General features: G+C 66.9%; 43 protein-coding genes and 1 pseudogene. 27 read left to right on the top strand and 17 right to left on the bottom strand.

Annotated features, from left to right (window positions below):
* Positions 1-509, top strand: a 509-nt coding sequence (locus JWN03_RS02835) for a His/Gly/Thr/Pro-type tRNA ligase C-terminal domain-containing protein (protein ID WP_297609217.1), incomplete at its 5' end; no start/stop codon positions are given.
* Positions 510-578: 69 nt separating this feature from the next.
* Here JWN03_RS02835 and JWN03_RS02830 read toward each other — a convergent pair.
* The 4 genes from JWN03_RS02830 to JWN03_RS02815 form a co-directional block, all read right to left on the bottom strand.
* Positions 579-2,009, bottom strand: coding sequence for a three-helix bundle dimerization domain-containing protein (locus JWN03_RS02830; protein ID WP_297609214.1), 1,431 nt, complete (start codon positions 2,007-2,009; stop codon positions 579-581).
* 133 nt (positions 2,010-2,142) lie between these two features.
* The gene (locus tag JWN03_RS02825) at positions 2,143-2,271 is read right to left on the bottom strand and encodes a hypothetical protein (protein ID WP_297609212.1); all 129 of its coding nucleotides are present in this window, start codon (positions 2,269-2,271) and stop codon (positions 2,143-2,145) included.
* Between the two features lie 67 nt (positions 2,272-2,338).
* On the bottom strand, positions 2,339-2,773 hold the full coding sequence (locus JWN03_RS02820) for a ferritin-like domain-containing protein (RefSeq protein ID WP_297609210.1): 435 nt from the start codon (positions 2,771-2,773) through the stop codon (positions 2,339-2,341).
* Complete coding sequence (locus JWN03_RS02815; protein WP_297609207.1) at positions 2,770-3,252, bottom strand: hypothetical protein; 483 nt, start codon at positions 3,250-3,252, stop codon at positions 2,770-2,772. The genes JWN03_RS02820 and JWN03_RS02815 overlap by 4 nt, the downstream gene beginning before the upstream one ends.
* A 354-nt stretch (positions 3,253-3,606) precedes the next feature.
* Between JWN03_RS02815 and rimP the strand changes: the two genes are divergently transcribed.
* The 7 genes from rimP to JWN03_RS02780 all read left to right on the top strand — a co-directional run bounded on the left by rimP (position 3,607) and on the right by JWN03_RS02780 (position 10,918).
* Positions 3,607-4,251 (top strand): ribosome maturation factor RimP, encoded by a 645-nt coding sequence (gene rimP, locus JWN03_RS02810; protein WP_297609204.1) that lies wholly within the window; start codon positions 3,607-3,609, stop codon positions 4,249-4,251.
* The gene (gene nusA / locus JWN03_RS02805; protein ID WP_297609201.1) at positions 4,248-5,276 is read left to right on the top strand and encodes a transcription termination factor NusA; all 1,029 of its coding nucleotides are present in this window, start codon (positions 4,248-4,250) and stop codon (positions 5,274-5,276) included. Before rimP ends, nusA begins: the two co-directional genes overlap by 4 nt.
* Before the next feature lie 129 nt (positions 5,277-5,405).
* Complete coding sequence (locus JWN03_RS02800) at positions 5,406-5,741, top strand: YlxR family protein (protein WP_297609198.1); 336 nt, start codon at positions 5,406-5,408, stop codon at positions 5,739-5,741.
* 108 nt (positions 5,742-5,849) lie between these two features.
* Positions 5,850-8,972, top strand: a complete 3,123-nt coding sequence (gene infB, locus JWN03_RS02795) for a translation initiation factor IF-2 (RefSeq protein ID WP_297609195.1) — start codon at positions 5,850-5,852, stop codon at positions 8,970-8,972.
* Positions 8,973-9,111: 139 nt separating this feature from the next.
* A complete protein-coding gene (locus tag JWN03_RS02790; protein ID WP_297609229.1) occupies positions 9,112-9,402 on the top strand; it encodes a DUF503 domain-containing protein in 291 nt (96 codons plus the stop codon).
* A 26-nt stretch (positions 9,403-9,428) separates the two neighbouring features.
* Positions 9,429-9,875 (top strand): 30S ribosome-binding factor RbfA, encoded by a 447-nt coding sequence (rbfA, locus tag JWN03_RS02785; RefSeq protein WP_297609192.1) that lies wholly within the window; start codon positions 9,429-9,431, stop codon positions 9,873-9,875.
* Positions 9,876-9,922: 47 nt separating this feature from the next.
* Positions 9,923-10,918: a DHH family phosphoesterase gene (locus JWN03_RS02780; protein WP_297609189.1), complete on the top strand. Its 996-nt coding sequence runs from the start codon at positions 9,923-9,925 to the stop codon at positions 10,916-10,918.
* Positions 10,919-11,516: 598 nt separating this feature from the next.
* On the opposite strand, the gene JWN03_RS02775 is transcribed toward JWN03_RS02780, so the two are convergent.
* Entirely contained in the window at positions 11,517-13,079 is a 1,563-nt protein-coding gene (locus JWN03_RS02775; RefSeq protein ID WP_297609186.1) for a mucoidy inhibitor MuiA family protein, read from the bottom strand.
* Between the two features lie 60 nt (positions 13,080-13,139).
* Complete coding sequence (locus JWN03_RS02770; RefSeq protein WP_297609183.1) at positions 13,140-14,174, bottom strand: alpha/beta hydrolase; 1,035 nt, start codon at positions 14,172-14,174, stop codon at positions 13,140-13,142.
* Positions 14,175-14,429: 255 nt separating this feature from the next.
* On the opposite strand from JWN03_RS02770, the gene JWN03_RS02765 reads away from it, so the two are divergent.
* Genes JWN03_RS02765 through JWN03_RS02740 form a run of 6 tightly spaced genes read left to right on the top strand, consistent with a single transcriptional unit; the run spans position 14,430 to position 19,514 of the window.
* Positions 14,430-15,848 (top strand): condensation domain-containing protein, encoded by a 1,419-nt coding sequence (locus tag JWN03_RS02765; RefSeq protein WP_297609180.1) that lies wholly within the window; start codon positions 14,430-14,432, stop codon positions 15,846-15,848.
* The gene (locus JWN03_RS02760) at positions 15,845-16,729 is read left to right on the top strand and encodes an MFS transporter (RefSeq protein ID WP_297609177.1); all 885 of its coding nucleotides are present in this window, start codon (positions 15,845-15,847) and stop codon (positions 16,727-16,729) included. The genes JWN03_RS02765 and JWN03_RS02760 overlap by 4 nt, the downstream gene beginning before the upstream one ends.
* Positions 16,683-17,027, top strand: coding sequence for a hypothetical protein (locus JWN03_RS02755; RefSeq protein ID WP_297609174.1), 345 nt, complete (start codon positions 16,683-16,685; stop codon positions 17,025-17,027). The genes JWN03_RS02760 and JWN03_RS02755 overlap by 47 nt, the downstream gene beginning before the upstream one ends.
* The gene (locus tag JWN03_RS02750) at positions 17,024-17,956 is read left to right on the top strand and encodes a glucosyl-3-phosphoglycerate synthase (protein ID WP_297609171.1); all 933 of its coding nucleotides are present in this window, start codon (positions 17,024-17,026) and stop codon (positions 17,954-17,956) included. The genes JWN03_RS02755 and JWN03_RS02750 overlap by 4 nt, the downstream gene beginning before the upstream one ends.
* The gene (locus JWN03_RS02745) at positions 17,953-18,099 is read left to right on the top strand and encodes a hypothetical protein (RefSeq protein ID WP_297609169.1); all 147 of its coding nucleotides are present in this window, start codon (positions 17,953-17,955) and stop codon (positions 18,097-18,099) included. The genes JWN03_RS02750 and JWN03_RS02745 overlap by 4 nt, the downstream gene beginning before the upstream one ends.
* The gene (locus JWN03_RS02740; protein ID WP_297609167.1) at positions 18,096-19,514 is read left to right on the top strand and encodes an MATE family efflux transporter; all 1,419 of its coding nucleotides are present in this window, start codon (positions 18,096-18,098) and stop codon (positions 19,512-19,514) included. Before JWN03_RS02745 ends, JWN03_RS02740 begins: the two co-directional genes overlap by 4 nt.
* 8 nt (positions 19,515-19,522) lie before the next feature.
* Here JWN03_RS02740 and JWN03_RS02735 read toward each other — a convergent pair whose 3' ends face one another.
* From JWN03_RS02735 to JWN03_RS02725, 3 genes are read right to left on the bottom strand one after another with little or no spacing between them, the layout of a single operon-like run.
* The gene (locus JWN03_RS02735; protein WP_297609165.1) at positions 19,523-20,266 is read right to left on the bottom strand and encodes a succinate dehydrogenase/fumarate reductase iron-sulfur subunit; all 744 of its coding nucleotides are present in this window, start codon (positions 20,264-20,266) and stop codon (positions 19,523-19,525) included.
* Between the two features lie 15 nt (positions 20,267-20,281).
* The gene (locus JWN03_RS02730) at positions 20,282-22,240 is read right to left on the bottom strand and encodes a fumarate reductase/succinate dehydrogenase flavoprotein subunit (RefSeq protein WP_297609163.1); all 1,959 of its coding nucleotides are present in this window, start codon (positions 22,238-22,240) and stop codon (positions 20,282-20,284) included.
* Positions 22,241-22,242: 2 nt separating this feature from the next.
* Entirely contained in the window at positions 22,243-22,932 is a 690-nt protein-coding gene (locus tag JWN03_RS02725) for a succinate dehydrogenase cytochrome b subunit (RefSeq protein WP_297609161.1), read from the bottom strand.
* Between the two features lie 210 nt (positions 22,933-23,142).
* Between JWN03_RS02725 and JWN03_RS02720 the strand changes: the two genes are divergently transcribed.
* Positions 23,143-24,093 carry a LysR family transcriptional regulator gene (locus JWN03_RS02720; RefSeq protein ID WP_297609159.1) on the top strand — a complete coding sequence of 317 codons (951 nt, stop codon included), beginning with the start codon at positions 23,143-23,145 and terminating at the stop codon, positions 24,091-24,093.
* Here JWN03_RS02720 and JWN03_RS02715 read toward each other — a convergent pair.
* The 3 genes from JWN03_RS02715 to JWN03_RS02705 form a co-directional block, all read right to left on the bottom strand.
* Positions 24,090-25,181, bottom strand: coding sequence for a Rieske 2Fe-2S domain-containing protein (locus JWN03_RS02715; RefSeq protein ID WP_297609227.1), 1,092 nt, complete (start codon positions 25,179-25,181; stop codon positions 24,090-24,092). The genes JWN03_RS02720 and JWN03_RS02715 overlap by 4 nt on opposite strands.
* A gap of 35 nt (positions 25,182-25,216) precedes the next feature.
* The gene (locus JWN03_RS02710; RefSeq protein WP_297609156.1) at positions 25,217-25,999 is read right to left on the bottom strand and encodes an SDR family NAD(P)-dependent oxidoreductase; all 783 of its coding nucleotides are present in this window, start codon (positions 25,997-25,999) and stop codon (positions 25,217-25,219) included.
* A gap of 77 nt (positions 26,000-26,076) precedes the next feature.
* Positions 26,077-26,598, bottom strand: a complete 522-nt coding sequence (locus JWN03_RS02705; protein WP_297609154.1) for a nucleotide exchange factor GrpE — start codon at positions 26,596-26,598, stop codon at positions 26,077-26,079.
* Positions 26,599-26,648: 50 nt separating this feature from the next.
* Here JWN03_RS02705 and JWN03_RS02700 point away from each other — a divergent pair, with 50 nt between their 5' ends.
* From JWN03_RS02700 to JWN03_RS02690, 3 genes are all read left to right on the top strand, one after another.
* Positions 26,649-28,334: an Hsp70 family protein gene (locus tag JWN03_RS02700; protein ID WP_297609224.1), complete on the top strand. Its 1,686-nt coding sequence runs from the start codon at positions 26,649-26,651 to the stop codon at positions 28,332-28,334.
* Between the two features lie 11 nt (positions 28,335-28,345).
* Positions 28,346-30,691 (top strand): Ig-like domain repeat protein, encoded by a 2,346-nt coding sequence (locus JWN03_RS02695; RefSeq protein ID WP_297609152.1) that lies wholly within the window; start codon positions 28,346-28,348, stop codon positions 30,689-30,691.
* A gap of 141 nt (positions 30,692-30,832) precedes the next feature.
* A complete protein-coding gene (locus tag JWN03_RS02690; protein WP_441342927.1) occupies positions 30,833-31,774 on the top strand; it encodes a metallophosphoesterase family protein in 942 nt (313 codons plus the stop codon).
* Positions 31,775-31,858: 84 nt separating this feature from the next.
* On the opposite strand, the gene JWN03_RS02685 is transcribed toward JWN03_RS02690, so the two are convergent.
* Complete coding sequence (locus tag JWN03_RS02685; RefSeq protein ID WP_297609149.1) at positions 31,859-32,296, bottom strand: DoxX family protein; 438 nt, start codon at positions 32,294-32,296, stop codon at positions 31,859-31,861.
* A 97-nt stretch (positions 32,297-32,393) separates the two neighbouring features.
* Between JWN03_RS02685 and JWN03_RS02680 the strand changes: the two genes are divergently transcribed.
* The 3 genes from JWN03_RS02680 (at position 32,394) to truB (ending at position 34,869) form a co-directional block, all read left to right on the top strand.
* Complete coding sequence (locus JWN03_RS02680) at positions 32,394-32,963, top strand: TetR/AcrR family transcriptional regulator (RefSeq protein WP_297609147.1); 570 nt, start codon at positions 32,394-32,396, stop codon at positions 32,961-32,963.
* Positions 32,964-33,259: 296 nt separating this feature from the next.
* Positions 33,260-33,934: a 4'-phosphopantetheinyl transferase Npt gene (gene npt / locus JWN03_RS02675; protein WP_297609221.1), complete on the top strand. Its 675-nt coding sequence runs from the start codon at positions 33,260-33,262 to the stop codon at positions 33,932-33,934.
* Positions 33,934-34,869, top strand: coding sequence for a tRNA pseudouridine(55) synthase TruB (gene truB / locus JWN03_RS02670; RefSeq protein WP_297609145.1), 936 nt, complete (start codon positions 33,934-33,936; stop codon positions 34,867-34,869). The genes npt and truB overlap by 1 nt, the downstream gene beginning before the upstream one ends.
* Here the strand turns inward: truB and JWN03_RS02665 are convergent.
* Positions 34,847-36,232 carry an MFS transporter gene (locus JWN03_RS02665; protein WP_297609143.1) on the bottom strand — a complete coding sequence of 462 codons (1,386 nt, stop codon included), beginning with the start codon at positions 36,230-36,232 and terminating at the stop codon, positions 34,847-34,849. The two genes, truB and JWN03_RS02665, sit on opposite strands and share 23 nt — an antisense overlap.
* A 105-nt stretch (positions 36,233-36,337) precedes the next feature.
* On the opposite strand from JWN03_RS02665, the gene JWN03_RS02660 reads away from it, so the two are divergent.
* The 3 genes from JWN03_RS02660 (at position 36,338) to JWN03_RS02650 (ending at position 38,459) form a co-directional block, all read left to right on the top strand.
* Entirely contained in the window at positions 36,338-36,682 is a 345-nt protein-coding gene (locus JWN03_RS02660; protein WP_297609140.1) for an ArsR/SmtB family transcription factor, read from the top strand.
* 45 nt (positions 36,683-36,727) lie between these two features.
* On the top strand, positions 36,728-37,621 hold the full coding sequence (locus tag JWN03_RS02655) for a LysR substrate-binding domain-containing protein (RefSeq protein WP_297609137.1): 894 nt from the start codon (positions 36,728-36,730) through the stop codon (positions 37,619-37,621).
* A gap of 103 nt (positions 37,622-37,724) precedes the next feature.
* Positions 37,725-38,459: an SDR family oxidoreductase gene (locus tag JWN03_RS02650; protein ID WP_297609134.1), complete on the top strand. Its 735-nt coding sequence runs from the start codon at positions 37,725-37,727 to the stop codon at positions 38,457-38,459.
* A 6-nt stretch (positions 38,460-38,465) separates the two neighbouring features.
* Here the strand turns inward: JWN03_RS02650 and JWN03_RS02645 are convergent, their stop codons facing one another.
* The 3 genes from JWN03_RS02645 to JWN03_RS02635 form a co-directional block, all read right to left on the bottom strand.
* A complete protein-coding gene (locus JWN03_RS02645; RefSeq protein WP_297609131.1) occupies positions 38,466-38,774 on the bottom strand; it encodes a hypothetical protein in 309 nt (102 codons plus the stop codon).
* Positions 38,775-38,849: 75 nt separating this feature from the next.
* Positions 38,850-39,125, bottom strand: coding sequence for a hypothetical protein (locus JWN03_RS02640; protein ID WP_297609128.1), 276 nt, complete (start codon positions 39,123-39,125; stop codon positions 38,850-38,852).
* Positions 39,126-39,290: 165 nt separating this feature from the next.
* Positions 39,291-40,064, bottom strand: a complete 774-nt coding sequence (locus JWN03_RS02635) for a metal-dependent transcriptional regulator (RefSeq protein WP_441342926.1) — start codon at positions 40,062-40,064, stop codon at positions 39,291-39,293.
* 179 nt (positions 40,065-40,243) lie between these two features.
* On the opposite strand from JWN03_RS02635, the gene JWN03_RS02630 reads away from it, so the two are divergent.
* The 3 genes and pseudogenes from JWN03_RS02630 to JWN03_RS02620 all read left to right on the top strand — a co-directional run.
* Positions 40,244-41,197 carry a bifunctional riboflavin kinase/FAD synthetase gene (locus JWN03_RS02630; protein ID WP_297609123.1) on the top strand — a complete coding sequence of 318 codons (954 nt, stop codon included), beginning with the start codon at positions 40,244-40,246 and terminating at the stop codon, positions 41,195-41,197.
* 163 nt (positions 41,198-41,360) lie between these two features.
* A complete protein-coding gene (rpsO, locus tag JWN03_RS02625) occupies positions 41,361-41,630 on the top strand; it encodes a 30S ribosomal protein S15 (protein ID WP_297609120.1) in 270 nt (89 codons plus the stop codon).
* A 430-nt stretch (positions 41,631-42,060) separates the two neighbouring features.
* Positions 42,061-43,033, top strand: a pseudogene (locus tag JWN03_RS02620) (polyribonucleotide nucleotidyltransferase); the annotation flags it as partial.

Genomic DNA, 43,033 nt, shown 5'->3' with positions numbered 1-43,033 from the left:
GCGTCCTGGAGGCCGCGCGCGGCATCGAGATCGGCCACATCTTCCAGCTCGGCCAGAAGTACACCGACTCCTTCGAGGTCGACGTGCTCGGCGAGAACGGTAAGCCGGTGCGCCTGACCATGGGCTCTTACGGTCTCGGCGTCTCCCGCATGATGGCCGTCATCGCCGAGCAGATGCACGACGACAAGGGCCTGCGCTGGCCCCAGGTTGTCGCGCCCTACGACGTGCACGTGGTCATCGCCAATAAGGACGAGGGCGCTCGTGAGGGCGCCGAACAGATTGTGGCGGAACTGAACTCGCAGGGTCTCGAGGTGCTCTTCGACGACCGCAAGGCCTCCCCGGGCGTCAAGTTCAAGGACGCCGAGCTGCTCGGCATGCCCCTCGTGGTCGTCATCGGCCGCGGCTGGGCCGAGGGCAAGCTCGAACTGCGCGACCGCTTCGCCGGCACCGCCGATGAGCTCCCGGCCGAATCGGCCGTAGCGTCCATCGTCGCCAAGGTGCGCGGCTGACCGACCTGCCCGATAACGAAAAAACAAGCCGCGCATCACACTCGGTGATGCGCGGCTTGTTGTCTCAGCTCAGTTGTATGCCTTGGCGACATCGTCGAGCAGGTGCTCGAGGGTGTCGTAGTTCGGCGGGTCCACCACATTGACGAGGTTGGTGTCCACCGGAACCTGGTGCTCGGCGGTGACTTTCGTGAACAGGCTCGGATTATTTGGCCGGAAGCCGTGTTCGGCCGCGAGACGTTGCAGATCCGGGTCGGTGGTCAGCAGCTTGCCGATCTGATCGCCCTTGTCGTTCAGCGGTACCACGGTGTGCTGGGACAGGACGGTCGGCTTCGGGTACATCAGCACCATGTCGGGCTTCAACTGGCCGTGGACGGCGGCGTCCACGTACTGGGCTTCGTAGACCCAGGCCATCGGCACCGGGCCCATCCCATTGGCCAGGTAGTCCTTGAACGGTCCGTCACTGCTGGACTCGGTGTAGCCCTGGCGGGTGAACAGGCGCGAAATGCGGGACACCGCATAGTCTTCGGCCTTGGTCCCGCGCACGATGGTGTTGTCATTGGCGACGTAGGCGGTCACCGCCAGGTACATCGCGGCGGAGTTGGAAGTCCGCGGGTCGGTGGTGGCCACCAGCACGTTTTTGCGGACCGGATAGGCGGTGTTACCTGCCAGCTGATCCCACTGCGTGCCCTGCTCGGCGAGGGCGAGATACTTCTCGACGTCGAATGTTGTTGTCGCGCCGGGCTGTACGATGCCGGTCTGGGTCAGCAGGTCCGCGATCGGCTTGAAGGTGGCGATGACCATGGGGGAGGAGAACGGCGTGTACTTGCCGCTCACCCCCCGCTCGCGCTGGATTCGCTCGGCGGCCGCCGCACTCGACGGGAAGGCGAAGTCGTACTTGGCAAGATCCACCGAGGTCGCGATCTGCCGCGATCCCGCGGGATCGACCTGCACCCGCAATCCGTGTTTGGCCAGCACGTCGGCGACCTTCGGATCCTCGAAGAACGCCACCTTCTCCGAACCCACCACGCCACGCAGCATGGTCAACGGCACCGGGCCCGCGCTCACCGGCCCCGAATCCGGCTGCTGCACAGCGACAACAGCCACCACCGCGATCACCGCCAGCAGCGCACCCGCACCGATCAGCACCGTCCGGCGCGGCCGGCCGCCCAAACCTCGTGCGGCCGTGCCCAATCGGTCCAAGGTGTCGAACAGATGACGACTCGCCGAATTCGAATTGTCGCCCAATGGAATTGCTGTCGTATTTTCCGTAACCGATTGTTCGATACCGGTTTCCGTCGCAGCTGGATCCAACTCCCGCCGCGCAATTCGCTCGATCAAAATGGGAATGAAATCGCGTATCGAATGCCCGTCGAACCGTCGCCGCACCGTCCCCACCACGGCCTCGACACGTTCCTTCGAATGCGCGTCGCCGTAGTCGTCTACCAGGCGATTTGTCAGCGCGCGCAGTGCTTTTTCTTCCCGGGCAGTATCTACCGCCACAGTCTCTCCTCGACTCACATCGGAATTGATTGCGCGGCAGGATAATGCACCTGACCACGTCGGTCCGACCTTACCGGTATTCGCCGATGAGTTCGGACCGGGAGGGGTCGAGAATAATTGTCTCCGTGCCGAATCAGTCGAGCAGGCCGATTTCGAGATCGACCGCGAGCCCGAAATGATCGCTGGGCCACACCCCGCCGACCGGACTGTCGAAGGCCAGCCGAGCCGCACCCACCCGCGCATACGCCTGGGGGGTGGGCATGCGGTGCGCCGACGAAACGAATGCCCGCGCCCGGTGCGGGCAAACGTTCGAGGCTATCGGGCTGCTATCAGGCTTGACCGGGGAAGGCGACCGTCACCGGGTTGGCGCCCAGGATGGACTGCCAGGTGGCCAGTCGCATGGCGGTTTCGGTGAGAGCGTCGAGGGCGATATGCCGGATTTCGGGGGTGTCGGCGCGTTCCACCGCGGATCGCCACGCCGCCGCCGTATCCGACTCGACCGTTACCGCGAGTTTGGCGGCCGGAATCGGGTCGTCGATGACGAACGGGGTCGTATAGGCGGCGGCCGGAGCCGGGGCGTTCGCGCCGAGCGACTTCAGGGTGTCGATGGTCCCATCACGCCGGGCCCGGTGTGCCGCAGTGGATTCGGAGACGAGCTTGTCGCGGTCGTGATTGGCGTAGGCGGCAATGACGCCGTACGCGTAGACAGCGGCGTATTCGGCGCTCAACGCATCGGTGAGCGCCTGCTGGTCAGGTGTGGTCATGCGAGCAGGACCCCCGCGTGGGTGGCGCAGGACGCGCTGATGGAACCGAGCAGACCGGCACGGTAGCCGGTGAGCGTGACCGACAGATCGGCGGCGGCACGCTGGGCCTGAGTCAGGTTGGTGCGCAGCTGATTCACCGGCGGCGGCGGGACCGCGACGGTGGGGGTGACCGGTGCGACACGGCGGCTGGGTGTGGTGCCGTCGCCGTAAACGCCTATGGCGCGGTCGATTTCGGTGCGCAGCGCATCGGCATGCGCACCGCGCTGGGTGGCGATCGTCTGCAATGCGCCGGCCAGCGTGGGGTTGACGGCAATGGCGGCGGTCGCGACCGCGGCGTCGGTGCGGGCCGACAGTTCCTGTGCCAGCAGCGGATCCGGAGGCGCCGGGGTGTCGTCCTTCGCGCACGCGGTCAGCGTGCCGATGGCCGCGAAAGCGAAGGCGCCACCACCGGCGAGGCGCAGCACGGCACGGCGGTCCACGGTACGAACGGGAGGGTCGGGCGTGAGCGGAACGCCGCCTGTCTGGCGGCTCTGACTGCGGGGCACGGGTACATGGTGCCAGCCGGTGGAGCGCGCCCGCCGCGTCAGGGCCGTCCGATAGGCTGTGATCTCGATCGATATGTCGCAGGAATGGGCGCGTCGCCGCTGGACACGCCACCGTTCCGGCAGCGCCGACCATACCGAAGTCGAGAGCATCGGCTGGTCTTTTACACTCTTTCCGCGCGTTACGCTAGACCTTCGGTGCGCTAATTCGCCGAACTCTGGACAGCACCACCCCAGACGCCCGCACCACACAACTTCAACCCGTGACAACTGAACCAGGAGCCGCCCCAGATGCCGATGCCGACCGAGGAAAGGGTGAGCCAGCTCGTTGCTGGGCTCGTCGAACGCCGGGGATTCGACCTCGAGGGCGTTTCGATTTCGGCCGCCGGTACCGCGCATGCCAAGGTGACGGTGACAGTCGACAGTGACGAAGCCGCCCCACTGAACGCCGTCGCAGAGCTGAGTTCGGAAATTTCGGCGACCCTCGACGAGGCAGGCGACTTCGGCGAGACCCCGTATCTGCTGGAGGTCAGCACCCCCGGCATCGATCGACCCCTCACCGAGCTACGCCACTGGCGGCGGGCCCGCGGCCGCAAGGTGAAGGTCACTCTCCGCCCGGGCGTCGAATCCCCGGAGGAGAAGGGCAAGGCGCGCTTCGAGGCCCGCGTGGGAGCCGCCACCGAGACCGAGGTGGCGCTGGTCCTGGGCGGTAAGCGGAAGCCACACCGGGTGACGGTGCCGCTGGCCGGAATCGAGTTCGCCGTGGTCCAGGTGGAGTTCGCGCCGCCCGGCATCGCCGAACTCGAGCTAGCCGGGGGAGTCGCACCGGGCCGTCCGCGGCCGGGTGCGCAGGAGGTACCCCTGGACGAAGGCGCAGCAGCAGTACCCGAAGACGAAGCAGTATCCGATTCACCGACCGAAGGGATCGTGGAATGAACATCGAAATCGAAGCCCTGCGCGCGATAGTCGCCGACAAGGGGATCTCGATGGAGACCGTGATCTCCGCGATCGAGTCCGCCTTGATCACCGCCTATCGGCACACCGACGGCCACGAGGCGAACGCCCGCATCGACATCAACCAGAAGACCGGTGTGGTGCGCGTAATGGCCCGCGAGGTCGACGCCGACAGCAATGTCATCTCCGAATGGGACGACACCCCAGAGGGTTTCGGCCGCATCGCCGCCACCACCGCCCGCCAGGTGGTGCTGCAGCGGCTGCGTGATGCCGAGAACGAGAAGTCCTTCGGTGACTTCGCCACCCATGAGGGCGACATCGTCGGCGGTGTGATCCAGCGCGACGCCCGCATGAACGCGCGCGGCACCATCGTGGTGCGCATCGGCAGCGAGGCGAACGGCACCGAGGGCGTCATCCCGCCCGCCGAGCAGGTGCCCGGCGAAACCTACGAGCACGGCGACCGCATCAAGTGCTACGTGGTCGGCGTCTCCCGCGGCCCGCGCGGTCCGCAGATCACCCTCTCGCGCACCCACCCGAACCTGGTACGCCGCCTGTTCGCGCTCGAAGTGCCGGAAATCGCGGACGGTTCGGTGGAAATCACCGCCGTGGCCCGCGAGGCCGGACACCGCTCCAAGATCGCGGTCCGCTCCACCGTCTCCGGCGTGAACGCCAAGGGCGCCTGCATCGGCCCGATGGGTCAGCGCGTGCGCAATGTGATGAGCGAGCTGGCCGGCGAGAAGATCGACATCATCGATTACGCCGAGGATCCGGCCACCTTCGTCGGGAATGCACTGTCCCCGTCGAAAGTTGTCTCCGTCACCATCGTGGATCCCGACGCCCGCGCGGCCCGGGTCGTGGTGCCGGACTTCCAGCTCTCGCTGGCGATCGGCAAGGAGGGCCAGAATGCCCGCCTCGCAGCTCGTCTCACCGGCTGGCGTATCGATATTCGCAGCGATGCGGCCCCCGATGTGGCCGGGTCGGTGCGCTCCGAAGCCCATCGGAGCTGAGGCACCGGGCCCACACCGGGGTTGATCTTGTAGCACGAATCGGCCCCGGTAGGTCCCGAGATTTGTGAAACAGACCTCTCGGATGACAGCTTGGTAACTTCCCAGGGGTACGGATGCGGAGATCGGGACATGACAGCGGTAGAGTGGACGAAGGCTCAGCGCGAGTCTCCGGCTTCTTTGCGCGCTGGACGGGAGCAATCAAGATCAGCACCCGTGCGGACCTGCATCGGATGCCGGAAACAAGTGCTAGCCGCTGAACTATTGCGGATCGTGGCGCAGGAGACTGCGGTCGTTCCCGATCCGAGGCGTAGACTGCCCGGAAGGGGTGCCTGGTTGCACCCCTCTTCGGCTTGTCTGAGCCAAGCAGTTCGGCGCCGAGCATTCGGCAGAGCACTACGAGTGTCCGGACATCTGGATATCTCAGCCCTGGAGCATTACGTAGAGAACAGGCACGAGCACTCATGAGCACACCGTGAAGCACCAACGATGATCGACCATCGGAATTAATCTGGGGTCGTGCGGGCCTCCCTTCCCAAAAGGGTTGTCGCGCTCGACCTCTCAGTGAGGAGAGCAGTGGCAGGCAAGGCCCGCGTGCACGAGTTGGCTAAAGAACTCGGTGTCACGAGCAAGGAACTACTCGCAAGGCTCAAGGAGCAGGGCGAGTTCGTAAAGTCCGCGTCGTCGACGGTGGAAGCACCCGTCGCACGTCGCCTGCGGGAGTCCGTCGCCCCGAAGAGCACCCCGGCGAACGGCGCCGCAAAGCCGGCCGCCGGTAAGCCCGGCGACCAGGCCCCGCGTCCGGCTGCCAAGCCGGCCCCCGGCGCAACCTCGGGACCGCGTCCCGGTGCGCCCCGTCCGTCCGCGCCGGCTCCGGCCGCGGCCGCACCAGTAGCACCGAAGGCTCCGGCCGCGGCCGAGCAGGTCGCCCCGGCGGCCGCCGTCGAGGCCTCCGGCCCGCGTCCCGGTGCGCCCCGTCCGGCTGCTCCGGCTCCCAAGCCGGCCGTCCGTGAAACCCCCGCTCCCGCAGCGGTTTCCGAGGCTCCGGCCGCGGCTGCCGCACCGCAGCAGCAGGGTCAGCGTCCGACCCCGAGCGCTCCCCGTCCGGCCCAGCCGGCTCCGGCGCCCGAGGCTCCGGCCGCGGCTGCACAGTCCGCCGCTCCGGCCCCGAGTGCTCCGCGTCCGGCCGGCCCGAAGCCGGGTCCGAAGGCCCCGCGCGTCGGCAACAACCCCTTCTCTTCCGCTCCCGAGCGTCCCGCCCCGCGTCCGGCTCCGGGTCAGGGCAATGCCCGTCCGGCCCCCGGCCAGGGTGGTCCGCGTCCGGGTCCCGGCCAGGGCGCGCGCCCGGGTCAGGGCCAGGGCGGTCAGGGTCAGGGTCAGGGTCAGGGTGGTCCGCGTCCCGGTGGCGCCGGTCGTCCGGCTCCGGGTCAGGGTGGTCCGCGTCCGGCTGCCGGTCAGGGCGGTCCCCGTCCCGGTGGCGCCGGTCGTCCGAACCCCGGCTCGATGCCTCCTCGTCCCAACCCCGGCGCTATGCCGTCGCGTGCGGCCCGTCCGGCTCCCGGTGGCGGTCGCCCCGGTGGTCCGGGTCAGGGTGGTCCGCGTCCCGGTGGTGGCGCCGGTCGTCCGGCCGGTGCCGGCGGTCCGTACCGCGGTGGCCAGGGCGGTGCTCCGGGTGCCGGTGCAGGTGCTCCGGGTGCCGGTGGCGCAGCCGCGGGTGGTTTCCGCGGTCGTCCCGGCGGTGGCGGCGGTGGCCGTCCCGGTTCCGGTGGTGGTCGTGGCGGTGCCGCGGGTGCCTTCGGTCGTCCGGGTGGCGCGGTCCGCAAGGGTCGTAAGTCGAAGCGGGCGAAGCGCGCCGAGTACGAGAGCATGCAGGCTCCGGCCGTCGGCGGCGTGCGTCTGCCCCGCGGCAACGGCGAGGTCATTCGTCTCGCCCGTGGCGCGTCGCTGTCCGACTTCGCCGACAAGATCAACGCCAACCCGGCCTCGCTGGTCCAGGCGCTGTTCAACCTCGGTGAGATGGTCACCGCTACCCAGTCGGTGAACGAGGAGACCCTCGAGCTGCTGGGTTCGGAGATGAACTACGTCGTGCACGTGGTTTCCCCGGAGGACGAGGACCGCGAGCTGCTCGCCAACTTCGACCTCACCTACGGCGAGGACGAGGGCGACGAGGACGATCTGCAGTTCCGTCCGCCGGTCGTGACCGTCATGGGCCACGTCGATCACGGTAAGACCCGACTGCTGGACACCATCCGCCAGGCGAACGTCCGTGAGGGCGAAGCCGGCGGTATTACCCAGCACATCGGCGCCTACCAGGTGCTGACGCATGTCAACCAGCTCGATCGACTGATCACCTTCATCGATACACCGGGCCACGAGGCGTTCACCGCCATGCGTGCCCGTGGTGCGAAGGCCACCGATATCGCGATCCTCGTGGTCGCGGCCGACGACGGCGTCATGCCGCAGACGGTGGAGGCCATCAACCACGCGCAGGCCGCTGATGTGCCGATCGTGGTGGCGATCAACAAGATCGATAAGGAAGGCGCGAATCCGCAGAAGATTCGCCAGCAGCTGACCGAATACGGTCTGGTCGCCGAGGAGTACGGCGGCGAGACCATGTTCGTCGACATCTCGGCGAAGCAGGGCACCAATATCGAGCAGCTGCTCGAGGCGGTCGTCCTCACCGCGGATGCCACCTTGGATCTGCGGGCGAACCCGGACATGGACGCGCAGGGTGTGGCCATCGAAGCCCACCTGGACCGTGGACGTGGCCCGGTGGCCACCGTCCTGATCCAGCGCGGCACGCTGCGCGTCGGTGACTCGATCGTGGCGGGCGACGCCTACGGCCGAGTGCGCCGCATGGTCGACGAGCACGGCGAAGACGTCGTGGCGGCGCTGCCGTCGCGGCCCGTCCAGGTCATCGGTTTCACCTCGGTGCCCGGCGCCGGCGACAACCTCCTCGTTGTCGAGGAAGACCGCATCGCTCGCCAGATCGCGGACCGTCGTAATGCGCGTAAGCGCAATGCGCTGGCCGCACGCAGCCGCAAGCGCATCTCCCTGGAAGATCTGGATGCCGCTCTGAAGGAGACTTCGGAGCTGAACCTGATCCTCAAGGGCGACAACTCCGGTACCGTCGAGGCCCTCGAAGAGGCGCTGCTCGGTATCGATGTCGGCGAAGAGGTGCGTCTGCGCGTCATCGACCGCGGTGTCGGTGGCGTCACCGAGACCAACGTCAACCTGGCGTCGGCGTCGAACGCGATCATCATCGGGTTCAACGTCCGGGCCGAGGGCAAGGCGACCGAACTGGCGAACCGCGAAGGCGTGGACATTCGCTACTACTCGGTCATCTACCAGGCGATCGACGAGATCGAGAAGGCCCTCAAGGGTCTGCTCAAGCCGATCTACGAAGAGGTCGAGCTGGGTCGGGCGGAAATTCGCGCGATCTTCCGTTCGTCCAAGGTCGGCAATATCGCCGGTTGCTGGGTTACCTCAGGGTCGGTCAAGCGCAATGCCAAGGCGCGCCTGCTGCGTGACAACGTTGTTGTCGCCGAGACGGTCACCATTTCCTCGCTTCGGCGTGAGAAGGATGACGCCTCCGAGGTCCGCGAGGGCTTCGAATGCGGTATGACGCTCACCTACAACGACATTCGTGAAGGTGACATCGTCGAGGCTTACGAGCTTCGCGAAAAGCCGCGCGACTAGGTAGTGCGACAACCTGCCGGGCCCGGAGCAATCCGGCCCGGCAGGGTTGTGTACCAACAGATTCCGATGCGTTCGTGCGCACGCCGTGGAGCGCGTCGGCCATTCTAGGTAAGTGCGTGCGCATTACATGACTGAAAAACTGTTTGTTGGAGCGCTCGAGTTCGACATACTTCTCGGCGACGTACATTCGCTGAAGGAGAAGCGCTCCGTCATCCGCCCGATCATTGCCGAACTGATCAAGTTCGGTGTGAGCGCCGCAGAAGGCGGCGATCACGATTTGCATCGGCGTACATTGCTGGGCGTCGCGATGGTCAGTGTGGGAATGGACCATTTGACCCAGGTGCTGGACAAGTGTGAACGACACGTGGCAGCACGCCCGGAGTTACAGTTGCTGGCGGTACGCCGCCGCGTCTTCGGACCCGAAGACTGAATCTAACCAGTGAGGAGGGCACAGCCATGGTGGATCAAGCCAGGGCACGCCGACTCGCCAAGCGGATCTCCGCGATCGTGGCAACCGCGATCGAGTCCGAGATCAAGGATCCGCGACTGCGGTTCGTCACCATCACCGATTGCAAGGTGACGGGTGATCTGCGAGAGGCCACGATCTTTTACACGGTGCGGGGCGAAACGCTCGACACCGAACCCGATTACATCGAAGCGGCGTCCGGTCTGGAGAAGGCCAAGGGCATTATCCGCTCCAAGGTCGGCGCCGGTACCGGCGTGAAATTCACGCCCACCTTGGCGTTCAAGCTCGACGTCGTCCCGACCGTGGCGAAGGAGATGGAGGAGTTGCTGGCCAGGGCCCGCGATTCCGACGCTCGTGTCGCACAGTTCGCGGCGAATGCGACCCACGCCGGCGACGTCGATCCGTACAAGGTCGACGACGAAAAAGACGAAGACTGACCTGCGGGTCTTTGCATGGGCAGAGACTGCGGGGGAGGAGACCGCCGGTGACTGAACCGGTCGATCTGGCCGCGGCGGTGTCGGTACTCGACACCGCCCGGTCGGTCACGGTGCTTTGCCATGTCCAGCCCGATGCCGACACCCTAGGCAGCGGGCTGGCTCTGGCCCAGGTGCTGCGCCGGCGGGGAGTGCCGGTGCAGGTCTCCTTCGCCGAGCCGTCGGACCTACCGGTATCCATGCGCGGGCTGCCCGGCACCGAATTGCTGGTGCCGGCGAACAAGGTCGCGCGCGAGGTGGACGTGCTGGTCGCGGTGGACTGCGGCAGCGCCGGTCGGCTGGGAGCGCTCGCGGACCGCCTCGGCGGCGCCCGCATCAGCCTGGTGCTGGACCATCACCGCTCCAACACCCGCTTCGGTGCGGTAAACGTCATCGACGAAAATGCCGAATCCACAGCAGGTTTGGTCGCCCGGGTGCTGGAAGCCTGGGGTGAACCGATCGACAGCGATATCGCGCATTGCCTCTTTGCCGGTCTGGTCACCGACACCGGCTCGTTCAAATGGGCCCGGCCCGGTTCCCACGCTCTCGCCGAGCGCCTTCTGGCCACCGGTATAGACGGCGCCGGGATCACCCGGACCCTCATGGACACCCACCCCTTCGCCTGGCTGCCCATGCTGTCGCGCGTGCTCGCCTCGGCGCAGCTCGATCGCGCCGCCGCGAACGGTGCGGGCCTGGTCTACGTATTCGTCCGCCGCGAGGACACCGTCGGCGTGCGTTCGGAAGAGGTCGAGAGCATTATCGATCTCATTCGCACCACCTCGGAGGCCCAGGTGGCGGCCGTATTCAAGGAAACCCGCAGCACCTCGGGGCAGTGGACGGTCTCACTGCGCTCGCACGACTGCGCCGACGGCTCGCTGGGAATAGATGTCGCCCGCGTCGCAGGAGCTTTGGGAGGTGGCGGCCACCGCTACGCCGCCGGCTACTCCACCGCAGGCACCCCCGCCGAGCTCATCGAGAACCTCACCCGAGAGCTCACTCAACCCTGAATTCGACTGTGGCCCAGGCGATCACCCCGCCTGACCCATCGGGCACCCCACCCGCCAGGCTCGCTGCCTCCTGAATTTCGCTGTGGCCCAGGCGATCACCCCGCCCGACCCATCGGGCACCCCACCCGCCAGGCTCGCTGCCTCCTGAATTTCGCTGCGGCCCGGGCGATCACCCCGCCGAACCGAAACCCACCAGTTCCGCGGACTGCTCCTCTACGCATAATGCCAGTGTCGCGCCGGGCGCGACCATAAGTTGCGTGTGGTCGCCGCAGGCGACCGGCCGAGCTGCTCCGAGGACGGCCGTCTGCGATGGTGCGCCCGATTGCGCCCTGCTTCGTGCCATCGCACAGCCCGTTTCGGTTTCGTGCAGCGCGTATCCGGACTGTTTGATCGAGAGCCGCGTTGTGCGATACGCGCGAAGGCGTGTCGCACGCGATATGCGCCGAACGCGGCTGACTTCGCGGGAGCGGTCCAGGCGGCTCGAGCCGCCTGGCGTTGATCTGTCTCGCGCGGTCGATGGTGGTGTTTGCGGCTGTGTCGCGGGTGGGTGTTCGTCGACGGCAGTACGTGACACTGCCGTCGACGATCGGGCCGAGGGTCAGTCGTCGAGGCCGTAAACGGTTGCGCCCTTGGCGGATTCGACCCGGTAGCCGAAGGTGATGGTGGTCTCGGCCTGTGGGGCCAGGTCGGTCTTCCACGTGATGACGCCGAGTTCATCGCGGTCGGCGGGCTGGGGCTTCGTGGTGGTTTCGCGGACGGTGATGGCGGCGTCGCGAGAGACGGGCAGCCGGTCCAGGACGGTTACCGTGGCTGGGCGGGTGCCGTGGTTGCTGATGGTGATCGCGTATTCCACCTCGGTGCGGCGGGCCGATCCCAGTGTGGCCTTGGTTGCGTTGCGGCGCAGCAGGTCTCGTTCGACACGGATGCGGTCGTCGACGCCGAGGGCGAGTTCGCGCTCCTCGCCCGGCGCCCAGGGTTCGAGGTCGGTGGCTCCGACGTATTCGCTGTCGTGGAACAGGGCTGCGCGGCCGGCGGGGAGTGTGTGTTCGGAGGTATTGCGGGCCGTTGCCCGCAGTACGGCCTCCAGCGACTGTACCGGGGCTGTCACATGATCGAGTTGAGCTTCGAGATCGAGGGCCGTGATGACGGTGCGGTGCGCCGTGCCGTCGGACGGTACCGCGACGGTGCGCTGCGGCGTGTAGGTCGCGGCGGTGACGCCCTGTTCGACGGTCGCGATCGACTCCCGCATCGGGGCGGCCATGGCTGCGACGGGAACCGCACTGCCGGGCGCTCCGGCGAAGCTCGGCATATCGGCGTCCACGGTGTCGTACTGCATGCTGCGCATCTTGCGGGCAACCGGCGGCATGGGCGGCGCCGCGCTGATGAACCACGGATTCAATTCGGGGACGTCCAGCGCCTGCGCCGGGCGGGCGGTGGACAGCTGCAAACGACATTCGGGCCAGTCCTCGCCGGTGTGCTGCCGGACCAGTCCGAACCAGCGCAGCGTCAGCCCCGCCTCGCCGAGGCGCAGATCGTAGGTGCTGTACCAGTTCGCGCCGGGCACCACGTAGGACACCTCGAGGTCCACTGTCACCGGCTGCGCGGCGTCCACGGTGATTACCGCGATCTGTATGTCGGTCCGGTTCTTCCCGCGCAGATCCGCCAGCTGTCGCTCCAGCGCCTGGTGCTCACGAATGTGGTCCTGCCGCAGCCGTTCCCGTTCGCGCCGGGCGGCATGGATGGCTCCGTACTGCGCTTCGAGACTGTCAGCGAATTCGATGACGCGCTCCTCGTCGGCCTTCGCCAGCCGCTCGGCCGACTGCTGGGCGAGCCGTTTCAGGAAGGCGATACGAGCTTCCGCGGCGCGGTCGGCATCGCCGAGTTCGGTCATCGCGCCGTCGAGTTCGCGCATTCGGGCGAGCAACTCCGCTACCTGATCGTCACTGGTCGCCGCCTGCCGCTCGGTGACGATATCGACGCCGAGCACAGTCACGTCACCCTGGCCGGCAACTCGGATCGAGTCGTGCAGCAGGCCCGTGGGCAGCGGCGCTACTCGCATCCGGTGCTCGCCCGCCACCAGATTCGCTTTGCCGGACCGGGTAACCCGCGCCCGGTCCGGGTACACGGTGACCGCGGTGATGGCAGTTTCGAGAGGGATCATGCGCCCAGCCTGCCTCGAGTGCCCGTTCCGGTGCAGGTCTTTTCTCGACCGTGGTGTCGGTCAGCGCTGTAGGGCGCGGGCGAACATGGGCCAGGAGTCGTGCAGGTCCTGTTGCCAATAGCCCCAGGAGTGGGTTCCGACGGGGCGGAGGTTGAAAGTGGCTGGGATGCCCAGGTTCTGGAGGCGGTCCCGCAGTGCCAGGGCGCACTGATCGGTAATCGCTTCGAGGACGGCGCCGCTGGTGAGCTGGCCGATGAGCTTGGTGGCATTACCGGTGATTCCCGGGGCGTCGAGAGTATCGAGGGGTCCGGGAAATCCGGTGCCGTTGGAGACGTAGATCTGCGTGCCGCGCAGCCGGTCGGCGTGCAGGTAGGGGTCATTGGCGAGCCAGGCCGGATCGTCGGGCGGGCCCCACATATCGGCGGGATCGCCGTGCCAGCGCAGGACCACCGCATCGACGAACAGACGGCCGACCGGGTCGCTGGTGCGGGCGCAGCCGCTGTAGGAGCCGACGGCGCGGTACAGGCCGGGGGCGTCGAGCGCGAGCTGGAAGACCGAGGTGCCTGCCATGGAGATGCCCGCGATGGCGTGCGCACCGGTGCCGTTCAGCGCCGAGTCGATAATGGACGGCAGTTCGCGCGTGAGGAAGGTGCTCCAGCGCAGCCGGCCCAGCGCGGGGTCGTCGGTGCGCCAATCGGTGTAGTAGCTGCCACTGCCACCCATGGGCGTGACCACAGTGACCTGCTTGTCGTGGAAGAAATCGACGATATCGGTCTGGTCCGGCCAGCTGCTGGCATCCGACCCGCCGGCGGCGCCGTTGAGTAGGTAGAGGGTGGGAGCGGGAGCCGAACCATCCGGTGCGCGAAGCACTTTCAGCGTGATGTCGGTGTCCATGGCGGTCGAGTACACGCGCATATCGAGCATGCCGCGCGGGTCCTCGGTCACCGCGGTCAAGTGGGAACCGTCCGGCGCGGGGTGCGCGGCCGCAAGCGCCGTGGCCGTCGTGGTGGGTTCCGCACGTGCTGGACTCGCGACGCACAGCCAGGGCAGGGCGAGGGTGAGTGCGAGCGATACAAGTGGGCCTACTGCTTTCACCCGAGACCTCCGATTGCCTTGAGTGGAGCGGTCGGCTGGTGACGTTAGGGCGGAAGTAAAGCCGCGACAATGCATGTCGCGACACTTTGGGACACCGTCCGGTCGGCGGCGTACCGGCTTGGGAATGATCACAGACTTTCGGCGCGGCGCTGGTCACGGGGCCGCAGAGTGCCGTTCACTCGAAAACCTGTTACTGCCGGACACGTCTTCCCGGCGGAGACACGTGGTTCTCAGCTGTAGGAATCGAGGGTCATCATGGTCGCATTCGGTTTGTTCGACGACTGGCATCCCGAGCCGGGCCGGCTCACCACCTGGACCGCATCGCCGCAATCGCGGGCGGCGGTGCGGCGGGCGCCCGCGCATGACGTGGGGCCGTCGTATCAGCAGGAGGCGTATCTGCGGGCAACGCACCGCAATACTGGTGCGGCGTTGCGTATTTCGCGAATATGCATGATCTCTTTCGACATTCCTGGAGTGCCGGACCAGCGGGCCATGACCGCGACGGTGAATGCCTTCCTGCGCCGGCACGACACCTTTCACAGTTGGTTCGTGCTGGAGCAGGGTGAGTGGTTCATACGGCATGTGGCGGATCCGGCGGATATCGACTTCACGCCGAGCGCCTATGGGGTGTTCACCGATCTCGGTGCGCTGCGCGAACGGGTGCAGGCCGAGACGCCGGGCCCTTCGGAATGGGATTGCTTCTCCTTCGGCATTATCGAGCGGCCCGGATCGTTCACCGTGTACGCGGCAGTCGATCATCTGCACACCGATGGTGTGGCACAGGCACTCTCGTGCGTGGAACTGCTGCTGCTCTACGGCACCGAATTGTCCGGTGGCGCACTGGCTTTGCGGCCGGTCGACGGTCATATCGGCTACTGCGCTCGGGAGCGCCGTCTCAACGGGCAGCTGACCCTGGAGTCCGCCTCGGTCGGCCGGTGGGTGGATCTGCTGCAGCGCAATGACGGTCAGGTGCCGCACTTCCCGCTCGACCTGGGCGGGGCCGATGGATACACCCGGGGTGCGCAGCTCACCATTCCGCTGCTGAACGAGACCGACATGGTGCACTTCGAGCAGGTGTGCGTGGAGCACGGCGGGCGGTTCTTCGGCGGATTGTTCGCGGCGGTCGCGCTCGTGGAATACGAATTGACCGGCAAGGAAAGCTATTTCGGGCTCACCCCGGCCAATACCCGATTCCTGCCGGGGGAGATGGACTCGGTGGGCTGGTACACCAACCTCATTCCGGTGGTGGTCCAGGTGGAGTCCGGGGACACCTTCATCGCGCTGGTTGCGGCGGCGCAGGAGGCGACCGAGCGCGCGAAGGATCTCACGGATGTCTCGCTGCACCGGGTGCTGGAGCTGGTCACGCCCGACCTCGGTATTCGGACCCGGCCCGGCTTCTCGGCGCCCATGGTGTCCTACGTCGATGTCCGGAAAATGGCTGGTGCGGACATGTTCGACGCCATCAAGGGCGGGCTGTACGGCAGCGATGCCAGCTCCGGCGAGGTCTTCCTCTGGGTCAATCGGATGAACGATGTGACCACCCTGACTCTGCTGTTCCCGGACACCCCGCAGGCGCATGCCTCGGTCGACCGGTATGTGCGGAAACTGGTCACCATCGTCACGACGGTGGCCGCCGACGGGGACTATGCGGTCCGGGTTGCGGCACTGTCATGACCGTCCGGGAGTCGGACCGGACCGGTGACCCAGGAGCTGCGGCAAGGTCTCCCGGTGCGTGGATTGCCTTGTCGGCCTGCTTGATCGCGGTCTTCATGCAGATGCTGGATCTGACCATCGTGCACACCGCAATGCCCGCGCTGGCCCGGGATCTCGGGGCGAGTTCGTCGGCCGAATTGCTGATCGTGAGCGCTTACGGGCTGGTTTTCGCCTGTATGTTGCCGACCGCCGCCCGGATCGGTGATCTGTTCGGGCGGCATATCGTGTTCCCGGCCGCGCTGGCCGCCTTCGGTGCTGCCTCGGTATGGTGCGGAATCGCCTCTGGTCCAGCGGAATTGGTGCTGGCCCGGGGTGTGGCAGGGATAGCCGCCGCAATGGCATCCGCCCAGACCATCGCCATCATCACCGGGGCATTTCCGGAGCGGGCGCGTGCCACTGCCTTCGGCCTCTACGGCGCGGTCGCCGGGCTCGCGGGCATGGCCGGTCCGATGCTCGGCGGTGCGCTGGTGGACGCCGATCCGCTGGGGCTGGGCTGGAGGGCGGTGTTCCTGATCAATGTCCCACTCGCGGGTGTGGCTGTGGCACTGGCGAACCGGCATCCGCAGGCTGCGCGCGGGGTGATCGACCCCGGTGGGCTGGTGCGGCGGCTCGATGGTGATCGCCGTCGCCGCGGTTTTCCTGCTCCCGTTGCCCGCATCATCACTGCGCGAGTCCGCGGATACGCAGCGCGCCATATCGACTCGTATGCGCCTGTTCGGTGTCAGCGGCTGGGAGGAATTGGTTACCGCCGTGGATGCGGCGGCACGTGGCTTGGATCCCGACACGAGTTCGCATGTGGTCGTCATCGCTCAGAACTATTGGCAGGCAGCGGCTCTCGATGAGCTGGGTGTGGCTCTCCCGCCGGTGTACAGCGCGAACAGAGGGTTCGCCTACTTCGGAATGCCGCCGGTGACCGCGACCACCGTGCTCTATGTCGGTTCCAACGCAGCGGAAACCACACTGCGCCAGACATTTTCCGAGGTTCGGCTGTTATCCCGGTTGAATGCCCCGCTGGGTTTTCCGGGCATCACAAAGCACGTCGTCATCTGGCGCTGTGACCATCCGCTCCGCCCCTGGTCCGACATCTGGCCGGGCTGGCACACCACTATTCTCGATTCGGGTGAAGGGATAGATCCATGACCTACCGCAGCGTCTCCGCCGAAGTCACCTGGTTCCAGCGGGATTGGTCGATACCGGAGCTGATCGAGCGCAAGGCCGGGCGCACCGTCTCGGTAGTCCTGCCGGCGCTGAACGAACAGGCCACCATTGCCGGAGTCCTCGGATCCATCCGGGGTCTGGTGGGAACGCTGGTGGACGAGCTCATCGTCGTCGACTCCGGTTCCACCGATTACACCGTTCGTATTGCCGAAGCCGCCGGTGCCACAGCGGTTTACACCCGCGAACAGGCAATGCCGAGCATCACACCGGTGCCGGGGAAGGGTGAGGTGCTGTGGCGGTCGCTGGCCGTGACCACCGGCGATCTGATCGTCTTCATCGACTCCGACCTGCTGGCGCCGAGCCCGCACTTCGTTCCGGCCCTGCTGGCCCCGCTGCTCTTCGAGGCAGACATCGAACTGGTGAAGGGTTATTACCGCCGCCCCCTCGCCTCCGACCTGTCGGGCGATGCGGACGGCGGCGGACGAGTCACCCAGTTGGTGGCCCGCCCGCTACTCGCCGCGCTGGCTCCCGAACTCGGCGAGGTGCTGCAACCGCTCGGCGGTGAATACGCCGCGACGCGAAAGCTGTTGACCGGCATCCCTTTCGCACCCGGCTACGGCGTCGAGATCGGCATTCTCATCGACGCCTGGCAGCGCTACGGGGCGCAGGCCATTGCCCAGGTCGATCTGGGCACCCGCATTCATCGCAACCGCCCCACCCATGAACTGGCCGTCATGAGCCGTCAGCTCATCGCCACCCTGCTCGATCGGCTCGGCATCCACGATTCGGGTATCGGCCTGGCGCTGTATCGGCCCGACGGCCCGTCCTGGCGGCGGACGGTCAGCCCGGTGTCGGTCGCGGATCGGCCACCCATGGCGAGTCTGTACGCCGTCGAAGGAGGAGTCCCGTGAAACAGCAGTACAGCGTCCTGCGGCCCACGGGCACGCACTCCTGGGGCTACTGGCAGGAGGATCTGCACCGTTCCAGAAACCGGCGGCCGCCACAGCGCCGGAGGGCATATCGGTCGGCGCTGTGTGCGATGGTGATCGGATGAGCGGTGTCGGCGAGCAGGGTGGGGATGACCCAGCGGAGGCCCTCGCCGATGTCGTGACGGCGTCGGCGCGGTCAGGGCTCGGCGGGGATCCAGCGGCCGCCGGGCCGGGGCGGATTCTCGGGATCGCCGTGCCGACCCTCGGGGTATTGATCGCCGAGCCGATCTATCTGCTGTTCGATATGGCGGTGGTGGGCCGATTGGGAGCGCTGGCGCTGGCTGGACTGGCTGTCGGCGGATTGATTCTGGCGCAGGTCAGTACACAATTGACGTTTCTGAGTTACGGGACGACGTCACGGGCTTCGCGACGGCACGGGGCGGGGGATGAGCGCGGCGCGATCGGCGAAGGGGTGCAGGCGAGTTGGATTGCCGCCGGCGTGGGATTGGCGATTGTCGCTGTGCTGCAGGTGTTTGCGGGGCCGGTGACACGGGCCATCGCGGGTGGTAGCGAAATCGCCTCGGGTGCGGCGTCCTGGTTGCGGATAGCGCTGTTCGGAGTGCCGTTGATCCTGCTGTCGATGGCGGGCAACGGCTGGATGCGCGGGGTGCAGCAGACTCGGCGGCCACTGTTGTATGTGGTTGCGGGGCTGGCGCTTTCGGGCGTGCTGTGCCCGGTGCTGGTACACGGGCTGCTCGGCGCGCCACGCCTGAAATTGGAGGGCTCCGCGGTGGCCAACCTGGCGGGGCAGGTGGTGACCGCCGTGTTGTTCGTACTTGCGCTCCGGCGGTCCAAAGTGCCGCTGGCACCGCACATCGCGATCATGAAGGCGCAATTGGTGCTGGGGCGGGACTTGATCGCGCGCAGTCTGTCTTTTCAGGCGTGCTTCGTCTCGGCAGCGGCGGTGGCATCCCGATTCGGGGCGCCCTCGGTGGCCGCGCACCAATTGGTGCTGCAGCTCTGGAATTTCCTCGCCCTGACCCTGGATTCGCTGGCCATTGCCGCGCAGACCCTGGTGGGCGCAGCCCTGGGGGCCGGAAACGCGCGGGGTGCACAGGGTTTGGCGCGGCGTATTACCGGCTGGTCCACGGTGTTCGCAGTGGTGCTGGCCGTGGCCTTCGCGGCCGGTTACTCGGTCATACCGAATCTGTTCACCACTGACCCGTCAGTGCTGGACCGGACCCACGTGGTGTGGTGGTTCTTCGTGGGCATCATTCCGATTGCCGGGGTGGTATTCGCACTGGACGGCGTCCTGCTCGGTGCGGGCGACGCCGCCTTCCTGCGCAATGCCACCCTCGGATCGGCACTGCTCGGCTTCCTACCGGCCATCTGGCTATCCCTGGTCTACGACTGGGGCATTGCCGGAATCTGGACGGGGTTGGTCGCTTTCATGGTGCTGCGACTGGTCGCGGTGTCATGGCGAGCGCTCTCCGGCCGCTGGGCCCGGGTCGGCGCGGATGTGCCGGGGCGACTGGCCTGAGTCCCGGGTCAGCGCCCCTTCTTGGCGGCGCGCAGGAGATCCCGGTTGAGGCGTCCGATCACGTCCTGGGGGATCTCCTTCGGGCAGGCGACCGTGCACTCGCCGGTATTGGTGCAGCCGCCGAATCCCAGTTCGTCGTGGGTCTCCAGCATGTCGACCACGCGGGAGTACCGCTCCGGCTGCCCCTGCGGCAGGAGGCCGAGGTGGGTGATCTTGGCGGCGGTGAACAGCATCGCCGAACCATTGGGGCAGGCGGCCACGCAGGCGCCGCAACCGATGCATTCGGCCGCCTGGAAGGCGAAGTCGGCGTCGGGTTTGGGCACGGGCACCGAGTGGGCTTCGGGCGCGGCGCCGGTCGGCGCGGTGATGTAGCCGCCCGCCTGGATGATCTTGTCGAAGGCCGTGCGATCGACGACCAAATCCTTGACGACGGGAAAAGCCTTGGCCCGCCACGGTTCGACGGTAATAGTGTCGCCGTCGGCGAACTTCCGCATGTGCAACTGGCAGGTGGTCGTCGCCTTTTCCGGGCCGTGCGGGGTTCCGTCGATGACGAGCGAGCACATGCCGCAGATGCCCTCGCGGCAGTCGTGGTCGAAGGCGATGGGCTCCTCGCCCTCGCCGACGAGACGCTCGTTGAGGACATCGAGCATCTCCAGAAACGAAGCGTCGGAGGAGATCTCGACCTGGTAGTCAACCAGCCTGCCCTCGTCCCGAGAACCCCGCTGCCGCCAGATGCGCAGTGTGAGCTTCATGTGTGACACCCCTTATTACTTGTAGGACCGGGTGGTCGGGTGGACGTACTCGAAATTCAGCGCTTCCCGGTGGAGGGTCGGTGGCTCGCCCGCGCTGTTCCACTCCCACGCGGCGACATAGGAGAAGTTCTGGTCGTCGCGCCTGGCCTCGCCGTCCTCGGTCCGGGACTCGGCGCGGAAATGGCCGCCCGCGGATTCGGTGCGATGCAGCGCGTCGATCACCATGAGCTCGGCCAGTTCGAGGAAATCGGCCACCCGGCCCGCACGCTCCAGCGACTGATTGAGATCCTCGCCCGAGCCCGGCACATTGACCCGCTCCCAGAACTCCACGCGCAGAGCGGGAATGAGGTCGAGTGCCTTGCGCAGCCCCTCCTCGTTCCGCTCCATACCGCAGTACTCCCACATGATGTGGCCGAGTTCGCGATGAAAGGAATCGACCGTACGGTCACCGTTGATCGACAGCAGTCTGCCGATCATCGAGGTGACCCGGTTCTCGGCCTCCGCGACCGCCGTATCGGGAACGTCCCCGGCGAGGCTGCGGGCAAGGTAGTCACCGATAGTGGTGGGAAGCACGAAGTACCCGTCGGCCAGGCCCTGCATGAGCGCCGACGCGCCGAGCCGGTTGGCGCCGTGATCGGAGAAGTTGGCCTCGCCGATCACGAACAGACCGGGGATGGTCGACCGGAGGTCGTAGTCGACCCACAGGCCGCCCATCGTGTAGTGCACGGCGGGATAAATTCGCATGGGCCGCTCGTACGGGTTCTCGCCCGTGATCCGCTCGTACATCGTGAAGAGGTTGCCGTACTTGGCTTTTACCGCGTCCAGGCCGAGCCGCCCGATCGCGTCGGCGAAGTCGAGGTAGACGCCGAGCCCGCCGGGACCCACACCGCGCCCCTCGTCGCAAACGTTCTTGGCCGCCCGGGAAGCGATGTCGCGCGGGACCAGATTGCCGAATGCCGGGTAGATGCGCTCCAGGTAGTAGTCGCGCTCGTCCTCCGGGATATCGCCGGGCTCGCGGTGGTCGCCGGCCTGCTCCGGCACCCACACCCGGCCGTCGTTGCGCAGCGACTCCGACATGAGGGTCAGCTTCGATTGGTGCTGGCCCGAAACCGGGATGCAGGTCGGGTGGATCTGGGTGAAGCACGGATTGGCGAAGTACGCGCCGTGCTTGTGCGCACGCCAGGAGGCCGTGACATTCGAGCCCATGGCGTTGGTCGACAGGAAGTAGACGTTGCTGTATCCGCCGGAGGCCAGCACCACCGCATCGGCGGTATAGGACTTGATCTCGCCGGTGATGAGGTCTCGTACCACCACACCCCGTGCCACCCCGTCGGCCATGATCAGGTCGAGCATCTCGTGCCGGGCGTGCAGTTCGACATTGCCCGTGTCGACCTGGCGCATCAGGGCCTGATAGGCGCCCAGCAGCAGCTGTTGCCCTGTCTGGCCGCGGGCGTAGAAGGTGCGGGAAACCTGTGTGCCACCGAAGGATCGGTTGTCGAGCAGGCCGCCGTACTCCCGGGCGAACGGAACACCCTGTGCCACACACTGATCGATGATCTGCGTGGAGATCTCGGCCAGGCGGTGCACATTCGACTCGCGGGAACGGTAGTCGCCGCCCTTGACCGTGTCGTAGAACAGGCGGTGCACGCTGTCGCCGTCATTGCGGTAGTTCTTGGCGGCGTTGATGCCGCCCTGTGCGGCGATCGAGTGGGCGCGGCGCGGGGAGTCCTGGAAGCAGAACTGGATGACGTGGTACCCCTGCTCGCCCAGCGTGGCGCCGGCCGCGCCACCTGCCAGGCCGGTGCCGATGACGATGATCTTCTTCTTCCGCTTGTTCGCGGGGTTGACCAGCCGGGCCTCGAATTTGCGGGTGGTCCAGCGGTCGGCGATCGGTCCGGCCGGGGCGGTGCTGTCGGCGATCGGATCGCCGCTGTTGTAGAAACTGTCGACTGTGTCGATTGTTCGCTCGCTCATGACTACTTCACCCATCCGAATGTGACGGCGATCGGGACTGCCAGGAATCCGACGACCAGGACCGTCGAGACGACGGCCGCGAGCAGGTCGTAGCGGGCGTAACTGCGGTTGCTCGCCAAGCCCAGTGTTTGGAAGGCGCTGCGAATGCCGTGCCGCAGGTGCAAGCCCACCAGGACCACGGCGACGACGTAGAACAGCGTGATGTACCAGCGCGACGGTTCGAAGTCGGCGACAACCTTGGCATGCGGAGTCGAGTTGCCGCCCTTGGGGTTTACCGCCCCGAAGGTCAGGTCGAGCAGATGCCACACGAGGAAAAGCAGGATGATGACGCCGCCGTACCGCATGGTGTGAACGGCGTAACCCTGGGCGTGCGACTTCTTCTTGACCGCGTACTGGACGGGCCTGGCGCGCCGCGCCGTGCGGGCGAGGGAGACCGCCGACCACATGTGCAGGATCACGCTCGCGGTGAGCACGATCTCCATTCCGGTCAGCAGCCAGCGGTGGGGCAGCGCGGGCTCGCCCAGCGTGCGCAGCCACCCGGCGTAGTGATCGAAGTCCGAATCACCCAGAAAGATCTTGAGGTTCCCGGCCATGTGCGCGAGCAGGAACAGCATGAGGACGGCGCCGGTCACCGCCATGACGGCTTTCTTGCCGACCGTCGAGCGGTACAGCGCGGGTATTGCGATAGCCACCTGCGGAAAATATGTCCGGGCTGCTCAGCAGGTCCAAGTCCGCAGCGATCTGGTGTCGATGGCCGCCGTCTATGGAGCAAGCTGCGGGCGTAATTACTACGGACCGTAGGGGTTTCGTGGCGTGAGGCCTTTCACACCCGGAAGGCGCCGCGGCGCGATCGCCGACTCCGGAATCGAAGGCTGGAAGTCCGTGGTCCTAGGCTGTCGAACGTGCAGTTGCAGCAGTTGTCGTACTTCCTGGCCGTGGCGACGACCAGGCACTTCACGTACGCGGCCGAGACGCTGGGAGTCGCGCAGCCTTCGCTGTCCAAGCAGATCCGGGCACTGGAGACCGAGCTCGGCGCTCCGCTGTTCAGCCGGGCCAGAGGGAACATCACCCTGACCCCGGCTGGTGAAGCGCTGCTCCCACTTGCCAATCGAATCCTCGCCGATGTGGACACCGCGCGGCTCGAGGTACAGGAACTCGCCGGATTGCGGCGCGGCCGAGTCAGGCTGGGGGCCACCCCGTCGCTCTGCTCCGGACTGCTGGCAGACACCCTGAGGCGCTTCCACGACGCCTATCCGGGGATCCGGCTGCTCGTGGAAGAGGGCGGCTCGCGCGATCTGGTGCGGGAACTGACCAGGGGAGCACTCGACCTGGCCCTGGTGATCCTGCCGCTCGCCGACGACACACCGCTGGTTACCAGCCCGCTGCTGCGGGAGAACCTGGTCGTCGCCTCGCGAGTCGATGATGCGTCGCTGCCGAACCGGCCCCACCTGCACATCACGGATCTGCGGGACCGGCCGCTGGTGATGTTCCGGGCCGGATACGACCTGCGCGAGGCGACGATCGCGGCCTGCCGGCACGCCGGATTCGAACCCCGTTTCGCGGTCGAGGGCGGGGAGATGGACGCGGTCCTGCGGTTCGTGGAGGTGGGCCTCGGAGTGGCCGTCGTCCCGAGCATGGTGCTGGCGGGGCGGCCCGGGCTGCGCGGCACTCCGCTAATGCTGGACGGCGGCCGCGGTGCGCCCAGCCTGCACCGTACGGTCGCGGTGGCGCACCGCAAGGATGTCGCTCCGACCCACGCCGCCAACGCTTTTCGCGAGACGCTGGAGAGTTTCCTCATCGAGGCGGACGCCGACGGCAGTCTCCCGGCGGGGGTCGGATTGCTGGTGTCCTAACCCTTTTCCGCCGCCCGCTTTTCGAGGTTGGCGGCGACCTCGGCCTGCCAGTTCTGATTGGCGTGTGTGGTGTCGACCTCGAATTCGAAGCGGGCCGTCATATCCGGGGTGATGTCGGCGACGTCGACATAGAACTGCTCGTACCAGCGGCGGTGCTGGTAGACCGGTCCGTCCTCCTGGGTGAGCAGCGGATTGTCGATGCGGGTCTTGTGCTTCCAGATCTCGACATCCTGCAGGAAACCGACGCCGAAGCTCTTGCCGAACGATCTGGCCAGCTTCTGCGATTTCTCCGGCGGCAGGCCCTCGATGCGCTGCACGCTGACGCCCCACTGCAGCATGAACGAATTGTGCGTGACCGGGTAGTGGCAGTTGATCAGCGCCACCTCCACGGTATTGTCGCCGAAGTCGTTGTGCAGGTAGTTGATCATGTACGACGGCCCGAAATATGAAGCCTCCGAACGCAACAGCTGCATCTCGGTCGAATAGTTCGAGGCCGTATGCATATCCGGCCGCCCCTTCGAATGCAGGAACTGAGTGGCCACATGCCCCTCGAACACATTCTTGAAGAACACCGGATAGGCGAAGTGGATATAGAAGAAGTGCGCCATATCGACGTTGTTGTCGATGATTTCGCGGCAGTGCGCGCCCTCGATGAGCAGTGAGTTCCAGCTCCAGTCGCTCCACAGTTCGGTACCCATGCCCTCGATGTGCGGGATGGCGACCTCGGGCTGCGGGGGATTGCCCTCCGGATCGTTCCAGACGAGGAACTGGCCGTTTTCCTCGCAGGTGGTCCAGGCGCGGGTTTTGGCCAGCGGCGGCACCCGGCGCGCGTAAGGGATTGCGGCGCACTTGCCGTCGGCGCGCCAGCGCCAATCGTGGAACGGGCAGGCGATATTGTCGCCCTTGATGCTCCCGTAGCTCAGATCCGCGCCCATGTGCCGGCAGTAGCCGTCGAGCGCGTGCAGGGCCCCGGTGCTGTCCGCCCAGATCACCAGCTTGGTGCCGAAGGCGCTGATGGAGTGCGGTTCTCCGTCCCGGAAGTTCTCGGCAAGGCCGAGACAGTGCCAGCCGCGCGCGAACCGCGTCATCGGCTGGCCGACATCGATGGTGCGAATATCCTGTGTCACTTTCGTCCTCCGCGATTGATGATCGGGGCCATCACATCGGGCATGAGTCGATTGAGCCCGATAATGATCCGGTTGTAGGCCGGAAAGGTGATGAACTGCTTGTTCTTCGAGACGCCGTGCAGGATGGCGTCGGCGGCGTCGACCGGTGTCACCTTGGCGAACGGCAGCTTGTCGATCGAGGCCCGGTAGTTGTAGCCGGGGAGATTGACCGCATTGTCGAAGATGCCGGTGTCGACCACGCCGGGCAGGACGGCGCTGACGCGAATGCCGTGCTCGGCGGCCTCGGCGCGCAGCGAGGTGCTCAGTCCGACAACGGCATGCTTGGTGGTGGCATAGGCGGTGGACCGCGCGACGGGCAGCACGCCCGCGCTGCTGGCGGTGTTCACAATGTGCCCGCTGCCCTGTTTGCGCATGACCGCGTAGGCGAGCTGGCTGCCGTGGATGACACCCCAGAGGTTCACGCCGACGATCCGGTCCCACGCGGCTTCGGTCATCTCCTCGAAGTCACCGCCGACCACCATGCCCGCATTATTGAAAATCAGGTCGAGCGTGCCTCTTTCGCCGACGGCGCGATCGATCACGGCGGTTATGGCGGACCGGTCGGAGACATCGGTGACCATGGTCGTGAGCCGGTCGCTGGTTGCCAGCCGGTCGAGCCCGGCGGCATCGCGATCGGCGGCGTACACGGTGGCGCCCCGCTCCAGGAGTCGTGTCACGAGAGCACGGCCGATTCCGGAGGCGGCGCCCGTGACGATCGCGGTCGCGGAGGAATAGGTCATGCGCCGAGATTAAGCACCGGTGCTTAATTTCTGCAAGCAATTGCTTAAAGGTTTCTGGCCGCCCTGGCCCGCAGCGGTCAGTCCTGTTCGCTCGGCAGGTGGCGGCGGACGATTACCCGGGCGGGCCGCACCGATCGGTCGGCAACGGTCAGGCCGGGTTCGATCACCGCGTCGACGGTGCGGTCGGCGGCCGGGTCCGCGGTAGCGGTGACATCGGCGGCCTCCATCGTCAGCGCATCGAAAGCGCCGCCCGGTGCGGGACTGACGATCCGTCCGCCGCGGCCGATCAGCAGTCGTTCGACGCGGGAGCCGAAGGTCTCGAAAGCCATTCGCTCGGTGCCGGACCCGGCGGTGCCCGCCAGCGCCTGCGCATCGCCGTACAGGGCGAACAGCTCGACCACCAGGGGCAGGTCCGCGCCCAGGCGTTCCCGCTGCGCACGGGCCCTGGCCTCGTCGGTGAGTCGCTCCAGGATGGCGGCCTGGCGTGCGATCACGCGGGTCAGATCGTCGATGCGTTCGGCCAGCGGACGGATGCTGCCGTCGGCGCCGGGTTCGGTTGCGGCATCAGGGTTCCCGGTGGCTGCGGCGGGTTCGGTCATGCCCCGAACCTTAATCCCGGGTGTCGATGGTGACTGCTACGATCGCGACCATGGGGGTCTTCGGCATCGACCTGGGCACAACGAATTCGGCTATCGCGCGAATCGACGCGGACGGACGCCCGGAGATTTTGATCGGCATGAACGGTGAGCAGACGGTGCCGTCCGTGGTGCTGTTCGCCTCCGCGACCGATCATGTTGTGGGTGAGGGCGCCCGCCGCCAATCCCGGCTGGATCCCGAGCACGTGTGCACGCTGGTGAAGCGGCGCATGGGCGATGCGGACTGGCGGTTCATGGCGCACGGGCAGAGCTGGTCCGCGCCGGCGGTGTCCTCCTTGATCTTGAAGAGTCTCGCGGCCGATGCCGAATTCGGTGGCGGCGGCGCCGTGCAGCGGGTGGTGATCACCGTGCCCGCGTACTTCGGCGACGAGGAGCGGCGGGCCACCATCCAGGCCGGGACGTACGCCGGATTCGATGTGGCGGGCGTGCTTTCCGAGCCCATTGCGGCGGCCCTGTCCTACGGTTTCGGCCGGTTGGACGGCAGCATCGATATCGGCAAGGGCGGCGGTCTGCGCGAGACCGTGCTCGTCTACGACCTGGGCGGCGGCACCTTCGATGCCACCGTCATCGAACTGTCCGATCGGCGGATCGCCGTGCTCGCCGTCGAGGGCGACCATCAGTTGGGCGGGGCCGACTGGGACGAGCGCATCGCGCTGCATCTCTCGCAGCAGTTCTGCGAGGCCAATCCGGATGCCGAAGACCCGCTGGATGATTCCGCCGGTTCGCAGATGCTGGTGCTCGCCGCCGAGCGGGCCAAGCGGGAACTCGGCGAGGCCGACAGCACCGATGTGGTGATCTCGCACGACGGTGCACGGGCCGTGCTCACCCTGACCCGCAGCGAGATGGAGGCCATGACGGCCTCGCTCATGCGCCGCACCATCGACCTCACCAAGGCGTGCCTGGCCGCGGCGGAGCAGCGCGGGGTGCACCGGGTGGACCGCGTGCTACTGGTCGGCGGTTCCTCCCGCATGCCCATGGTGGCGCGCGAACTGAAGCAGGAACTCGGCCTGACGGGCGAGCTACGCGATCCGGATCTGTCGGTGGCGCGCGGCGCCGCCCTCTACGGCGAGAAGCTGGAGATGGAGCGGCTGGTCATCGCGGATCTGGTGACTCGCGGCCGGCTCCGCGACGGCGCGGATCTGCACGATGCCGATCCCCGGGATCTGGAGCAATCCCTCGATCGTGTCGCCGCCTCCTTCGGGCAGCCGGTGAGCCTGGTGCGGCGCATGCTCGAAATCCAGGTGGATACCGTGGTGTCGCGAGGTTTCGGGGTGCTGGCGCTCGATACCTACAACGGGCTGGCGGCCAGCTGGCTGGTGCATCGCAATCAAACCCTGCCCATCCGGGTGCGCCGTTCCTACGGCACGGTGCGCGCCGATCAGGATCAGATCGAACTGACCATCATCGAACAGCAGGGGCAGGCCGCGTCGACCCGCCCCGAGGATACAAAAGTACTGGTGGAGGGGCGCATTCGCGATATTCCGGCGGGTTATCCGGCGGGCAGCGAAGTGCAGGTCACCTTCGAGATGGGCTTCGACGGCGTACTGCATGTGACGGCCTATCACGTGGATGCGCGTATGCCGCTGGCCCTTTCGGTGCAGACCGGTGCGACGCTGTCGCAGGCGGATGTGGCGCGCGAACTGGATCAGCTGCAGCGCACGCGCCGCCGCGCAGTGTGAGCGCAGGATCCATGCACGCTTTCGATCCCAACGATTACCGCAAACGAGTGCTGGCGGCGGTGGAACGCCGCGGCGGCATCGACCACTCGGATGCGTTCGAGCTGTACGACATTCCGCTCGACGACGTGGGCGGACTCGGCGATGCCGAGGTGCGGGCGCGCATCGAAGAAGTATGGGGCTTCTGGCAGAAGCAGCGCGACCATCCCAAGTACCGGGTGCTGGCCGGATTGCTCGTTGATGAGCACGCACAGCTGTCCGCCCCACTGCTCGATTCGGGGCTGCGCCGGATCGAGGCCGAACGTGTCAAGCATCTGCGGGCGCGCCGGGACTCCGAGCGCTACGAAATGCTCGACTCCGCCATCGAACGACTTGTGCAGCGGCACGGCGGAATTCCGGCGGGCAAGGTTCCCGGGCTGGAAGATATCGGCAAGCTGAGCGGACTCGACTCCGCTGAGGTCCGGGCTCGTCTCCGGCGGCATCGTGTCCTCGACGAAGCCGCTGCTCCCGCTCCGGCCAGGGTGAGTGTGCAACGGCGGCAGCAGATTCGGAAGCTGCTCGCCGAATACGATCGCCTGCTGCCCGGCGATCCGGTACCCACCCTGCTGGCCCTGCTCGGCCTGGACTTCACCAAGGCCCGGCAAAGTTCCGAAATCCATTTGCGCGCTGAGGCTTTGCGCGCCCGCACCCGTGAACTGCCGCCCGGCCGGGTGCGCGTAGTGCTGGACGAGCTGCTTGTACACGTCAGTGACCTGCTCGAACCCGGCGGTAGCGCTATCGACGCCTACCTGCAGGCCATCGTCGACGACGTGACCGATCTCCTGCGTCCCAAGGTCCGCGCGGCGGTCCTCGTCGAAGACCGGCTGGTAGAGGGCGATCACGACTTCCTGATCGGCGAAGCCATCACCGCGGGCCTCGACCGCCCCGCCGCCGAACGCGTAATCCTCGCCCTCGCAGACGAACTCGGCACCACCGTGGAAGGTGCGGAACCACCTTCCGGCTCTGCACGACCGGAACCCGTCGCGCCGCCCATCTCCTATACCCGGACACCCGCCCCCGATTCCACTTCGCGGACGAATGGTCCGGCGCGCAAAGGTGCGGACACGACCGCCGGGCAGTCGGCCTCGGCTTCCAGCCGAGAAACGTCGAGAGCCGATGCTGGTGCGGGACAGGCGGGTTCCGGCGGGTCGGGGTCGGGCGATCGGAACTCATCGGACAGCGGGGCTGCCGCTGGCTACCGCCGCAGTCAGCCGGTGCCGCAGACATCGGCGCCCTCGGCACGGCCGTGGGAGGAATCGCTGAAGGCCGCTCGTGCGGCTTTGCGCGCCGGTCATCCTCGTGCGGCGGCCGCCCATGTGGCCGAGGCACAGCGGAGTGTCGGTGGCGACAGCCTCGGGACCACCTCGGTGCGGCCGATTGCCGAACTGGTGGAGCGGGTGCTCGCCGAGGCGGCGGTGCGCTGGCGTGGTGCGCGCTCCGGGTGCGCGGCCAAGCGGTACGTCGAGGCGCTCGATCATCTCGAGTATCTGCAGCGCTCGGCCTCCGATGTGCCCAATCCGGAGACCGCCGGCCCGACCCTGGACGAGCTGACGACGCGGGCGCGTACCGCCCTCGCCGAGGCCGATCGAATGTTCGAGGCGGCCCCGGCCGCACCGGTCGCCGACCGAATGCGTGCGCTACGAGCGGTTTTCGAGGTCTGCGCCGATCACGCCGATGCCGCCGCCGCGCTGTCTGTCCTGCCCGTGGACGCGCCGGGACAGGTGACCGCGAACCGCAAACCCGACGGCACCGTGGTGATCGCCTGGTCGCCGTCCACCACGGAACAGGCCGAGTACCGCGTCACCCGTTTACAACAGGACGGTTCCTGGCGAGTGGTAGGCCGCACGCGTGGCACCGCCCTGGAAGACGGTGCCGCGATGGTCGGCCCCGTCCCCGTGTACGGAGTTGTCGCTTCGGTCTCGGGCCGCGCCTCGGAGGTGACCCGCTCGGATGGCCAAGCCCGCCCGCAGGAGGCCACTGCCGCCGCCCCCGCCGAAGACCCCACGCCCAGCGGCATGCCCACCGTACGAGACCTGGCCGAACACGACGGACTCCTGCTCTTCGAATGGCCCACCGGCATCACCGAGGTCATGGTGGTGGCCCGCACCGACGCACCGCCGGCCGACCCGGACGATACGCGGGCCGACCGCAAATGGAAGGTCACCAACACCCGCTACCAGATCGACGGCGGCGCAAAGCTTCCCCTCGGCCTGCCGCGTCCCTGCCACCTCGGAGTGGCCTCCTGCCGCCGGGAAGCCTCCGGAGCCTTGACGGTTGCCGCAGGTTTCGCGCCCGGCGCGCGTATTCGCCTGGATCGCTGAAATCCTTCATCCTGCTCTGACCGGGGAGCAGGGGGTGACCGACAGTCTCCGGGCGAGCCCGTGGGAATCTGGTGGCGGCCGCCGTCGTTGCTGCGAAGGTTGGTTCGAGCAGAGAGGCGGAGCTGGGTGATTCCGAAACTGATGGCGGTGAGCGACATCCATGTCGGGCATCAGGGCAATAAACCCGTGGTCGAGGCGATCCGGGCGGATTCACCCGAGGACTGGCTGATCCTCGCCGGTGATGTGGGGGAGAAGACCGACGATTTCCGCTGGGCGCTGGAAACCCTGCGCCGCCAGTTCGCCAAGGTGATCTGGGTGCCGGGCAATCACGAATTGTGGACCACGGCAAAGGATCCCGTGCAGATGCACGGGGCGGGGCGTTACGACTACCTGGTGTCGATCTGCCGTGATCTGGATGTGGTCACACCGGAGGATCCGTTCCCCGTGTGGGAAGGTGCGGGCGCGGAGGCGTACGGCGGCGCGGTGACCCTGGTCCCGATGTTCCTGCTCTACGACTACTCCTGGCTGCCGAAGGGCACCACCACGAAGGCCGAGGGGCTGGCGCTCGCCCGCGAGCGCAATGTGGTCGCGACCGACGAATTCCTGCTCTCCTCGGAGCCGTACCTGACGCGGGACGCCTGGTGCCACGCCCGCGTGAAGTACACCCAGCGCCGTCTGGACGCCCTGCCCGCGGACACCCCGGTGGTGCTGATCAATCACTTCCCGCTGCTGCGGGAGATCACCGACATGCTCTGGTACCCGGAGTTCGCGCTGTGGTGCGGCACCGACCTCACCGCCGACTGGCACACCAGCTACAACGTGGTGTGCTCGGTCTACGGGCATCTGCACATTCCGCGCACCACCTTCCATGACGGCGTGCGCTTCGAAGAGGTTTCGCTCGGCTACCCCCGGGAGTGGCAGCGGCGCGGTCTGCCCGACCAGCTGCTGCGGCAGATCCTCCCGGTGCCCGATTACGGCGACACGCTCAATGAGTGGGGCGGGCATTTCAAGATCACGCCCGAAATGCGAGAAGCCGGCCTGAAGATGCAGGAACAGGCGCAGAAGCGGCGCGGGCTGGCATAGGAGCCTGGCCCGACGTTCAGGCAGCGTATCGGGCCGCCCGCTTGCTGATGCGGACGGCCCGATGTGCTACCGCGACAGGGCTTCTCAGCCCACCGCGACGATCGCGCACGCGCCCAGGAAGATCGCCTGCGCCACCGTCCGCAGCGGAAGCGGCATGGTCTTGACACCCACATCCTGTTTCGCGGCACGCACATTCGCCGGGAACATGATGAGCAGCAGCAGGAACAGGCAGAGAGCGGCCACCCGGGGGAACGGCGGGAGCAGCAGTCCCACCGCGCTGGCGGCCTCCAGCACGCCGGTGAGCGTGACCATGGCGCCGGCATTCGGGAATTGCGGCGGGACCATGGCGATCAGCTCGTTCCGCTTGGGCTGCGCGAAGTGCGCGCCGGAGGTCATGGCGAACATGGCGGCCAGTCCCAGGGCCGTGGTGTGCGGCCAGGAATCGAGCCAGGCATAACCGGTGAGCCACCCGATGAGCCGGGTCAGTCCGGTAACGACGGCGAGTACAACCAGCGGGGCCATCGGATCTCCTGTGTATCGAGCTCAATCTTGACAGTGGCTAGATTAGATCCGAGCGGCGGAACTTGTCAATGGCTAGATTGCGGTCCATGATGGGCCTATGGCGAAAACCGGCTACCACCACGGAAATCTGCGGGCCACCATCCTGGCGGCGGCCGCCGAGCAGATCGCCACCGACGGTGTCGACGCCGTCTCCCTGCGCGGTCTGGCGCGCCGCGCCGAGGTCTCCCATGCCGCGCCCGCACATCACTTCGGTGATCGCGCGGGCCTGCTCACCGCACTGGCCATCGAGGGCTTCGAATTGCTGACGGTGGAGATGAACGCGGCCGGCACGGATTTCCACGCCGCCGCGATCGCCTATGTACGGTTCGCACTGCGGCATCCGGGCCACTTCGATGTGATGTTCCGCCGCGATCTGCTGCGCGGTGATGATCCGCAATTGGCCCAGGCGCGCAACAGATCCGGCGCGGCCCTGCGCTCCGGTGTCGCCGCCGAACAGCCGGACCACTCCGAGCGCGGACAGCTGGCCACCCAGCTCGCCGCCTGGTCCATCGTGCACGGCTTCGCGGTGCTGTGGCGCGAAGGCGCACTGGAGAATTCGGCACTCGCCTTCGAGCAGGACCCGGAAGCCCTGGCCCGCACCATGATTGCCACCGTGCGCTTCGAATGAGCCCGGCTCGGACGTGCTCGCCTGTTCGGGCCGCGCCCCGCGCCTCGATGCCACCGCTTACGCTCCGCTACGGCCTGCCTATTACGTGATCCTGTGTTCCGGTCACACCGCCCGTTGTGCATATCCCTGCCGAGCGGCCGGGGGCCGAGCGATGGCGGTGGCGGACACTGGCCCGTCGCGTGTGCGCGCCCGGCCGGTAGGCTCGTTCGGGCAAGTGGCGGTGCGATCAGGAGGCGGTCATCGAAGAGCGGGCAGTCGCGGCGGCGGAGTCGGTACCTACGACGGAGTCGGCGCGCATTCTCGGGAGCATCCTCCCCCCCGGCGTCGCCTCGGCCGAACTGCTGGCGTACCCGGAGGGGCTGAAGCCCCATCCCGCCGAGGAGCATTTGATCGCGCGGGCGGTGGAGAAGCGGCGGCGCGATTTCATCGGTGCGCGATACTGCGCCCGGCAGGCGCTGGCCCAGCTCGGTGAGCCCGCGGTGGCCATCGGCAAGGGCGGCACCGGCGAACCACTGCTCCCGCGCGGCATTGTCGGCAGCCTCACGCACTGCGACGGGTACCGGGCGGCGGCGCTCGGCCACCGACTGCGGTTCCGTTCTATCGGCATCGATGCCGAACCGCACGCCGCACTGCCCGACGGCGTCCTGGACTCGGTGAGCCTGCCGCCCGAAAGGGAGTGGCTCGCAACGGTTCTGCCCGGCACCGGATTGCATCTGGACCGACTGCTGTTCTGCGCCAAGGAGGCGACCTACAAGGCGTGGTTCCCGCTGACCGGCCGCTGGCTGGGCTTCGAGGACGCGCACATCACCTTCACCGTGGACGAGGAGTCCGCGGGCACCGGTGCGGGCACCTTCCATACGCGTTTGCTGATCCCGGGCCAGACCGCCGACGGCGGCGCCGCGCTGCACAGCTTCGACGGTCGCTGGGTGATCACCGACGGACTGATTCTGACCGCGATCGTGGAGGGCTGATGAGCGAGAAGCGGACACCGGTTGTCGATGCGCTCGGCGGACTGCTGATCGTCGATAAGGACGGCGGCTGGACCAGTCACGATGTGGTCGCCAAGAGCCGAGGGTTGTTGCGTACCAAGAAGGTCGGGCATGCGGGCACCCTCGACCCCATGGCGACCGGCGTGCTGGTGCTGGGCGTGGAGCGGGCCACCAAGATTCTCGGCCAGCTGATCCTGACCACCAAGGCGTACACGGCGACCATTCGCCTCGGGCAGTCCACCATTAGCGATGACGCCGAGGGTGAAGTCACCGCTACCACCTCGGCGACACATGTCACCGATGCCGAAATCGCTGCCGGCGTAGCCGAATTGACCGGTGACATCCAGCAGGTTCCGGCCACGGTCAGCGCGATCAAGATCAATGGCGAGCGCGCCTATGCCCGCGCCCGTGCGGGGGAGGACGTCCAGCTGGCCGCCCGCCCCGTTACCGTGAGTCGCTTCGATATCCTCGAGCGCCGCGATATCGACACCGGCACAGAACAATTCGTCGATCTCGACGTAGAGGTCGAGTGCACCTCGGGCACCTACATTCGCGCTCTTGCTCGTGATCTCGGTGAGAAGCTCGGTGTCGGAGGTCATCTCACGGCTTTGCGCCGCACCCGCGTAGGCCCCTTCACTCTCGAACACGCGCGCACCCTCGCGACCCTGGCTGCTTCGGCCGAGGCGGGCGATCCGCTGCTGAGCCTGGACATCGATGAGGCGGTGCGCGCGGCCTTCTCGATCCGCGATATCACCGATGAGCAAGCCGAAGACCTGCGCAATGGCCGCTGGCTCGAACCGGCCGGTCTGCCAGGCGTTTACGCCGCGGTCGACTCCTCCGGCCGTGCCATCGCCCTGCTGAAGGAGAGCGGTAAGCGCGCCGCCTCGGTCTTGGTCATCCGGCCCGCGAACCTGTAGAGCGGAGGGCTGCGTATAGACCGCCCGCAGCCGCCGCGCTCAATACCACTGCTCCGAAGGCCGTGGCGCCCGCCGTCAGTCCGATTGCATCACTGAGGAATCCGGCGGTCACCGGCAATACGGCGGCGGGCAGGTAGCCGCCGACATTCTGTGCGGCATTGGTTTCGGCGAGACGATCGGCGGGGACGGCGGCGCTGATCGCGGTCAACCCGCCCAATTGGCCCAAGCCCTGGCCGATTCCGGCGAAGACTGCGGCTGCGACGAACAGCGGCAAGGAAGAGCACTGCAGCGAGGCGACGAGCGCGATCATGCTCGTCGCGGTTGCGGCTGCCCCGCCGAGTAGGACGCTGCGAACCCGAAGCGGGCGCACCGCGAACTGAATAGCCGTGGCCGCCAGGAACATCACAAAGGCCAATCCGCCCGCGACCACTCGATTGGTGGCTCCGAGCAGGTGTGAGAGCACCGAGGGGCCCAGCGAGAGCACAAACGAGGTGGCGGTGATTCCGGGTGCGAAGACCGCTATGCCGACGGCCACGGCGGTCCGCCCGCCCGGTGCCACCGCGGGAAAACGCACCCACGGTCCGCGCCCGCCCGCGCCTTTCGGGAGGTCCCATCGCGCAACGAGCACGAAAGCCGAAGCGAGCAGCGCGATCTCGATGACGAAGATGGTTGTTGTCGGTCCCGGCAGCGTCTCCGACAGCACCCCGGCCAGCAGTGGCCCGAACCCGGCGCCGAGCACCATGGCCGTCGACGCTGCCAGGGCCGCAACCCTTTTGCGTTCCGGTCCGCCGATATCCGTCACCGCCGCCATGCCCGCCGAGACGATCGCGCCTACGGCGATTCCGGTCAGCAGACGAGCGATCGCCAGCATGACGACTGAACCGGCCGTCGCGAAGAGCATCGAGGCCAGCATTGCCAGGCCGATTGCGGGCAGTAGCACCGGCTTTCGGCCCACGCGGTCGGACACCACGCCAGCGACGAGTAGTGCGCTCAGCAGGCCGACGATGTAGCAGGCGAAGATCGCCGTCAGCGTGCCCGACGAGAAGCCCAGCTCGCGCTGCCATATCCCGTACAGCGGTGTCGCTGCGTTCGACAGCGCGAATACCGCGAAGACCGGCCAGGCCGCCAGCCACACGGTGCGATTGCGCGTCTGCGACACGGCGTCCATACGCGTCTGCGACACGGCGTCCATACGCGTCTGCGACACGGCGTCCATACGCGTCTGCGACACGGCGTCCATACGCGTCTGCGACACGGCGTCCATAGGCGTCTGCGACACGGCGTCCATAGGCGTCTGCGACACGGCGTCATTGCGCGAGTGGGAACTGTTCACCGATGTGGACTGGGCCGTGGGTGTAGCCATGCGATCCTCCACTAGTTCGAATAATGTCGTACTGGTACGACAGAAGTCGAAGCTAACACATAGTACGATCAAATACGTACAAGCGACGTCCATCAGGGAGAGCCCATGCCATCGGCGATCGAGGACCACAGCGCCACCCACCTACCTGAACCAGATATCGCCGACCTGCGGCTCGACCACGTGCTCGCCGCACTGAGCGATCCGCTGCGGCTGACCATGGTGCGGAAGCTGCTTGTGGAATCGCCGGACACCGATCGATCCTGCGGCTGGTTCGATATCGATCGCCCCAAATCGACGCTGACGCATCACTTCCGGGTGCTGCGCGAGGCGGGCGTGACCCGCCAGCAGCAATACGGTCTCGAGCGGCGGAGCCGAGTCCGGATGGACGATCTCGAGGAACGTTTTCCGGGACTGCTCGATCTGATCCGCGACTGGGCGCCGGTGCACTGAACTGGTCGCACCCTGATCGATACCCGGGCGGCCTACAGTGCTGGAGTGGTCGAATTACGGCAGTTGCGGTATTTCGTGGCGGTAGCGGAGGAATTGCACTTTCGCCGGGCCGCGGAACGGCTGTTCATATCCGCGCCCACGCTCAGTCAGCAGATTCGGGCCATCGAGCGCGAGATCGGCGGCCCGCTGCTCATTCGCGGCTCACAGGGTGTCGAATTGACCGCTGCCGGTGAGGTATTGCTGAAGAACTCACGCACCGTGCTGGAGGCCGCGGAGACCGCGCTGCGCGAGACCCGCATGGTCGCCAATCCCGAATGCGCCGTCTTCCGGCTCGGTGTGGTGAACGGTGCGCCGAGCTGGCTGCCCGCGCGCATCGAATCGCTGCTGAAAGCCCGGCAACCCGGTGCCCGCGTGGTACTGACCGGCGGGCCCAGCGCCGACCAGGTGCGCTTGCTCGATCGCGAGGATGTCGATCTCGCGGTGCTGCGCATGCCGGTGCGATTGCCCGAACATCTCACCAGCACGGCCATTGCCGTGGAGGAACTGGGCATCGTCATGTCTCGCGAGCATCCGCTCGCTCATCGAGACACCATCGAACCGGTACATCTGCGCGGTCAGGAACTGATCATGTTCGCCCGCGATTCCGCTCCCGAACTTCATGATTCGCTGCTCGCGCAGCTGCACGAACGCGGTGCGACCGTCGCCCTCAGCGACAGCGCCATGAGCCATGCCCAAATGCTCTCGCTGCTGCCGCTGCGCCCCGCCGCCATCGGCCTGGGCTCCTCGCGCACCGCCACCGCACCCGGATTGGCCTGGCGGCCACTGCATCCGCACCCGTTGGTGATCAGCTACGTCGCCGCCTGGCGGCCCGCGGCTCGCAGTCCGGCATTGCGCGCCGTCGCCGAGGTGCTCACCGGCGGGAGCCGGCTCTCGCCCTGATCGGCCCGCTGCCGATGCGACAGCAGCGCCGTTAGCCGCCGGCTCATCCGGCTTCGGCACTGCGACATGGACGTTCGCTGCCGCTGCGGGTTTGCTGAAAGGCATGACACACAAGGGATTCGACAATGAGATCGGCCGATCCGTGGTGATCGGCGGCGGTTCCGGCATGGGACAGGCGATCGCGGACGCGCTGCTGGCAGCGGGCAGCGAGGTGACCATCGTCGGGCGCTCGGCCGAGCGACTCGCGGACGCGGTCCGCGAACTGGGCGACGGCAAGCTCAATGCCATCACCGCGGATATCAGCGACGAGGAACAGGTCGAGCGCCTCTTCGATACGGTCGGCGCGGTCGATCATGTGGTGAGCACCGCCGCCGATCTTGCCGGAAGCTACGGTCCCATAAGCAGTTTCGACTTCGCGAAAGGTCGTGGCATCCTCGAGTCCAAGCTGATCGGCTCGATGCTGCTGGCCAAGCACGCCCGCATCACACCCGGCGGTTCGCTCATCTTCACCTCCGGCATCGCCGCCTACCGTCCGTCGGCCGGTGGAGCCATGGTGGCCGCGGTGAATGCCGCACTGGAGGGCTTGGCCCGCGCGCTCGCCGTCGAACTCGGCCCGACCCGAGTCAATGTGATCTCACCCGGCTGGGTGGAGACCGGTGCCTGGGACAATATCGCCTGGGAGGACAAGGCCGAACGCCTGCGCGCCATGGCCGACCGCCTCCCCGCAGGCCGCCTCGGCCGCCCGGAAGACATTGCGCAGGCGGCACTTTCGCTCCTGCGCAACCCCTTCATCACCGGCACGGTCCTCCATGTGGACGGCGGCCACCGGCTGGTCTGATGCGACCTAGAGACTCTGCCCGGCCAGGCAGCCGTGACCACCACTGGATATGGAGCACAGCAGCCCGATCGGCGCGAGAAGGATCGTGGCAACAGCGCCTATGGCGTTGCTCATTGCGGCGGTCGAGCCGGTTGGCAGGAGGCTGACCAGCGGTCCGATAATGGCGGACGTGGCAGCGCTGCTGCCGGTGTCGCTGCTGCCGGAATCGGCGACAGCGGCTGGGTTTTCGAGGTTCAGTGGCGTGGCGGAGGCTGAGCCGACGGTGCCGAGGGCGATGGTTGCGCCGGCAATGCCGATGAGGAGTGAACGCTTCACGGTTGGTCCTTTGTACGTGTGCTGGAGGTCTTTTCAGTCAGATGGCCGCGCCACGGGCCGGCCTGTGCGTCCGGCCTAGGTGGGCAGGCAGTAGCTTGTTTTGCCGCCGGACGAGAACGAGCACAGCATGCTGAGCGGCACGCCGACCAGAATCTGGCCCATACCGGTGAGGATGTCGCCGCTGGCGATGGTGGCAGATCCGTTCGACATGGCCGTGCTCCCGGAGTCGACGCTGCCGGAATTAGTGACAGGAGCCGGGTTTTCGAGGGGCAGCGGCGCGGCGGATGCGGAGGCTACGGTGCCGAGGGCGATGGTGGCGCCGGCGATGCCGATGAGGAGTGAACGTTTCACGGTGGATCCTTATGTACGTGTGCTGCTTCGACGTCGTGTGACGTTGAGGCAGCACGGTACATAGCGACCGTCCAGTCGGAGGGCTATTCGAGCATTCCTGTGCATCGTGAATCCGGTTGTGCCGGTATGGATTTCGAAGCACAGAATAGTCGTTTCCGCGAGCCCTCAGTTTTCGTGGGTCAGCCAGATGGCCTCGGCGGCAATACTGCCGAGGTCTATGGTGCGGTCGTCGATGCCCACCGCGATGGTGCCCGCGAAATCGCGCCGCTCCACCACGGTGATCGGGGTATCGAGGGCGATGCCGAGTGAATCGAAGTACCGCAGCATGGCCGGATCGGAGTCGGAGATGCGCGCCACCCGCCCGACCTCGCCATCGCCGAAATCGCTGAGCTGCCGCGCCGGCGGCGTCGGCACCGCACCGTCCACCGAGGGAATCGGATCGCCGTGCGGATCGCGGTCCGGGTAGCCGAGTTTGGCGTCGATGCGCGCGACCAGCGTCTCGGAGACGGCGTGCTCGAGCACCTCCGCCTCGTCGTGCACCTCGTCCCAGCCGTAGCCGAGTTCATTGACCAGGAAGGTCTCGATGAGCCGGTGCCGGCGCACCATGGTTATGGCGGCGCGGCGGCCGTCCTCGGTGAGGGTGATGGCTCCGTAGCGCGCGTGCTCGACCAGACCCTGATCGGCGAGCTTGCGGACCGCCTCGGAGACCGTCGACGCGGACACGCCGATGCGCTCGGCGAGCAGCTTCGTCGACACCTTCTCCGGCGACCATTCCTGCGCGGTCCAGATCACCTTGAGGTAGTCCTGTGCGACAGAGGACAGAACGGGAGCAACGCTGGTCGCGACGGCGGTAAAAGTACCGGTGGGTTCGGACGGATCGGCCAGCTCGCGACGGGTGGCGATGTCTCGTTTTCCGGGCACGTACTCGAGCTTAGGCACAGCCGCGCGGGTTTCACACATCGGCGCGCTCGCTCGGGAGGAGCGGCCCGGAGGGTCTCCGTTGAGGGTGGTGGCGGGAGACGGGTGGGAGGTGAACGAGGGGTGACTACCATGCTTCCTCCTGTGAAGATCCGTACCGCCGAATACTGTCTGTGACGCGCTTTGCGTAGGCTTCCCGTGTGCAGAGATGGCGAAGTCTCGATGAGATGCCCGCGGAATGGGGCCGGTGTGTGCTCACGATCGGGGTATTCGACGGCGTGCACCGCGGTCACGCCCAGCTCATCAGTCGTGCGGTGAAATCCGCTGCGGTGCGGGGTGTTCCGTCGGTCCTCATGACTTTCGATCCGCACCCGGTGGATGTGGTGCGGCCCGGTTCGCATCCGCCGCAGCTGTCCACCCTGCACCGCCGCGCGGAGCTGGTCGAAGAGCTCGGTATCGATGTCTTCCTGGTCATGCCGTTCACCAAAGATTTCATGAAGCTGACGCCCGAGCAGTACGTCGAACAGCTGCTCGTGGACAAGCTGCACGTCTCCGAAGTGGTGGTCGGCGACAACTTCACCTTCGGTAAGCAGGCGGCAGGCACGGTTGACACCATGCGCGAGCTCGGCACCCGCTTCGGCTTCGATGTCGATGGCGTCCAGTTGCTCGGCGAACACGCCGTCACCTTCTCCTCGACCTACATTCGCGCCTGCCTGTCGGAGGGCAATGTCGCGGCTGCCGCGGAGGCGCTCGGCCGCCCGCATCGGGTCGAAGGGGTGGTCGTGCACGGTGACGGCCGCGGCAAGGGGCTCGGTTTCCCGACTGCCAATGTGGCGCCGACCATGCACGGCGCGATTCCCGCCGACGGTGTCTACGCCGGCTGGTTCAGCATTCTGGACGAACCGGGGGAGCGGCGCATGGCCGCCATCTCGGTCGGCACCAATCCCACCTTCGACGGCCGCGCGCGCACGGTCGAGCCGCACATCCTCGACTTCGACGGCGACCTGTACGAGAAGCGGGTGGCGGTGGACTTCGTCGAACAGCTGCGCGGCATGCGCAAATTCGAGTCCATCGATGAACTGGTGGAGGCCATCGGCCGCGATGTCGAGCAGGCCCGCAAGGTACTGAGCGCGGCGGACGCCGTGGCCGAATAGCACGTCCCGCGGTTCTCCGCCAGGGGCGATTAACGGTCCAGGTCACCGGTCCGGTACCCTGATCCGTTGGGTTTGCTGTGGTCTGCGGCAGCGCCCAGCCGGGCCGGTTTTTTCAACGGTTCCCGGACTTCCGAGCGCGGACTGGAAAATCAGGAGTGAATTCGTGGCGTTGACCACTGAGCAGAAGTCGGCCATCCTGGCCGAATACGGCCTGCACCCGACGGACACCGGTTCTCCGGAAGCCCAGATCGCGATGCTGTCCAAGCGGATTTCCGATCTCACCGAGCACCTCAAGGTGCACAAGCACGACCACCACACGCGTCACGGTCTGCTTGCGCTGATCGGTCGCCGTCGCCGGCTCTCGAAGTACCTGCAGGCCAACGACATCGCGCGTTACCGTTCGCTGATCGAGCGTCTGGGCCTGCGTCGCTAGTCTTTGCAATATCGTGTCGCATACTTTCGCGACACAACACGACTGCCCCAGGCAGTTGACGAACCGGCCGACGGGGAGGCATAGAATCTCCTCGTTGGCCTTTCGTGCATCCGGTGAACGACGCCGTGTGCACGCCAACACGAGCCGTATGCACCTGATCCGTGGCGTCGGTCTTCGGTAGTGGCTTTTCGGGGCGCAGCAAGAGGAGAAAGACCGCGCTGCCGGAGGGCTTCGATCGATGACCGCCTCCGCGTCGCCGTTTCCAAGGGGAAATGGCCGGGTGTGCGTGCGCAGGCCAGGAGGGTCGACGCGCGCCCGTGCCGGGTACAGCTTGCCCCTGTCAAGGGGACAACACAGTCGGATCGCGCCGCCGTCCCCTACGGGGAAGCAGCGCTGGCATCCGGCGAAGACGAGAGGTTGAGAGAAGAGAATGACCGAAACAGTGACCAGTTCCGCCGCCGAGGTCGAGCCCGGCGTATTCGAGTCCGTCGCGCTGATCGACAACGGCAGCTACGGCACCCGCACCATCCGTTTCGAGACCGGCCGGCTGGCCAAGCAGGCCGCCGGCGCCGTCGTCGCCTACCTGGACGACGAGACCATGCTGCTGTCGGCGACCACTGCCGGTAAGCACCCCAAAGAGCAGTTCGACTTCTTCCCGCTGACGGTGGACGTCGAAGAGCGCATGTACGCCGCGGGCCGCATCCCCGGCTCGTTCTTCCGTCGTGAGGGCCGCCCCTCCACCGACGCGATCCTGACCTGCCGCCTGATCGACCGGCCGCTGCGTCCGTCCTTCGTGGATGGTCTGCGCAACGAGATCCAGGTCGTCGTGACCGTCATGTCGCTGGATCCGAAGGATCTGTACGACGTGGTGGCCATCAACGCGGCGTCCGCTTCCACCCAGATTGCGGGCCTGCCCTTCTCGGGTCCCGTCGGCGGCGTGCGCGTCGCGCTGATCGGTGACCAGTGGGTCGCGTTCCCGACCGTGGAGCAGCTGGAAGGCGCCGTGTTCGACATGGTCGTCGCCGGCCGCGTGGTCGAGGGCGACGTCGCCATCATGATGGTCGAGGCCGAGGCGCCCACCCACGTGCTGTCCTTGATCGCCGACGGTGGCACCGCTCCGACGGAAACCGTTGTGGCACAGGGCCTCGAGGCCGCCAAGCCGTTCATCGCCCGCCTCTGCAAGGCGCAGGCGGACCTGGCGGCGCTGGCTGCCAAGCCCACCGGTGATTTCCCGGTCTTCCCGGCCTACCAGCCGGACGTGTACACCGCCGTCGAAGGCACCGCGAAGGTTCCGCTGAACAACGCGATGTCCATCGCCGCCAAGCAGGAGCGCGAAGAGAAGATCGACGAGATCAAGCTCGACGTGCTCTCGGCGCTGGCCGAGGACTTCGTCGGCCGCGAGA

The sequence above is a fragment of the Nocardia sp. genome (genome assembly GCF_025465275.1).
Taxonomy (GTDB): domain Bacteria; phylum Actinomycetota; class Actinomycetes; order Mycobacteriales; family Mycobacteriaceae; genus Nocardia.
The sequence above is the reverse complement of the archived record's forward strand: the minus strand, read 5'-3'. Positions and strand labels throughout refer to the sequence as shown.

What these genes read in the sequence shown, in the direction of transcription:
- JWN03_RS02800 (WP_297609198.1), top strand. Translation starts at nt 5,406, where the DNA reads ATGACAGCGGTAGAGTGGACGAAGGCTCAGCGCGAGTCTCCGGCTTCT.
- JWN03_RS02705 (WP_297609154.1), bottom strand. Translation starts at nt 26,598, where the DNA reads ATGACCGAACCCGCCGCAGCCACCGGGAACCCTGATGCCGCAACCGAA.
- JWN03_RS02760 (WP_297609177.1), top strand. Translation starts at nt 15,845, where the DNA reads ATGACCGTCCGGGAGTCGGACCGGACCGGTGACCCAGGAGCTGCGGCA.
- JWN03_RS02715 (WP_297609227.1), bottom strand. Translation starts at nt 25,181, where the DNA reads ATGACGCGGTTCGCGCGCGGCTGGCACTGTCTCGGCCTTGCCGAGAAC.
- JWN03_RS02730 (WP_297609163.1), bottom strand. Translation starts at nt 22,240, where the DNA reads ATGAGCGAGCGAACAATCGACACAGTCGACAGTTTCTACAACAGCGGC.
- truB (WP_297609145.1), top strand. Translation starts at nt 33,934, where the DNA reads ATGAGCGAGAAGCGGACACCGGTTGTCGATGCGCTCGGCGGACTGCTG.
- JWN03_RS02650 (WP_297609134.1), top strand. Translation starts at nt 37,725, where the DNA reads ATGACACACAAGGGATTCGACAATGAGATCGGCCGATCCGTGGTGATC.
- JWN03_RS02695 (WP_297609152.1), top strand. Translation starts at nt 28,346, where the DNA reads ATGCACGCTTTCGATCCCAACGATTACCGCAAACGAGTGCTGGCGGCG.
- nusA (WP_297609201.1), top strand. Translation starts at nt 4,248, where the DNA reads ATGAACATCGAAATCGAAGCCCTGCGCGCGATAGTCGCCGACAAGGGG.
- JWN03_RS02775 (WP_297609186.1), bottom strand. Translation starts at nt 13,079, where the DNA reads ATGATCCCTCTCGAAACTGCCATCACCGCGGTCACCGTGTACCCGGAC.
- JWN03_RS02820 (WP_297609210.1), bottom strand. Translation starts at nt 2,773, where the DNA reads ATGACCACACCTGACCAGCAGGCGCTCACCGATGCGTTGAGCGCCGAA.
- JWN03_RS02735 (WP_297609165.1), bottom strand. Translation starts at nt 20,266, where the DNA reads ATGAAGCTCACACTGCGCATCTGGCGGCAGCGGGGTTCTCGGGACGAG.
- rimP (WP_297609204.1), top strand. Translation starts at nt 3,607, where the DNA reads ATGCCGATGCCGACCGAGGAAAGGGTGAGCCAGCTCGTTGCTGGGCTC.
- JWN03_RS02700 (WP_297609224.1), top strand. Translation starts at nt 26,649, where the DNA reads ATGGGGGTCTTCGGCATCGACCTGGGCACAACGAATTCGGCTATCGCG.
- rbfA (WP_297609192.1), top strand. Translation starts at nt 9,429, where the DNA reads ATGGTGGATCAAGCCAGGGCACGCCGACTCGCCAAGCGGATCTCCGCG.
- JWN03_RS02740 (WP_297609167.1), top strand. Translation starts at nt 18,096, where the DNA reads ATGAGCGGTGTCGGCGAGCAGGGTGGGGATGACCCAGCGGAGGCCCTC.
- JWN03_RS02665 (WP_297609143.1), bottom strand. Translation starts at nt 36,232, where the DNA reads ATGGCTACACCCACGGCCCAGTCCACATCGGTGAACAGTTCCCACTCG.
- JWN03_RS02660 (WP_297609140.1), top strand. Translation starts at nt 36,338, where the DNA reads ATGCCATCGGCGATCGAGGACCACAGCGCCACCCACCTACCTGAACCA.
- JWN03_RS02765 (WP_297609180.1), top strand. Translation starts at nt 14,430, where the DNA reads ATGGTCGCATTCGGTTTGTTCGACGACTGGCATCCCGAGCCGGGCCGG.
- JWN03_RS02690 (WP_441342927.1), top strand. Translation starts at nt 30,833, where the DNA reads ATGGCGGTGAGCGACATCCATGTCGGGCATCAGGGCAATAAACCCGTG.
- JWN03_RS02710 (WP_297609156.1), bottom strand. Translation starts at nt 25,999, where the DNA reads ATGACCTATTCCTCCGCGACCGCGATCGTCACGGGCGCCGCCTCCGGA.
- JWN03_RS02685 (WP_297609149.1), bottom strand. Translation starts at nt 32,296, where the DNA reads ATGGCCCCGCTGGTTGTACTCGCCGTCGTTACCGGACTGACCCGGCTC.
- JWN03_RS02750 (WP_297609171.1), top strand. Translation starts at nt 17,024, where the DNA reads ATGACCTACCGCAGCGTCTCCGCCGAAGTCACCTGGTTCCAGCGGGAT.
- JWN03_RS02825 (WP_297609212.1), bottom strand. Translation starts at nt 2,271, where the DNA reads ATGCCCACCCCCCAGGCGTATGCGCGGGTGGGTGCGGCTCGGCTGGCC.
- JWN03_RS02680 (WP_297609147.1), top strand. Translation starts at nt 32,394, where the DNA reads ATGGCGAAAACCGGCTACCACCACGGAAATCTGCGGGCCACCATCCTG.